Annotated in this window: 50 protein-coding genes and 1 pseudogene (1 of these 51 cut by a window edge); 23 read left to right on the forward strand and 28 right to left on the reverse strand. The window is 72.4% G+C overall.

Annotated features, from left to right (window positions below; all coding sequences use genetic code 11):
* Positions 1 to 95: 95 nt before the first annotated feature.
* The 3 genes from ACGF7U_RS15405 to ACGF7U_RS15415 form a co-directional block, all read right to left on the reverse strand.
* A complete protein-coding gene (locus ACGF7U_RS15405) occupies positions 96 to 1142 on the reverse strand; it encodes a hypothetical protein (RefSeq protein WP_393106877.1) in 1047 nt (348 codons plus the stop codon).
* A 262-nt stretch (positions 1143 to 1404) separates the two neighbouring features.
* A complete protein-coding gene (locus ACGF7U_RS15410) occupies positions 1405 to 2619 on the reverse strand; it encodes a Cmx/CmrA family chloramphenicol efflux MFS transporter (RefSeq protein WP_393106879.1) in 1215 nt (404 codons plus the stop codon).
* A 172-nt stretch (positions 2620 to 2791) separates the two neighbouring features.
* Positions 2792 to 3766 carry an NAD(P)/FAD-dependent oxidoreductase gene (locus tag ACGF7U_RS15415; protein WP_393106881.1) on the reverse strand — a complete coding sequence of 325 codons (975 nt, stop codon included), beginning with the start codon at positions 3764 to 3766 and terminating at the stop codon, positions 2792 to 2794.
* A gap of 90 nt (positions 3767 to 3856) precedes the next feature.
* Between ACGF7U_RS15415 and ACGF7U_RS15420 the strand changes: the two are divergent.
* The 3 genes and pseudogenes from ACGF7U_RS15420 to ACGF7U_RS15430 all read left to right on the forward strand — a co-directional run bounded on the left by ACGF7U_RS15420 (position 3857) and on the right by ACGF7U_RS15430 (position 5959).
* Positions 3857 to 4455 (forward strand): annotated as a pseudogene (locus tag ACGF7U_RS15420) (helix-turn-helix domain-containing protein).
* 254 nt (positions 4456 to 4709) lie between these two features.
* Positions 4710 to 5216 (forward strand): VOC family protein, encoded by a 507-nt coding sequence (locus tag ACGF7U_RS15425; RefSeq protein WP_393106883.1) that lies wholly within the window; start codon positions 4710 to 4712, stop codon positions 5214 to 5216.
* A 350-nt stretch (positions 5217 to 5566) separates the two neighbouring features.
* Positions 5567 to 5959, forward strand: coding sequence for a MerR family transcriptional regulator (locus ACGF7U_RS15430; protein WP_393106885.1), 393 nt, complete (start codon positions 5567 to 5569; stop codon positions 5957 to 5959).
* Positions 5960 to 5993: 34 nt separating this feature from the next.
* On the opposite strand, the gene ACGF7U_RS15435 is transcribed toward ACGF7U_RS15430, so the two are convergent.
* Positions 5994 to 6638 (reverse strand): DsbA family protein, encoded by a 645-nt coding sequence (locus ACGF7U_RS15435; RefSeq protein WP_393106887.1) that lies wholly within the window; start codon positions 6636 to 6638, stop codon positions 5994 to 5996.
* Between the two features lie 376 nt (positions 6639 to 7014).
* Between ACGF7U_RS15435 and ACGF7U_RS15440 the strand changes: the two genes are divergently transcribed.
* Positions 7015 to 7347, forward strand: a complete 333-nt coding sequence (locus ACGF7U_RS15440; protein WP_393106889.1) for a hypothetical protein — start codon at positions 7015 to 7017, stop codon at positions 7345 to 7347.
* A gap of 146 nt (positions 7348 to 7493) precedes the next feature.
* Here the strand turns inward: ACGF7U_RS15440 and ACGF7U_RS15445 are convergent, their stop codons facing one another.
* Positions 7494 to 8723 (reverse strand): serine hydrolase domain-containing protein, encoded by a 1230-nt coding sequence (locus ACGF7U_RS15445; protein WP_393106891.1) that lies wholly within the window; start codon positions 8721 to 8723, stop codon positions 7494 to 7496.
* Between the two features lie 171 nt (positions 8724 to 8894).
* Positions 8895 to 9560, reverse strand: a complete 666-nt coding sequence (locus tag ACGF7U_RS15450) for a DUF4097 family beta strand repeat-containing protein (RefSeq protein ID WP_393106894.1) — start codon at positions 9558 to 9560, stop codon at positions 8895 to 8897.
* A gap of 238 nt (positions 9561 to 9798) precedes the next feature.
* On the opposite strand from ACGF7U_RS15450, the gene ACGF7U_RS15455 reads away from it, so the two are divergent.
* Both ACGF7U_RS15455 and ACGF7U_RS15460 read left to right on the forward strand, forming a co-directional pair.
* The gene (locus ACGF7U_RS15455; RefSeq protein WP_393106896.1) at positions 9799 to 10554 is read left to right on the forward strand and encodes a helix-turn-helix domain-containing protein; all 756 of its coding nucleotides are present in this window, start codon (positions 9799 to 9801) and stop codon (positions 10552 to 10554) included.
* Between the two features lie 297 nt (positions 10555 to 10851).
* Entirely contained in the window at positions 10852 to 11724 is an 873-nt protein-coding gene (locus ACGF7U_RS15460; protein WP_393107174.1) for an alpha/beta fold hydrolase, read from the forward strand.
* A 143-nt stretch (positions 11725 to 11867) separates the two neighbouring features.
* Here ACGF7U_RS15460 and ACGF7U_RS15465 read toward each other — a convergent pair whose 3' ends face one another.
* The 3 genes from ACGF7U_RS15465 to ACGF7U_RS15475 form a co-directional block, all read right to left on the reverse strand.
* Positions 11868 to 12629 (reverse strand): GntR family transcriptional regulator, encoded by a 762-nt coding sequence (locus ACGF7U_RS15465; protein ID WP_393106898.1) that lies wholly within the window; start codon positions 12627 to 12629, stop codon positions 11868 to 11870.
* 13 nt (positions 12630 to 12642) lie between these two features.
* The gene (gene add / locus ACGF7U_RS15470; protein WP_393106901.1) at positions 12643 to 13659 is read right to left on the reverse strand and encodes an adenosine deaminase; all 1017 of its coding nucleotides are present in this window, start codon (positions 13657 to 13659) and stop codon (positions 12643 to 12645) included.
* A gap of 562 nt (positions 13660 to 14221) precedes the next feature.
* The gene (locus tag ACGF7U_RS15475) at positions 14222 to 14701 is read right to left on the reverse strand and encodes a DUF6194 family protein (RefSeq protein WP_393106903.1); all 480 of its coding nucleotides are present in this window, start codon (positions 14699 to 14701) and stop codon (positions 14222 to 14224) included.
* 66 nt (positions 14702 to 14767) lie between these two features.
* On the opposite strand from ACGF7U_RS15475, the gene ACGF7U_RS15480 reads away from it, so the two are divergent.
* The 3 genes from ACGF7U_RS15480 to ACGF7U_RS15490 all read left to right on the forward strand — a co-directional run bounded on the left by ACGF7U_RS15480 (position 14768) and on the right by ACGF7U_RS15490 (position 16780).
* The gene (locus ACGF7U_RS15480; RefSeq protein WP_393106905.1) at positions 14768 to 15502 is read left to right on the forward strand and encodes a MerR family transcriptional regulator; all 735 of its coding nucleotides are present in this window, start codon (positions 14768 to 14770) and stop codon (positions 15500 to 15502) included.
* Between the two features lie 53 nt (positions 15503 to 15555).
* The gene (locus ACGF7U_RS15485; protein ID WP_393106907.1) at positions 15556 to 16200 is read left to right on the forward strand and encodes an SMI1/KNR4 family protein; all 645 of its coding nucleotides are present in this window, start codon (positions 15556 to 15558) and stop codon (positions 16198 to 16200) included.
* A 208-nt stretch (positions 16201 to 16408) separates the two neighbouring features.
* Positions 16409 to 16780 carry an ArsR/SmtB family transcription factor gene (locus tag ACGF7U_RS15490; RefSeq protein WP_393106909.1) on the forward strand — a complete coding sequence of 124 codons (372 nt, stop codon included), beginning with the start codon at positions 16409 to 16411 and terminating at the stop codon, positions 16778 to 16780.
* Positions 16781 to 16939: 159 nt separating this feature from the next.
* On the opposite strand, the gene ACGF7U_RS15495 is transcribed toward ACGF7U_RS15490, so the two are convergent.
* Together ACGF7U_RS15495 and ACGF7U_RS15500 are read right to left on the reverse strand one after the other, a co-directional pair.
* Entirely contained in the window at positions 16940 to 17800 is an 861-nt protein-coding gene (locus ACGF7U_RS15495; protein ID WP_393106912.1) for a hypothetical protein, read from the reverse strand.
* Positions 17801 to 17810: 10 nt separating this feature from the next.
* On the reverse strand, positions 17811 to 18530 hold the full coding sequence (locus ACGF7U_RS15500; protein WP_393106914.1) for a DUF6597 domain-containing transcriptional factor: 720 nt from the start codon (positions 18528 to 18530) through the stop codon (positions 17811 to 17813).
* 248 nt (positions 18531 to 18778) lie between these two features.
* Here ACGF7U_RS15500 and ACGF7U_RS15505 point away from each other — a divergent pair, with 248 nt between their 5' ends.
* The 4 genes from ACGF7U_RS15505 (at position 18779) to ACGF7U_RS15520 (ending at position 22100) form a co-directional block, all read left to right on the forward strand.
* A complete protein-coding gene (locus ACGF7U_RS15505) occupies positions 18779 to 19264 on the forward strand; it encodes an RrF2 family transcriptional regulator (protein ID WP_393106916.1) in 486 nt (161 codons plus the stop codon).
* A 295-nt stretch (positions 19265 to 19559) separates the two neighbouring features.
* Entirely contained in the window at positions 19560 to 20864 is a 1305-nt protein-coding gene (locus ACGF7U_RS15510; RefSeq protein ID WP_393106918.1) for an FAD-binding oxidoreductase, read from the forward strand.
* A gap of 276 nt (positions 20865 to 21140) precedes the next feature.
* On the forward strand, positions 21141 to 21581 hold the full coding sequence (locus ACGF7U_RS15515; RefSeq protein ID WP_393107176.1) for an SRPBCC family protein: 441 nt from the start codon (positions 21141 to 21143) through the stop codon (positions 21579 to 21581).
* A gap of 117 nt (positions 21582 to 21698) precedes the next feature.
* Entirely contained in the window at positions 21699 to 22100 is a 402-nt protein-coding gene (locus ACGF7U_RS15520) for a DUF2267 domain-containing protein (protein ID WP_393106921.1), read from the forward strand.
* A 91-nt stretch (positions 22101 to 22191) separates the two neighbouring features.
* On the opposite strand, the gene ACGF7U_RS15525 is transcribed toward ACGF7U_RS15520, so the two are convergent.
* The 6 genes from ACGF7U_RS15525 to ACGF7U_RS15550 all read right to left on the reverse strand — a co-directional run bounded on the left by ACGF7U_RS15525 (position 22192) and on the right by ACGF7U_RS15550 (position 28856).
* Positions 22192 to 23649: a pyridoxal phosphate-dependent decarboxylase family protein gene (locus ACGF7U_RS15525; protein ID WP_393106923.1), complete on the reverse strand. Its 1458-nt coding sequence runs from the start codon at positions 23647 to 23649 to the stop codon at positions 22192 to 22194.
* A 261-nt stretch (positions 23650 to 23910) separates the two neighbouring features.
* Positions 23911 to 24597 carry a hypothetical protein gene (locus tag ACGF7U_RS15530; RefSeq protein ID WP_393106925.1) on the reverse strand — a complete coding sequence of 229 codons (687 nt, stop codon included), beginning with the start codon at positions 24595 to 24597 and terminating at the stop codon, positions 23911 to 23913.
* A 103-nt stretch (positions 24598 to 24700) separates the two neighbouring features.
* Positions 24701 to 25414, reverse strand: a complete 714-nt coding sequence (locus ACGF7U_RS15535; protein WP_393106927.1) for a hypothetical protein — start codon at positions 25412 to 25414, stop codon at positions 24701 to 24703.
* A gap of 13 nt (positions 25415 to 25427) precedes the next feature.
* Complete coding sequence (locus ACGF7U_RS15540; protein ID WP_393106929.1) at positions 25428 to 26987, reverse strand: ABC transporter ATP-binding protein; 1560 nt, start codon at positions 26985 to 26987, stop codon at positions 25428 to 25430.
* A 17-nt stretch (positions 26988 to 27004) separates the two neighbouring features.
* The gene (locus ACGF7U_RS15545) at positions 27005 to 27715 is read right to left on the reverse strand and encodes a response regulator (protein WP_393106931.1); all 711 of its coding nucleotides are present in this window, start codon (positions 27713 to 27715) and stop codon (positions 27005 to 27007) included.
* Positions 27708 to 28856, reverse strand: a complete 1149-nt coding sequence (locus tag ACGF7U_RS15550; protein WP_393106933.1) for a sensor histidine kinase — start codon at positions 28854 to 28856, stop codon at positions 27708 to 27710. Before ACGF7U_RS15550 ends, ACGF7U_RS15545 begins: the two co-directional genes overlap by 8 nt.
* Positions 28857 to 29123: 267 nt before the next feature.
* On the opposite strand from ACGF7U_RS15550, the gene ACGF7U_RS15555 reads away from it, so the two are divergent.
* A complete protein-coding gene (locus ACGF7U_RS15555) occupies positions 29124 to 29726 on the forward strand; it encodes a hypothetical protein (protein WP_393106935.1) in 603 nt (200 codons plus the stop codon).
* A gap of 30 nt (positions 29727 to 29756) precedes the next feature.
* On the opposite strand, the gene ACGF7U_RS15560 is transcribed toward ACGF7U_RS15555, so the two are convergent.
* Positions 29757 to 31364 (reverse strand): amidohydrolase, encoded by a 1608-nt coding sequence (locus ACGF7U_RS15560; RefSeq protein WP_393106937.1) that lies wholly within the window; start codon positions 31362 to 31364, stop codon positions 29757 to 29759.
* 48 nt (positions 31365 to 31412) lie between these two features.
* Positions 31413 to 32618, reverse strand: coding sequence for a multidrug effflux MFS transporter (locus ACGF7U_RS15565; RefSeq protein ID WP_393107180.1), 1206 nt, complete (start codon positions 32616 to 32618; stop codon positions 31413 to 31415).
* A gap of 363 nt (positions 32619 to 32981) precedes the next feature.
* Here ACGF7U_RS15565 and ACGF7U_RS15570 point away from each other — a divergent pair, with 363 nt between their 5' ends.
* The 3 genes from ACGF7U_RS15570 to ACGF7U_RS15580 all read left to right on the forward strand — a co-directional run bounded on the left by ACGF7U_RS15570 (position 32982) and on the right by ACGF7U_RS15580 (position 36545).
* Entirely contained in the window at positions 32982 to 34181 is a 1200-nt protein-coding gene (locus ACGF7U_RS15570) for an NAD(P)/FAD-dependent oxidoreductase (protein ID WP_393106939.1), read from the forward strand.
* 18 nt (positions 34182 to 34199) lie between these two features.
* On the forward strand, positions 34200 to 35156 hold the full coding sequence (locus ACGF7U_RS15575; RefSeq protein WP_393106941.1) for a sigma-70 family RNA polymerase sigma factor: 957 nt from the start codon (positions 34200 to 34202) through the stop codon (positions 35154 to 35156).
* A 231-nt stretch (positions 35157 to 35387) separates the two neighbouring features.
* The gene (locus ACGF7U_RS15580; protein ID WP_393106943.1) at positions 35388 to 36545 is read left to right on the forward strand and encodes a CapA family protein; all 1158 of its coding nucleotides are present in this window, start codon (positions 35388 to 35390) and stop codon (positions 36543 to 36545) included.
* On the opposite strand, the gene ACGF7U_RS15585 is transcribed toward ACGF7U_RS15580, so the two are convergent.
* The 7 genes from ACGF7U_RS15585 to ACGF7U_RS15615 form a co-directional block, all read right to left on the reverse strand.
* Entirely contained in the window at positions 36504 to 37283 is a 780-nt protein-coding gene (locus tag ACGF7U_RS15585; RefSeq protein WP_393106945.1) for a hypothetical protein, read from the reverse strand. The two genes, ACGF7U_RS15580 and ACGF7U_RS15585, sit on opposite strands and share 42 nt — an antisense overlap.
* 358 nt (positions 37284 to 37641) lie before the next feature.
* A complete protein-coding gene (locus tag ACGF7U_RS15590) occupies positions 37642 to 38661 on the reverse strand; it encodes a hypothetical protein (RefSeq protein WP_393106947.1) in 1020 nt (339 codons plus the stop codon).
* Between the two features lie 304 nt (positions 38662 to 38965).
* A complete protein-coding gene (locus ACGF7U_RS15595) occupies positions 38966 to 39682 on the reverse strand; it encodes a cellulose binding domain-containing protein (RefSeq protein ID WP_393106949.1) in 717 nt (238 codons plus the stop codon).
* Positions 39683 to 39757: 75 nt separating this feature from the next.
* Positions 39758 to 39931, reverse strand: a complete 174-nt coding sequence (locus ACGF7U_RS15600) for a DUF742 domain-containing protein (protein WP_393106952.1) — start codon at positions 39929 to 39931, stop codon at positions 39758 to 39760.
* Complete coding sequence (locus ACGF7U_RS15605; RefSeq protein WP_393106954.1) at positions 39918 to 40355, reverse strand: roadblock/LC7 domain-containing protein; 438 nt, start codon at positions 40353 to 40355, stop codon at positions 39918 to 39920. Before ACGF7U_RS15605 ends, ACGF7U_RS15600 begins: the two co-directional genes overlap by 14 nt.
* Complete coding sequence (locus ACGF7U_RS15610; protein WP_393106956.1) at positions 40352 to 42943, reverse strand: LuxR C-terminal-related transcriptional regulator; 2592 nt, start codon at positions 42941 to 42943, stop codon at positions 40352 to 40354. The genes ACGF7U_RS15605 and ACGF7U_RS15610 overlap by 4 nt, the downstream gene beginning before the upstream one ends.
* Before the next feature lie 5 nt (positions 42944 to 42948).
* Complete coding sequence (locus ACGF7U_RS15615) at positions 42949 to 44217, reverse strand: Hsp70 family protein (protein ID WP_393106958.1); 1269 nt, start codon at positions 44215 to 44217, stop codon at positions 42949 to 42951.
* Positions 44218 to 44512: 295 nt separating this feature from the next.
* Here ACGF7U_RS15615 and ACGF7U_RS15620 point away from each other — a divergent pair, with 295 nt between their 5' ends.
* The 3 genes from ACGF7U_RS15620 (at position 44513) to ACGF7U_RS15630 (ending at position 48808) form a co-directional block, all read left to right on the forward strand.
* Entirely contained in the window at positions 44513 to 45394 is an 882-nt protein-coding gene (locus ACGF7U_RS15620; RefSeq protein WP_393106960.1) for an IniB N-terminal domain-containing protein, read from the forward strand.
* Positions 45395 to 45497: 103 nt separating this feature from the next.
* The gene (locus ACGF7U_RS15625) at positions 45498 to 47342 is read left to right on the forward strand and encodes a dynamin family protein (RefSeq protein ID WP_393106963.1); all 1845 of its coding nucleotides are present in this window, start codon (positions 45498 to 45500) and stop codon (positions 47340 to 47342) included.
* Positions 47339 to 48808, forward strand: coding sequence for a dynamin family protein (locus ACGF7U_RS15630; protein WP_393106965.1), 1470 nt, complete (start codon positions 47339 to 47341; stop codon positions 48806 to 48808). Before ACGF7U_RS15625 ends, ACGF7U_RS15630 begins: the two co-directional genes overlap by 4 nt.
* 66 nt (positions 48809 to 48874) lie before the next feature.
* Here ACGF7U_RS15630 and ACGF7U_RS15635 read toward each other — a convergent pair whose 3' ends face one another.
* A complete protein-coding gene (locus tag ACGF7U_RS15635; protein ID WP_393106967.1) occupies positions 48875 to 50506 on the reverse strand; it encodes a hypothetical protein in 1632 nt (543 codons plus the stop codon).
* Between the two features lie 403 nt (positions 50507 to 50909).
* Here ACGF7U_RS15635 and ACGF7U_RS15640 point away from each other — a divergent pair, with 403 nt between their 5' ends.
* Entirely contained in the window at positions 50910 to 52139 is a 1230-nt protein-coding gene (locus ACGF7U_RS15640) for a PucR family transcriptional regulator (RefSeq protein ID WP_393106969.1), read from the forward strand.
* A gap of 178 nt (positions 52140 to 52317) precedes the next feature.
* Here the strand turns inward: ACGF7U_RS15640 and ACGF7U_RS15645 are convergent, their stop codons facing one another.
* Positions 52318 to 54231, reverse strand: a complete 1914-nt coding sequence (locus ACGF7U_RS15645) for a Xaa-Pro dipeptidyl-peptidase (RefSeq protein WP_393106971.1) — start codon at positions 54229 to 54231, stop codon at positions 52318 to 52320.
* A 277-nt stretch (positions 54232 to 54508) separates the two neighbouring features.
* On the opposite strand from ACGF7U_RS15645, the gene ACGF7U_RS15650 reads away from it, so the two are divergent.
* A complete protein-coding gene (locus ACGF7U_RS15650; RefSeq protein WP_393106973.1) occupies positions 54509 to 55363 on the forward strand; it encodes a carbohydrate ABC transporter permease in 855 nt (284 codons plus the stop codon).
* Positions 55360 to 56401: the 5' portion of an ABC transporter substrate-binding protein gene (locus ACGF7U_RS15655; RefSeq protein ID WP_393106975.1), read on the forward strand. The gene runs 260 nt beyond the window's last position; 1042 of the gene's 1302 nt are visible here — the first part of the coding sequence; it begins with the start codon at positions 55360 to 55362; the stop codon falls past the right edge of the window. Before ACGF7U_RS15650 ends, ACGF7U_RS15655 begins: the two co-directional genes overlap by 4 nt.

The following is a 56401-nucleotide window of genomic DNA, read 5'->3' on the forward strand; positions in this document are numbered from 1 at the left end:
TCGTCGCTGGCAGCTGAGGATCATCGCCCGGAGAGCCCGGGTGATCCGTTCGTGCAGTTCCTGGGGAGCGATGATCCCGGCGTCGGGTGGCCTCCTCACCGACGTGCTTCGAACAGGGGTCGCAGTCCTCGCGCGAAGGCTGCCTCGTCGATGCCCCGGGCCAGTTTCCGGTTGTAGCTCATGCGATACGGGCAGCTGTCCTCGGCGCCCTGTCTCCCGGGGACGGTGAACCTGCTGACCGGATTGCCGCTGCGCGCCTCCCGCACCGTGACGTCGTAGACGCTCTCGAACAGGTCGAAGGTGAAGGGCCTGCCGCCGCCCAGCAGGGCCCCTTCACTCGCATAGCGGCAGGTGACGTCCTGGCGCGAGTCCCGGGTCGCCGTGACACGTACGCAGACCAGGAGCTGCACCTGGTCGAGATTCCTGCGGGAGGTGCCCGGCTGGTAGCGGGGTTCGAAGCCGTCGGGCAGAAAAAACTCGGCGTACTCCATCGACCGCTCGTCGGAATACCTGACCAACGCCATCGGGTGTGGGCCACGGCCGGCGAAGGGCCGAGAGCTGAGATTGTAGACGGAGAGCTTCGGTGACGTGCAGGCATCGTTGAGAGCTTCGCTGCGGGTCTGCGTCGGACCGGGGGGCGGCGGGAGGGGTGGGAGCCGCCCGGACGACGGCGGGCCGCCGGGCCGATCCGGCGGCCAGGTGCACGGCCCGGTCAACACGACGGTGAACGTCCCACTGTTCCGAGCCATCTCCATGAGCAACTGAGTGCCGTCCTCGTGCTCGGCGGTGACCTCCCGGACATCGGCGGGCGTGTCGATCCGCCACCGTTTGGTGTGTTCGGCGAAGCCCTCGCGGAGCATCCACATGTCCACGTCGTCGAGATACTTCTCGGCCTTCCCGCCGGCGGACACCGTCATCTCCGCTCGCGGCCGGACACCCCAGGTTGGTCCGCCCTCGGGCAACTCCGCACACCCCACACTCCGGGAGTGGCTCGGCGGGGTGACCTTCGCCTCCGGCTCCAGCGCCCCACTGACGGCACGTGAGAGGCGCTCGGTGAGTCGCTGCTCGAACTCCTGGGTGGTCACCACGGGCGCCAGCGGTTCCGGTCCGGTCTTGTCGGTGCAACCGGCGAGCACCAGCACCGCACACAACGTCACACCGAGCCGGCGACTCCACCGGCCTGCCATCGCACCCCCGATCATGCCGTGGGGCGGCAGCCGAGAAGAAACGGGTGTTCTGTCCCGTACTCTACCCGTCAATCCACGCCGTCCGATACGACGGCGGCAGCGGCCCCGTTCGGGGTCGCTGCCCTATGCGCCGGTCACCGCGTTGCTACGGGCAGAACGACAGGTCGGCGGGCGGCTGGAGCGACGGAAGACGACCTGCGAGGCGATGATGTCCGCATCACGTTGACGAGGCGGCGAACCGCGACTGGCGACGTGAGATCTTCCGGTCGAGAAGGATGGCCGGGACCGTCACGGCTGCCAGGGCGGCGCCGATCCAGGTGACGGAGGTAATGCCTGCCCCGGCGTTGAAGGCGACTCCAGCGAGTGCGGGGACGAGGCCGATGCCGAGTTGGAACGCGGACACGGTGGTGGCCCCGGCGAGGGTGGGTGCCTGCGACGCGATGGTGAACACGCGGCCGTAGACGGCCGGGTTGAGCACGAACCCGGCGACCCCCAGGAGCAGGACGAGGGGGACGACGGCCAGCGCGTGCTGGGCGAGGCCCGCGAGCAGGACGGAACTGGCCAGGATTCCGACCGCCCCGGTCAGGAGCGCGTGTGAGGGTCTCCTGTCGGCGACTCTGCCGCCGATGGACAGACCGATGAAGGCGCCGACACCGAACAGGGTGAGGATCGCGGGAATCCAGACCCGCGGAATGCCGGTGATGTCGGTCAGGAATGCCGCGAGGTAGTTGAACGAGATCATGTAGGCGGCGGTGCTCAGGATGGTGATGGCGTAGACGACCCACAGTTGGGGTCGCCTCATGGTGTGAAGCTCACGCCGCACACTGGGCTTCACGTTCGCGCTCGTGGCGGGCAGCGCGAGGAGGGTCGAGATCGCCCCGGCCACCGTGAGGGCTGTCACGCCCCAGAATCCGCCGCGCCACCCCGTGAAGTAGCTGAGCATGGCTCCGGCCGGGCCACCGGCGATCATCGCGAGGCTGAGCCCGCTGACGACCACTCCGGAGGCGCGTGCGGTGCGGCCGGGTGTGACGAGGCTGATCGCGGTGACCGCTGCGACTGCCCAGAACCCCGCGTAGGCGACGCCACAGACGAAGCGGGTGGTCAGCAGGACGGTGTAACTCTGGGTGAGAAGGCCGATCGCGACGGATACGGCGAAGAGGACCTGGGTGGTCACCAGCGTGGCCCGGCGCGGCCAGCGGAGAGTCATGATCGCCAAGGGAGGGCCGCCGATGACGACGCCGATGGCGAACGCTGAGATCAGCGCCCCGGCTGCGGACAACGTGACCGACAGGTCGTCCGCGATCGCGGGCAGGACCCCGGCAAGCAAGAACTCCGCACTGCCCATCGCGAAGAGGCTGAACGCGAGCACGTAGACGCCGAACGGCAGCCTCCCGCCCGAGACTGGTGCCTGTCGTACGGTTTCGACGCTCACCACCACCACCGCCGTGCCGTGACGGTGGTGGCGCCGCCGGAGCGTGGGACCCGGCGGGGGCGTTCGGCGGACTGCTGGTCCGTGTTCATCGGCTTCCGGGCATCTGTGAGCATGCGTTCGGTTTCCTTGTCCGGGTGGGAGGGTCGGGTCGGGCGCGTAGGGGGCGGGTGGGCTATTGGCTGACCGTCAGGGCGCGGCGCTGTTCGACGGCGCGGTCGACGTCCTCGTCCAGCAGGTCCGTGTTGATGGCGAATGCCGCGGCCGAGCCCATGCCGGCGGCGGCGATGACCTGCGCGCGCGGGTCGATGACGTTGCCGGCGGCCCACACGCCGGCGACGCTGGTGCGGCCGGTACGGTCGGTGGCGACCCAGCCGTTGTCGTCCTTGGCGCAGCCCAGCCGGGTCAGTAGCTCGTCGCGGGGGACCATGCGGGGAAAGACGAAGGCGGCGGCCCGGGGGACGACGAGGCCACCGGCGAGTTCCACGCCGCGCAGCCGGCCCCCGTCGACGACGAGTTGCTCGATCTTGCCCTCGGCGATGCGCACGCCACGCGCCTCCAACCGATCCCGATCCCGAGGCGTCACGTCCAGCGTGTGCGCGAAGAAGACGACATCGTCGCTCCACTGCCGCACCAGCAGGGCCTGGTGCACTGCCCCCGGGTGGGTGCCAAGAACACCGAGGGGCTGATCGCGCACCTCATAGGCGTGGCAGTACGGGCAGTGCAGCAGATCCTTACCCCACCGCTCGCGCAGGCCGGGAATGTCGGGCAGCTCGTCCCGCAGTCCCGTCGCGACCACGATGCGGCGGGCCTCGAGCACCGGCCCGCCCACCATGCGGACGTAGTAGCCGTGGTCGATCTGGTCCACCCGCCCCGGGATGAGCCGGACGCCGTACCGGGCGATCTCGGCGCGGCCGAGCTCCAGCAGCGCGGCCGGGGGCAGGCCGTCGCGGGAGAGGAAGCCGTGCATGTGCGAGGCGGGCGCGTTGCGCGGCTCGCCGACGTCGATCACCGCGACCTCGCGGCGGGCACGCCCGAGGAGTAGGGCGGCACTGAGGCCGGCCGCTCCGGCACCGACAACCACCACGTCATAGGCCCCGTCGTGGCCGGCACGCTGGTCGTTGAGCTGGTCGTTCCTTGCGTTGATCATGACGATCACCTCCGGCTCGATGGTGCGCACCCGGCCCTGAAGCGACAACTTTCGTTGCCATTTCTGGAACACGCGAGGTGAGATGGGGCCATGGACAAGCAGTCAGCGATCGCCACCGCCCTGGCCCAGGTGGGCCCTCGCCTCAGACGCATCCGCGCCCGGCGCAACGTGACCCTGTCCGCGTTGGCCGAGGCCACCGGCATCTCCAAGAGCACGTTGTCGCGCCTGGAGTCGGGCCAGCGCCGCCCGAGCCTGGAGCTGCTACTGCCGCTCGCGCAGGCCCATCAGGTGCCGCTGGACGAGCTGGTCGGGGCGCCGGAGGTCGGCGATCCGCGGATCCGCTGCACGCCCCGCATCCGCAACGGCCGCACGGTGGTCCCCCTGACCACCCAACCAGGTCCGCTGCAAGCCTGGAAGTCAGTCATTCCGGCTGAGCAGAACCGGCCCGAGCTGTGCACGCACGAGGGCTACGAGTGGCTGTACGTCCTGTCCGGACGTCTGCGGCTCGTCGTGGCGAACCACGACCTGATCATGAGCCGGGCGAGGCGGCCGAGTTCGACACCCGCCTGCCGCACTGGTTCGGCACCACGGGCGAATCACCAGTGGAGGTCCTCAACCTGTTCGGCCGCCAGGGGGAACGCGTGCACGTACGCGCCAGGCCCCGCTCCCGCGAGGAGGTTGCCTCCTGACTGGCAGCCCCACGCCAGTGACGGCACCCGGATCAGCCGCCGAGACAGCGACGAGGGTGGCCTGCCCTCGAAAGGCGCTTTCGGGCGCCGAGCAATGGCTGCCTTGACCCTTCCCCGGTCGAGCACTTCAGCCGGAGACGGCATTGGTGCGAGAGAGCAAAAAAACCTAGTCGGTCTTGACTTCAACATTACTTGAAATACTACGGTTCTTTCCGGGCCGGAGATGCCGGACAAGACGACACAGGAAGACAGTCATGACTGCACCAGTGAACGACACGTCGATTCCCGATCGGTACCGCTACGCTGTGATCCCACACATCATGGTCGACGATGGCGCCAAGGCCATCGATTTCTACGTGCGAGCGTTCGGTGCTCGGGTTCTGTTCCGCGTCGACGCACCCGGCGGCGGTGTCATGCACGCCGAGATTGCGATCGGCTCTTCGACACTGATGCTGGGCGACACCAGCGTTCCGGAGACCGACGGCACTGGTTGGCTTGAGCCCCACGCGCTCGGTGGCACCACTACGACGCTGCACGTGTTCGTGCCCGACGTCGACGCGCTTGCCGCGCAGGCCGAGTCGGCAGGCGCCACGATAATCAAGCCGCCGGCCGACATGTTCCACGGCGACCGCACCGCCATCCTCTCCGATCCCCATGGACACATCTGGGTCTTCCTCACCCATCTCGAGGACGTGCCCGAGGCGGAACTCCGCCGCCGTCTGGCCGAGGCCGAGTCGGCCACCCCGTCAGCCGGACACTGACCCCGGAACTGGTGTCACCAGATCGCCGCCTGTCGCAGGGGCACCGGAGTGCCCATGGCGGTCGGCTTGAATCGCCCCAGGCCCGCAGAGGCCTGGGGCGATTCAGGTCCCAAACACGCAGGACCCTGACGGCCGGCGATCCGGCGGCAGAGAGATCCATCACCCCGTGACGGAGGATGCCGAGAGTGGCCACGGCTGGGGGTGCCTTGACCTCTCGGGGCCGACCCGCAGGTGGGCGCCGGCGCGGGAGGGTGGCTGGCGTGTCGATTGAGCTGACCTGCCCTTGTGGACGCCACCGACAGCATTGAACAAATATTGAACTTCAGCCCTCGGCATGTCAGGCTGATCGCATGGGCACGACATTCGCTCCAGAGTTCCCACTGACCGTGCGCGACGTCGCCGAGGACAGCGGGGTCGCCCCGTCGGCAGTACGTTTCTACGAGACGCACCGCGTGGTGACGGCGTATCGCACCGCGGGCAACCAGCGCCGATTCGACAACTCCGCCGCATGCCGCATCCGGGTCGCGAAAGTCGCCCAGCGGATCGGCCTGTCCGTGCGTGAGATCGCCGAAGTCTTCAACGAACTCCCGCCTGACCCGCAGTCCGACGACTGGGCCAAGGTCGCGCGAATACTGATCGACGAGTCCGAGCGCCGCATCGCCGCGCTCAAGGCCGAACTTGCCTCCCTGCAATCGGGCGAAAAGCTCTGCAAGCTGTCCGCGCCACCGGCGCACACCGCCTGACCGACGCGGATCGGCGTTTTCCCGTTCTGCCGGTTCAGCTTGCGGACTGATGGATGCTTCTGCTCGTCGAGTCACGCAGCAGCGTGGAGTACTGCTCCCGCTGCAGCGCACCGGAGTACCTGCCCCCGGCTGGGGTGATCAGCGTGGGCAGGGAGCGGATGCCGAGGTCACGGGTATGAGCCAGGGCTTTGTCGAGCGCAGCCTCCTCGGCGGCGGTCGTTCCGCCGCCGTAGTCGAGCCCGATCGACGCCGCGATCTCGCGCAGCACGCTCGGATCGGAGACGTTTCGACCGAAGCGGAAGTACGCGGCGAAGAGCTCCGTCACCGCCTCCTCCCCCAGCCCCTGCGTCTGCGCGCGCGCCAGCAGCAGGTGCGCCCGGCGGGTGTTGGTGAACTGGGCACGGTCGTACCTCAGCTCGATCCCCTCCGCCGCGGCCGCGCGGGTCATGGCTTCGGTCTGGGCCTTCGCCCCCGGCCCGAACACGCGGGCGTGCACTGCGTCCAGAGGCTCCGGATCGACGGGGGCGTCGGGTGCGATTTGGGCCGGCAGGAACGAGATGTCGATCAGCGCTCCTGCTGCGCGGGTCTCCCTGAGGACCGGCTGTAGGCGTGACCACCCCAGGTAGGAATGCGAGCAGGCGATATCGATGGCCATCTGGAAGGCGAATGAATCGGTCATGACTCGACGGTAAGACTTCACGTTTAGTTGAGGTCAAGTCCGTCATCAGCCGGGATCGGCAGACCCGTACGGCCACACGCTCGTGCGGCCACCCGCCGACCGGGCCGGCGGCCGGCGGGGGGCCCACCCGCGCGACCTGCTGCCTCAGCCGGCGCGCCAGCAGCCGCGGATGAACGTGTCATCCCGGTGTTCCCCATGGCCAGGTGGAGCGCGGGACACGGGCCGCCGTCCCGTGCCCGACGTCCGTCACAACGACTAGCACTCCACGGCTTCGAGTGCTAAAACGATCAGTGGTGTCGCAGGCTCACGACCGTCGCCGGTGCCGGCGGTCCCACGTCGCTCAGCGGCTCGTCGATGGTGGGTGAGGAGGGTGTTGATGTCGTTCGCGATCACGATGCTGCCCGCTTTCACCGGGCACCGATGGGTGTGTGTCGAGGGCCCTGTCGACGCGTCGTCGGCGGTCGATGTGCGGGCCGTCGTGGCCACCGCGCTGGCCATGCCGGCCCGTCGGCTGACGATCGACCTGCGCCAGGCGCGGATCGACGCCGCGGGCCGGGCCCTCGTTGCCGAGCTGGTGTCGGCGGCAACCGAGAAGGGCGTCGAGGTGCGCCTACTCGAAGCCGGATGGGCCGATCGGAGCGGCCGGCAGGCATCGGTCGCGGATGCGCGACCGATGCCACGGCCGGTGCCCACACTGGTGGCCGGCTGACGGCGCGCCAGGCGCCCGCGACCGAGCGCGAGTCAACGGGTCGAAAAAGACGCGCAGACTCGACGCTCGGCCGCCGGGGCCGCCCGTCGGGCGGCCGTGAACTGGACGTACGTGCCGGGCCGGGCGAACCGGGCGCTGGCTGGCTGTCAGTCGTCGATTGCCTGGTAGAGCGTGGTCCAGAAGTCGTGGATGAGCCGCGCCGGATCCGGGACGGACATCCCGACCTGGGTGAGCAGGATTCCGGTGAGCTGCTCGGCCGGGTCGGCGTAGGTCGCGGTGCCGCTTCCGCCGTCCCAGCCGAACTGACCCACGGAGGCGTAGTCACCGCGGTAGGTGCGCACCGCCATGCCGAAGCCCCAGCCGCCGTGCTGCCCTTGGCCGTGCGAGATGTGGACGTTGTTGCGGGCCATGGCGTCCCGGGTGGCCTGTTGCTCGGGCGTGAGGCGGTTGGTGGTCATGAGCTCGACCGCGGGCCGGGACAGGATCCGTTCGCTGCCGTGCCTGCCGTGATTGAGCAGCATCTGGAAGTAGGCGTGGTAGTCGTCGGCGGTGGAGACCAACCCACCGCCGCCGCCCGGGAACGCCGGAGGCTGGCTGTGGCGTCCGCCTTCGGCCTCGTCCCACACGTGGAACTCGCCGGTCCGCGGGTCGGGGGCGTAGAGGGGCGGCAGCCGGTCGGTCTTGTCAGCGGGCACGTGAAAGCCGGTGTCGGCCATCCCCAGCGGGTCGAAGATACGTTCCCGCAGGAACGTCTCGAACGGCTGGCCGGTGACCCTGGCGACGAGCACGCCGAGCAGGTCGTTGCTGATGTGGTACTGCCACTGTTCTCCGGGCTGGTGCATCAGCGGAAGCGCGCCGAGGCGGCGCAACCACTCATCCGGCTCGGGCATCGGCTCCGGCAGGTTGGGCGTGAGTCCCTGCTCGAAGATCGCGTTCATGATCGGCGTGCCCAGCGCGGTCATGTCCATGCCGAGCCCGAACGTGGAGGTCAACAGGTCCCGCACGGTGATCGGCCGCCGCGCCGGGACGGTGTCGTCCAGCGGGCCGTCGACGCGTGTCAACACCCGTCGGTCGGCCAGTTCGGGCAGCCACTGCTGCACCGGGTCGTCCAGCCGCAGCCGGCACTCGTCGAGCAGGACCATCGCCGCCGCGACCGAGACCGGCTTGGACGTCGAGGCCATCCGGAAGATCGTGTTCCGGCGCATCGGTGGGCCACCGTCGTGACGCATCGTCCCGACCGCTTCGACGTGCGTCTGGCCGCCCCGGCTGACCAGGGCGACGAGCCCGGGAATCCTGCCGGACTCGACATACCGCGTCAGCACGTCGCGCAGCGTGCGTAGCCCCGCTGCGGAGAAGCCGCTTTTGCTCTGTCCCACCGTGAATCTCCTTGCGCGTAGTGTTCGATCGTTCTGAGGGGTCTGGTACGACTTCTCCATGCCTGCGCGTGGATCACGCCGGCCCTTTGAGACGGACGGCCGCGTCGTCGGCGACGACCGACAGGATCTCGATCGCAGGTGGTGCGGCCGGGCGGTCCTGGTTCTGCTCCTTCAGAGGCTGCGGGCGGTGATGTCGCCGTGGGAGGTGGTGGCGCGGATGTCGAGTGCGGCCGTGCCATCGTTCTTGAGGGCGTTGCTGATGCGGCCGTGGCCGGTGCCGGCGTCCAGGGCGGCCGAGACGCCCGCGGCGGCGGCGACCGAGATGTCGCCGAACTCGGTGCGGAGCACGACCGTGCCGCGCGCGGCCTCGGCGATCCGGATGTCGCCCCTGGCGGTGCTGATCTCCGCAGGGCCGTTGAGCCGGCCCACCTCGACGTCGCCGTCGATCGCGGTGAGGCGCACGCTCGCGGCCTCGTCGATCTTGATCTGGCGGTACGCGCCGTCGAAGGCGACGTCGCCAAGGCGGCCGACGCCGCGGAACTCGGCGCTGGCGGTCTTGGCCTCGATGCGGGAGCCGGCTGGCAGCTGAACGGTGACCTCCAGGGATCCCGAGGGGCCGAGGAGTCGGTTCTGGGACTGCGGGCTGTGGATCCGCAGCACGCCGTCGGCATAGGCGACGGTGGTCTGCTCGGCGGTCTTGGCGTCGCGGCTTCTCGACGGGTCGGCGGGCAGGACCTCGACGGTCGTGTCGGCGCGGTCCGCGGCGATGAACTGGACGCGTCCGGCGGGGATGTCCAGGATGGCGGAGATCGGGGCGGGGGTGTCGAACTTCTGCATCGTGCTCTCCCGTGCTCACGTGTGGTTTCTGACATGCGAAACGCTACGTTGCTTTCGATATAGCAGCAACAAGCTCGTTGCGTAGATATGCTGTTTACGCAGGTAACCGACGCGATATCGTTGCAATCAGTCTGCCAATAACGCAACGACAGCCGTCCCGATCATTGCAATAGATGGAGGTGAACGCTATGGTCTGGGAGATCAGGGACCGCCACGGAGGATGACCGAGGAGACAGCGATGCCGGGAGGCAGACTCACCCTGCAGGAACGCCAGCAGATCGCGCTGGGGCTCGCCGACAGCCTCCCCTACGCCGAGATCGCCCGACGCCTCGACCGTCCCACCTCGACGGTCACCCGTGAGGTGATGCGCAACGGCGGCCCCACCGCCTACCGCGCCGACCTCGCCCACCGCGCCACCGAACGTCGCGCCCACCGGCGCGGTCCCGCCTCCTCCCGTGGGTCGGGGCCAGGCCCTCAGCCACACGGACGCGACGCCGAGGCCGTGGCCGAATACGAGGAGACGCTCACCACCGCCCTCATGGCCTCGGGCCTGCCCAAGATGACAGCCCGGGTGCTGACCTGCCTCTTCACCACCGACGCGGGCAGCCTCACCGCGTCCCAACTCGCCCAGCGTCTCCAGGTCAGCCCGGCGTCCATCTCCAAAGCGATCGCCTTCCTGGAGAGCCAGAGCCTCGTCCGCCGGGAACGCGACGAACGCCGCCGCGACCGCTACGTCGTCGACGACGAGCTCTTCTACCAGGCGACGATCGCCAGCGCCCGATCCAACGACCAACTCGTCGAGACCGCCCGCCGAGGCGTCGCCGTCCTCGGCCCCCGCACCCCCGCCGCCACCCGCCTGGAGAACATCGCCCGCTTCCTCGACTTCATCAGCGAAAGCATCACCCGCGCCGCCGAACAGGCCCGTGAAGTCCTCCACACCAGACCCGGGACGACCTCAGACCAAACCGCCCGACCAGATCCAGACCACGGATAGACAGCGGCCTCGATCCTCGTAGCCAGGAGCCGGGAAGCCGGGTCCGCGGACCGGACGATGTTCGGCCTGACGCACCGGGCGTCGCGTTCGGCGACGAGGAGGGGTGCCGTGATGGGCGCGACACCGAACGCCGGGACCCCAGGGAACCGAAGGCTGATCAGCCGGCCGAGGCGACATGGATTCCCCGCGTGGCTCGTCCGCGCTGCTGACGGGTCGGCCCGTCGCTCGCCCGTCCTGGAGTACCCAAAATTCGAGTGAGGCAGGGACATGTCCCCTGCCATGATGGTGATCATGGGTGTGTACAGCAAAGCTCCCGCTCGGCTCGGTGAGACTCGGTTGTCTGACGGACGGCTACTCGGGTGGGCCGAGTGGGGGCCGCCGGACGGCGTGCCGGTGTTGCTGTGTCCGGGTGCCGCCACGAGCCGCTGGCTGGGCTTCGGCGCCGACGTCGTCGAGGCGCTCGGAGTGCGTCTTGTCTCCACGGACCGCCCGGGGCTCGGCGTCTCGACCCCTGCGCCCGGTCGGACCTTCTCCGACTTCGCCGACGACATCCGCCAGCTTGCCGCGCTGCGCGGGCTGGGCCGGCTGCCCGTGGTCGGGAACTCGCAGGGGGCGCCGTTCGCGCTTGCCTGCGCTGAGCAGGGAGTCGCCTCCGCGCTGGCTGTCGTCTCCGGCGCGGATGAGGTAGCCGCTCCGGAGTTCGCCACCGCCCTGGCCGCGGGCCTGCGGGAGCTCGTCGACAGGACAGCGACAGACCCGGCCGGCGCTGAGGAGTTCTTCGCGGGCCTCGGCCCGGATGCCATGTGGGACATGGTGATGAGCGGAAGCCCCGAATGCGACCTGGCCGTGTACCAGGATCCCCATTTCGCGGCGGCCTACCGCCGAGCCTTGGAGGAGGGTTTCGCTCAGGGCGCGGCCGGCTATGCCCGCGATACGGTCCTCGCCATGGGCCGGTGGCCATTCGATCTCGCGAGGATCACTGTTCCCGTCGACATCTGGTACGGCGAGCGGGACACCAGCCACTCGCCCGACAAGGGAGCGTTCCTCGCCAGCCGCATCCCCGGCGCTCGTCGCCGTGTCGTGCCGGGGATCGGTGGCGCGGTGCTGTGGACACACGCCGAGCGCATCCTCACCTCCCTCCTCGAGAGGGCCGGTGTCGGCCGGAACTGACAGCTCGTGCCGCGTTCGCGGCGGCCGGCCGCCCGTCCCGGGCAGGATCACGGTGCTGCGGGTGGAGGCGGCTCCGGCGGGCCGCCTTCGTCATACCCGCGCACCAGGGTTCCTTGCCCCCACTCGCCACCCGCGACGCGCTGTCAGGGCGCTTCCCGTTCACTGGCGCGTACGAGGTGCAGACCGATGCCGTACCCGCGGGTGACGATGAGCGTGTAGGCGTCGAGCGGGGTTCCGTCGGCGCCGTACGCGACGCCGGTGACGGCGAGGGCGGGCTCGTCTGGCGAACCGTTGCAAAGCCGAGCGGTCGTGGCGTCCAACGCGGTGGGCTCGACACGCTGGAGGCTCTCCCTGGCCCGGTAGCCGACCGCTTCCATCGCGTCACCGATGGTCGGGCAGCGGTCGAGCACGGTGGCGTCCAGGCGGTCCGCCACGTGCGGCGGAAGGATGTCGATGGCGACACCGTAGACCCTGCCGTCGCGGACCCGGGTGCCCTGGAAGCGGACGGCCGGGCTGCCGACCGGTATGCGCAGCCGTGCGGCGAGCGCCGCGTCCGCGGTGACCGACCGCCGTGAGCGGTGCAGCTCGTGCACATGGTGGGCCTCGTCGTCGAGGTCGTCGAGGAAACCGGTGTAGACCGGCCCGGAGCGTGGCGACAGCGGCTCGATCGGCAGCTCCGCGCACACATAGGTGCCGGAGCCACGCTGGCTGACGACATATCCGGCTTCGCGGAGATCCGCGATGGCCTGGCGGATCGTGCTGCGACTCGCGCCGAAGGCGGCGGCGAGTTCCTCCTCGCCGGGCAACCGGGCAGCCGGTTGGTAGGTGCCGGCGAGGATCCGCGCCTTGAGCGACATGGCGATGCGGATGTAGAGCGGCCGGTCCGGCCCTGGTGGGCGTACCACTGCTGGATCCCGTTCAGACTGCCGCGAGCGCGTCGCGGATGCGGGACTTCGTCGCGCTGTCCGCGCAGGAAGCGCGCAGTGCGGCCAACTGCATGTCCAGCAGCGTCTGCCGGCCAACGCCGTGCACCCGGTGTGCCAGCTGCAACTCCTCTGTCAACGTGGTCCGGAAGTACGCGGGATCGTCGGTGTTGAGCGTCACGACCAGGCCGGCGTCCAGCAGCGCGGTGAGCGGGTGTTGATCGACGCCGTCGACCAGCTTAAGTCGCGTGTTCGAGGTGACCGCGACCTCGAGTGGGATCCGGTGGGTCGCGAGGTGCTCGACGAGTGCGGGATCCTCCAGGCAGCGGATGCCGTGGCCGATGCGCGCGGCCCCCAGCGCGCGCACCGCGCCCCAGATGCTGCCTGGTCCCACCGTCTCGCCGGCGTGCGGCAAGGCGGCGAGACCGTTGGCCCTGGCGCGGGCGAATGACGACGCGAACAACTCCGGCGGGAAGCCGTCCTCCACGCCGCCCAGCCCGAGCCCGACCACGCCGTCGGGCGCCTGCGCCCCGAGCAGGAACCCGACCGTGAACTCGGATGCCGGGTCCTCCGACTCCCGCGAGATGTCGCACACCCAGCCCAGCTCCACGCCGAACTCGTCCCTCGCCCGCCGGCGACCCTCGTCCAGGCCGTCACGGTATTCCTCCAGCGCCACGCCGCGCCGATGGTGGTTGATCGGCGTGGTGGTGACCTCCGCGTACCGGACGTTCTGCTCGGCCAACTCGGCGGCGAGCGCGACCACCGCGTCGGTGAAGTCGTCGGCGGTACGCAGCACCGACAGCCCGGCGAAGAACAAGGCGGCGAAGTCGCCGAAGTTGTTGAAGGTGTACCGCTCGGCCAGCTCATCGGCCGAGGTGGCACCGACGTCGACGCCGTTGCGCTCGGCGAGCCGGAACAGCGTGGCCGGCCGCAGCGATCCCTCCAGGTGCAGGTGCAGCTCCACCTTGGGCAGTGCCGCTATCCACGTCGCAACATCATCTTCACGCGTCACATGTATGGTTTACCATACAAGTCGATCGCCTACGGGCCCGGGCTGGTCGTGCTGTGGGGCCGGCGGGCACTGCGCGGCCAGGCGCTCCTGCAACCGGGCGGTCGGACCCGCCTGCCGGCGGTGGGGCTCACCGCGGTGGTCAGCTTCGGCGCAACGGCGGCCGTCCATCGACCGGGATCCACGACCGGGACGCGCCAAGCGAGGGCGTACGACGAGGGGTCGCGGCGTCAGCGCACGACACGGAGGACCTCCGGTTGCCGAACGGTTCCCAGGCAGCCCCGCTCCACAACCGAAGGCCTTCGTCGTCGCGTCTATCCGGGCCGTGTCGTCACACGACCCCAACCAGCCTTCCTGGCTGGTACACCTCGGGCGTGTGGCGCGGACGAGCGGTCTTGAGGTCCGGCATCACCGTGGCGGCGTCACCGATTGGCCCACTCCGACGCGCAGGCGCGTGAGACACCCGTCCCTGTTGTGACGTGCGCGACCCGGCGTGTGCGACACACCTCGCTTCGGCCGGGTGGGGCGCCTCGCGGCGCGTCACCGGTGACCACCCGGAGCCGCGTCACGAACTGGTTGCCCTGTTGGCACTCCGGCGCTCCGCCCGGCGCTTGGCATCCTCATGCGCCTGACGCAGGAGGCGGACTGCCAACTCGTGCGTGCGGGCACCTGGGTTGATGATCGACACCCAACCTTGCGCGCGATACACCGGGTGCGGGAGGACGACATCGGTGGCGGTGTAGTCCCACGCTGTCGATTCGGCCCGAGGGCTTTCACCCGTGAGCTCGGCGAACGCGTCCCTGCCGACGTGGATGTTCAACCGCCAACGATCGGGATGGTCGAGGTCGCACGAGGCGTCGTCGGGGTAGTTCTTCGTGACGATGGTGGCGTAGGGCTGCTCACGCTGCGGCACGTCACCATCGGGCGCGTAGTAGAAGAAGTGGTCGCCCCAGGCGATCTCCGGGAACGGGCTGCCCTCGGTGGGGGCAAGTTCGAGTACCCCGTCGAACGCTCGGATGGTCTCGAGAAGTCGCTCCATACTCATGGTTCAAGCATGTACTTGAAGTGGTAGTGGAGGGTTCGGATGAACCGAGGGGGCGAAGCGCCACCCATGAACACCGCGGCCGTCGCGGCGGCCTCGGGCTACTCCGCCCAGCAGGTGCGTGACCTGGAGGCCCTGGGCGTGATCCCCGCTGCGGCCAGGTCACCCAACGGGTACCGGCAGTTCTCCGCAGCGCATGTCCGCGCCCTTCGCGCGTACCGCCACCTTGCTCACGCCGTGGGGCCTGTCGAGGCACGACGGGCGATGCGAGAGGTTCGCCGGCAGCCGCCCGATCGGGCGGCGGCGCTGGTCTGCGGGCTGCACGCCGGGCTCAACCACGAACGGGAGCAGGCACTCGCGGCACGCCTTGCGCTGGAATCCATCCGGGCCGAAGCGACCACGGAGGCAGCACCCGTCGAAAGCGACTCCATGACCATCACGGAGCTGTCCCAGGCCCTCGGAGTCAAGACGTCCACTCTCCGCTTCTGGGAGAAGGTCGGGCTGGTAGTGCCTGAACGGGTCACCACGCGATCCGGGACGGCTCGGCGTTACACCCTCACCGCCATCCGGGAGGCACGCATCACCGCAGCCCTGCGAGCCGGTGGCTACCGCATTCCACACGTACAGAACGCGATCACAGCGGTCCGTGACCTCAACGAGGTGAGCCACTCGGTCGCCGCGCTCGACACGCGGCTGGAGGCGATCGCCCAGCGCGCACTCGCTCTGCTGCGCGCGGGAACTCTGTTGGCAGAGATCATCGAATCAGCTCGGCAGCGTGACGAGACGGGTGGCGACGTCGCTTGATCCGCGTCAGGAACGTCCTGCCTGCTCGTCACCACCCCTGGTTTGATCACAGCATGGGTACCGACACGGCGGTGGAGCGGGCGTGGCACCGGATCGAGGATTGGCTGTCGCGGTTCGCCCCCCGATTCCGCGCGGAGCTGAACCCGCCGGCAACGGCAGCGGAGATCGACACCGTCGCGACCGCCCTTGGTGTGGCGCTCCCAGCCGACCTCCGGATCTGGTGGGGACTCTCCAACGGAGTCCGGCACGGTCTCGGCCTGCCAAGTGGAACTCTGGTCCCTGACTCTTCGAGCCCGTACCCCACGTCCATGGCGCTGGAGCGCTGGCGGGTGCACCTGCGGGTCCAACATGAGGTTTGTCCATCGGGCATGCGTGAGGAGGTGGAACGGTTCGTGGCCGGCCAGAACACCCAGCCCGCAGGCACCCTCCTACCCCAGTTGTACTGGCTCCCCCGATGGCTGCCCATCGCCGGCGACGGAGGCGGGGGCGGCCTGTTCATGGACCTGCGCGAGGGTCCGCTACACGGATGCCTGGTGGAGTTCTCTCGGCACCACCAAGGCACGACACCGCGTTGGGAGTCCGTGACGCATCTGTGGGTAGAGGTCGCGGAGGAACTGGAAGCCATCGATATCGACCTGCTCCGCACTGACCGCCTTGGCGACCTGGGGATCGACGGTTGGACGCCCCCGAGTTCCTGAAGGAAACGCGCACACGCCACTCGGCTGAGCCTCGCGACCGACGAGGATCACTCACACAATCCGGACCCACTTCCCGTGGCTGGCGGGGCTGAGCCGGATGGCCAGCCCTGGGCCACTGCCGTGGTAGAGCTTTCCTCGCATCCGGTCCCGCGATCGCCACCGGAGTACTGGTCCGGTTCCGCCAGCCTGCCGATGGTGTTGTGCAACGATGCAGGACGTGGGAACTGCGAAGACTGCCATGCCTGCTATCTCGCCGCTTGCTGGCGAGCCGATCAAACCTGCCGACGCCGAGCGGCTCGCCGGAGTGCTGAAGGCATTCGCCGACCCGGCACGCCTGCGACTGCTCAGTCTGATCCAGTCCGCCCCGCAGGGCGAGGCGTCCGTCAGTGACCTCACCGCGCCGCTTGGCCTCTCTCAGCCGACCGTGAGCCATCACCTTCGAATCCTCACCGAGGCCGGCCTGATCGAGCGCGAGAAGCGCGGCGTCTGGGCCTACTACCGCCTGGTGCCGTCCGCGATCACGGCGATAGCGGACCTGTTGACGCCGCCACGCAAGCGGGCGACGAGGAAGTCCCGCTGACCGGCACGGCCGAGAACCACGCCCCGCGAAGACGGGCAGGATCACCGACACGCCTCCCCGCCGACCCTGCTGCGTGCCCGCGCGGACGCGCTCACCGGTTGAGCGAAACCCTCGGGCATCCGGCCGTCACGCGAGCGGTCATGTCGAGGAGCGCGGACGTCATCGTCCAGCGCGGCCGTGTGCCGCGAGGGTGGCGAGTGCGCGCAGTGTCACGGCGCCTCGCCACTCCACGCGCTGCCCCGGGGACCAGTCGAGCCAGTCGAACATCCAGCCGCCGTCCTCGAGCTGTTCCTCCTCCAGTCGGTCCAGCTCTGCCCGGATGTGCTCCTCGGTGAACAGAGCCCGGCTGCGCAGGCCCGGGCGGGGTGAGAGCACGAGGGCGGTGAGGCGCTCGTCCTCGGTGCCACCGGGAACGGGAATCGTGCCATCAGCCCCGATCTTGGGCCGGAGCGACTCGATCGCTGCGCGGGCCCGGTCCTCGTCCGGTTCGTGATCGAGGAAGTCGAGGGCGAACTTGACCCAGTACGCGTCGAGCTCGTCGGGACGATCGATCCGGGACCAGCACCAGGACATCGCGGCAGCGAGCCAGGGGGTCTGCACGCCCGCCCGGGTCAGCACGGACACGAACCCGAACGTCAGGAACGAGCCGTCTGAGTTGGGCGTCATCCACGGTGCGTGCGGATGGCTGGCCGCACTGGGCAGGACGAAGGGCAGGGCCCCGTCGGCGCGGGCGTTGCGGGCCGCCCAGCTCGCAGCCCGGGTGACCATGGGGTCGTCCAGAGCGCCGACTTCGGCGAGCACCTCCAGTGCGTGCAGCGTGGCAGTCGGCTGGCTCGCGGGATCCCGGACGTCGGGTTCCAGGGCATGACCGAAGCCGTGGTCGGGGTTCTGATAGGCGCGCAGCGCCGTGAGGACCGGTCCCACCGGAGCGTCGTGGAGTAGCACCGCGAGCCGGTGCCTGTCCAGAAGGCGAGCGGTGTTGTGGATGAACTGTTCTGCGGCAGCGATGTCGACGGGCACGGCGCCCACGCTAGGCGGACGCGCCGCCGAGTGCTTCCAGAAATCGGACGGGTGTCATGCCTGTGAGCCGCCTCACCTCGTCGTTCATGTGCGCCTGACTGGCATAGCCCGCCAGGAGCGCTCTGCCCGACAGGTCAGGCGCGTGCAGGCGCACGAACCGGCGCAGCCGGCCGACACGCGCCAGCATCTTGGGCCCGTACCCCACCGCCGCCACCGTGCGCCGGTGCAGCTGCCGTTCGCTGGCACCCAGCTCCGCTGCCACTGCCGCGACCCGAGCGCGCGGACGAGCCAGACACCGTGCCGCCGCCTGCACCAGCGCATCGGGCGTAGCGCCGCGAGAGGACACCGCCTCGAGAAGGTGACGACCCCGGAACTCGGCAGGTACCGCGGCGAGCGTCTCGGAGAGCCGCAATACCTCCCGACCCCACAGCTCGGCGACATCGACCTGGCGGTCGCGCAGCTCCGCAGCGTGCCAGCCCAGCACGGCACCCGCGGCTCCGGGACGGAGGCGAACCCCGGCCACCTCGGCGTTCGCTGGCAAGTCGACCAGCCGCGGACCAGTGTCAGCACCCGCGACCACCAGGTCCCCGTCACCAAGCCAGATCAGGTCGAGACAGCCGTCAGGCACCACCAGTTGGGCATGCCGACGACTGACGCGCTGCTCCCACACGCACGCCACCAGCGAGGCCGCCGGCCCAGCAACCACGTCCTCCCGATACTGCGAGGTCACAACCACACCCTACGGAATCGGCCGCCAGGCATCGCCGAGCAGCGCCGGCGAGTGGCAGCGGAGGTCTGGACCACCTGGTCCGTGCCGGCGAGCCGGCCGCCCCGCTCGTCGCCGGCCCCGCACACCGGCGGCAGCGGCTCCTGTCAGACCTACAGCCGCGGCGAGGATCAGACCGCTGGCCCCCGTCGGCTGGCGCTCGCACGGCCGGAGCCGTTGCGTCCGAAATCCTGGACATGTACTGTCCAGATATGCGGATGAGCGAAGGCGTGGAATGGGCCCTGCACAGTTGCCTCAACCTGACCTGGCTGCCGGGAGGGCGAGCCGTTCCCGTAGCGAAGCTCGCCGAGTTCTACGGCCTTCCCGCGGCCTACCTCAACAAACAACTCCAGGCCCTCGCCCGCGCGGGCATCATGACTTCGACGCCCGGCCCACGCGGCGGCTTTCAACTAGCCCGCAGCCCGGAGCACATCACGTTGCTCGACGTAGTGGTGGCGATCGAGGGCCCGGACGAGGCGTTCCGCTGCGAGCAACTGCTCCGGCGGGGGCCGGGCGCCGATCCGGAGGTCGACTACCGCCAGGCGTGCCTGGTCTCGCAGGCGATGCGGCGGGCTGATCTGGCCTGGCGGCGGGAGCTGGCGGGGCAGACACTGGCGGACCTGAAGGCAGAGGTGGAACGCCGACACCCGGCCACGCCGAGCAACACGGCGAACCGGTTCGCCGCGCTTCGCGCCTGACGCGCCGCAAGCCCTATCTGCACAGCAGGGCCTTCCAAGGCGACTAATCCTGGATATGTCATATCGAGATTATTGGCGGCGGTCCGGCCCTGCGCGCCGCCACGACCGACGGGCTACGCACCGCCGCCTTCGTCGGCAGCCGGCACCGGCATCGCCGCGCTGGCCGCCCTGGGTTCAGCTCCGCCCGCCACCGCACCGCCACGGACACCAGCGCCGCGATCGCGCCCGTGGCCGCCCGCACAGACAGGAGCGGCCGCGCACGTGGCCGCCCGAACAGACAAGAGAAGGAACACCGATGAACGCCCTGCACGGTTTGCGCTCCGTCATCCGCGGTCACGTCTGGCTGCCCGGCGAGCCCGACTTCGACACCGCCCGCCGACCGTGGAACCTCGCCGTCGAGCAGCCGGTCGACGCCGTGGTCGAGGCCGCCGACGCCGCCGACGTCACCGCGCTGGTCCGTCACGCCCGCGCTACCGGGCTGAGCATCACCACCCAACCCAACGGACACGGTGCCAGCGGCCGTACCGCCGGAACGATCCTGCTGCGCACCCGGCGCCTGGACACCCTCCAGATCGATCCCGCAGCCCGCCGGGCCCGCGTCGGCGCCGGTGTGTCGTCCGGTCGGGTCCAGGCCGCCACCGCAGCGCACGGCCTGACCGGCCTGCCCGGCAGTTCGCCGGTGGTCAGCGTCGCCGGCGTCGCGCTCGGCGGCGGCCTGAGCTGGTTCGGCCGGGCACACGGCTGGGTCGCCGACAGCGTCACGGCGTTCGACATCGTCGACGCCGAGGGCCGCGAACGACACGTCACCGCGGACACCGAACCTGACCTGTTCTGGGCGCTGCGCGGCGGCGGCGGCAGCTTCGCCGTCGTCACCGCCCTGGAACTCGCCCTGCATTACGCGCCCAGCCTGTACGGAGGCCGGATGCTGTGGCCCGCCCAGCACGGCCCGGCGGTGCTGGACGCCTACCGCACGATCACCGCCACCGCGCCGGACGCGCTGACCGTCTGGCTGGACCTGTTGCACTTCCCCGGCGCCGAACCGATGGTCGCCGTGGACGTCACCTATCTCGGCGACCCGGCCGAGGCACGCGACCTGCTGGCCCCGCTGGACCGCCTGCCCTCGCCACTGTCCGACAGCCGGCAGCCCATGTCGGTGGCCGAACTCGGCGCCATCACCGCGGAACCGACCGACCCGAGCGCCGGGCTCTCGCGCACCGAACTGCTGACCACGCTGGACGACACGGCGGCCAAGACGCTACTGAACGAGCCGATCGAACCGCTGCTCAGCCTGCAACTGCGGCACCTGGGCGGCGCGCTGGCCCGCCCATCGGACAGCCCGCACGGCCCGCTCACCGAACCGTACGCCCTGTACATGTTCGGGCTGCCCACCGACCCGGCCCGAGCCGAAGCCGTCACCGCGAAACAACGCGCCCTCGCCGACGCGCTACCCATCAGCGGCCGCAAACCCCTCACCTTCCTCAGCCCGACCGAGAGCGTCGCCGACGCATTCACCCCCGACGCACTGCACCGCCTCCGCGACATCAAACGCCGCCACGACCCGCACCACATGTTCCGCGCCAACTTCCCGGTCGAGGCTTGAGGCGGAACCGCAGATCCACGGCCTGACAGGAGGCCAGGGCCGCAACCCAGGTGACGGACGAGGTCACCGTCGAGGCGAGCGATTTGCACGCATCGGCGCGCTCGACCTGAGCGATGTCCTTTCCGGGCAGGATGCCAGTCCTGCCCGGAAAGGACCGGGTCACGGTAGGTAGGGCGAAGACCGCTGCGCGGCTGGCGCAGCTCGCGGTGGCGGAGTCAAGGACCGCCCGGGGCGGAAGACGCCGCTGCCCGGAGGTACGACGTAATCCGCCGGACCATCACCGTCAGCGCTCCCGTCGAGCGTGCCTTCCGCGTGTTCACCGAGTCCCTCGACAGTTGGTGGCCGGCCGGGTGCCACATCGGCCGGGCGGACCTCGCCGAGGCGGTGCTGGAGCAGGGCGAGGGCGGGCGGTGGTATGAGCGCGGCACCGACGGCAGCGAATGCGACTGGGGCCGCGTGCTCGTCTGGGAGCCCCCGCACCGGCTCGTCCTGACCTGGCAGATCACCGGCGAGTGGCAGTACGACCCGGACGCCGCGCACGCCAGCGAGATCGAGGTACGGTTTCGCCTCCGGGCCCACGAAACCGTCGTCGAATTCGAACACCGCCACCTCGACCGGCTCCCCGAGGGCCGGGCGATGCCCGACGCGGTCGGCGGTGACGGCGGCCGGACCGGCGTCCTCGAACGGTTCGCCAAGGCGGCGGCGAGCGGCGCCTGAGACCGCTCGGCCGCGCCTCGGCGGACGCGGGCGGCCTCGGTCGGGCCGCCCGGCCGGCCGTTTGCCGCGCCGGCACCCGGGTAGACGCCGCTATCCGTCGCAGAGAAAGGCCCCGAGGTGGACAACAGCGAGTTCATCGGCTCGGTGGCGAGACGCTTGCGCACGTCACCCGAGCAGGCCACCGCCATCACGCGCGCCACGCTCACGACCCTGGCCGAGCGGATCGACGGGGGCGAGGCACGTGACCTCTCCGCCCGGCTGCCCGACGAGCTGCGGGCCTACGCGTTCGCGCCCCGGGACAAGGCTCAGCGCTTCGGGATCGACGTGTTCGTCCAACAGGTCAGCGGACGCGCCGAGGTGGACGGCACGACGGCGAAGGCCGGCATGCGGGCGGTGTTCGACACCCTCCGCGAGGCCATCCCGCCCGGCGACTACGACGACGTCGTCACCCATCTACCGGCGGAGTTCTGGGAGCTCACGGACTCGGCGGGGCGATACGACGGGAAGCGCGGCGCTTAGCCTGCCAGGCCGGGTCGGTGCGCCGCGCGGGTGACGCCGAGCCGCCGGGGCGGCTTGTCCTTCCACCAGGCGAGGCGGACGGCGGGTGCGGTCAGCCGGCGAGCTTCGCCGCCAGCTCGCGTACCACGTCGACCAGCAGGTCGATGTCGCCCTCGGTGGTGCGCCAGTTGACGATCGCCGGCCGCAGCGCCACCCGCCCGTCGTACAGCGTGGTGCCGGCGAAGACCCGGCCGTCGGCCAGCAGCGCGGCGCCCAGCCGCCGGTTGAGGTCGTCGAGGGTGTCCTCGGGCGCGCCCGGTGGGCGGGCGCGGAAGCAGACGATGTTCAGCGGCACGTCGGCGAGCCGCTCCAGCTCGGGCGCCTCGTCGACCAGCCGGGCCAACCGCTGCGCCAGGTCGAGGTGCCGCTCGACCATGGCCCGGTGCCCGTCCCGGCCGTACGCGGCCAGGGTCGCCCAGATCGGCAGCGACCGGGCCCGGCGCGACGACTCCGGGCCGAGCAGCGCGTAGTCCGGCCCGCCGGCCGGCGCCGGCAGCGCGCTGCTCTCCCCCGGCAGGTAGGCCGCGCCGGGCATGCCGAACGCCGCCGACAGCCGCGCCGGGTCCCTCAGGAACGCGAAGCCGCTCTCGTAGGGCACGTTGAGCCACTTGTGGCCGTCACCGGCGATCGAGTCCGCCCGCTCGATCCCGGCGACCAGGTGCCGGGTGCGCGGGGACAGTGCGGCGAAGATGCCGAACGCGCCGTCGACGTGCAGCCAGGCCCCGTGCCGCTCGGCGATGTCGGCCAGGTCCGCCACCGGGTCGAAGTCACCGGCGTTCACCTCGCCCGCGCTGGCGATCAGCACCGCCGGCGCGTCGAGCTCGGCGAGCCGGCGCTCCAGCGCGGCCAGGTCGATCCGGCCCACGCCGTCGCGGGCGAAGACCTCGACTGCGTCCCGGCCGTGCCCGAGCAGTTGCAGCGCCTTGCGGTCGCTGGCGTGCACGTACCCGCCGGCGAGGACCGGCATCCGCGGCAGCCCGACCAGCCCTCGCGCGGCCAGGTCGACCCCGTGCCGCCCGGCCCACCAGTGTGTGGCCGCGGCGAGCCCGGTGACGTTGCCGAACGTCGCGCTGGCGACCAGCGCGCCGCCGAACTCCCCCGGCAGGCCGAACAGCTCCCGCAGCCAGGTGAGCGCGATCGTCTCCGCCTCCGCGGCGAACTGGGACGACGCACGGAACGCGGCGTTCTGGTCCAGCAGCGCGGCGGTCCAGTCCCCGGCCAGCGCCGCCGGGGTCACGCCGCCGATGATGAAGTGGAAGAACCGTGGGCCCGCCGAATGGGTGGCGGCGGTCGTACCGACACGCAGCAGTCGGCGCACCGCCGCGGTCGCGCCCTCGCCCCGCTCCGGCAGCCCACCGTCGCCGCCCGGCTGCCACAGCTCGCGCAGCAGCGGCTCGGCGCCCCTGTCGTGCACCAACCGTTCCGCAAGCGAGGACAGGTAGGGACCGGCGGCCTCGTAGACCTCGCGCAGCACGGCCTCGGCGTCGCCGTCGCGCAGCGAATCCGTCACGGTGGTGGCCTCCTCACCGGTCGTCGCCCGGCGCGGCCCGCCCGCGCCGCCACGCACCTCGGGCGGCCCCCACCCTGCCACCCAAGACCGCGCTGCGCGCCGACCAATTCCGGTGCGGTGGCCCGGCCGCGACGGGGTGCGAGCCGGCGGCGGGCCTGTGGCGCCGGCCGTCACCGGACGGATCGTCGGGCAGGTGCCAGTGGGGCAATCTCGTCGAACCGAGAACCGGTTGGTGGAGCGTCCCAACTGGGCGAACGCGCATCACCTCGCTGTCTGTCCGGGCACGACGGCCGAGAACTCGTCGCCGGAGTTGAGCCTGGTCACGAGGTTCAGGACGGCCTGAGGTCCGTCGTTCGCCTCGATCCACCTGTGTACCGCGCAGGCGGCTCTGGCATAGATCCGCTCGTCGGTGTTGGCGGCGGCGAGCCACTGGTTGAGTGTCTGGGGCAGGGCACCGCCCGGCTGAGCCGTACACCGGTCGCCTGTCGGGCGTGGGTGGAGATAGCGCCGGTCGTCCGAAACGACGACGGCGAGCCCCTCGTCGAACCACTGGGGCACCGTGGCGCCGGAATCGAGCCGGCGGTGCAGCTCGACGTGGGACATCTCGTGTGCGGCGATCACCGGGTCGAGGCCGCGCGGTGACAGGATGACGGCCCGGTTGAGTACGGCCACGCCCCGTTCCCTGCCGCCGCCGATGCGCTGGTAGCAGTCCTCCGTCGGGCAGGCCAGAATGCGTGGCGAGCTTTCGCGGCCGCCGTAGAAGGCACGGATGCGCTGATCCGCCGCGGCCACCGTGTCGACCACCTGCTGCCGCTGCTCGTCGGAGGCTTCGCGGCCGACGAAGAGGTTCGCTTCCACCCGTCGCATGCCGTAGCAGGCGGGACAGGTCGTGGCCGCGACGGTGGGATACAGCGCCGCGGCACCGACGACCGCGCCGATCAGGACCACGCTCAGTCCGAGGACGAGTAGCGCAGTCCTGCGTCGGGTGGTGGTGCCAGCCCTGCCGTGCCGGGCGGGGCGCCAACTCTGTCTCATCGGGTCGTCCCTACTCTCAGGCATCACGCCGGATGAACACCACTGTCGCCAGGGCAAGGGCGAGCGCGACCCAGAGGCCCATCAGCACTCCCCCTTGCACTGCCGTCAACGTGGCGTCGTACGAGGATGCGGTCTGGTACATCTGCCTGCCGGCCCGGTCCGGTAGATATCCGGCCACCGTGGTGACCCTGGCCAGGAGGGGCGAGGCGACGTGGACGAGGCCAAGCATGATCACCAGCGCGGCGAGGGCGTCCCGGGTCAGCAGGGCGACGGCATAGGCGAGCATGCTGATCAGCAGCAGGTACGCCGCCGCTCCGAGCAGCGGTCCGAGGGACGCTCCCCGTTCGCCCACGCCGGCCAGCGCGGCGACGGCGAGCACGGCCGTCAGCGCGGCGGTCGTCAGGTGCGCGACGAGCTTTCCCGCCGCCAGTAGTGGCCGGTCGGGCACGCTCTTCACGGTGGTGTGGATCTGACGCCCGCTGTACTCCGTCGCCGCCGCGAGCACGCCGAGCAGGATCAGCCCGACCTGTCCGTACTCGATGGCCTGGATCCCCGCGTCGGTGGTGGCGGAAGCGGCGGCGTTGCCGGGCGGCTCGGGTGCGGCCGCGTCGAGGACGAGGGCCAGCCCCGGCACGCCGAGGAGCGTCGCGCCGACGGTGCCGGCGACGGCCGGCAGTGTGCGCAGTTTGATCAGCTCGGCAGCGGCGACGTCGTTGAACCTGCTATCCATCCCTGTCCTCCGCTCAGGCGTCGCGTCGAGCGAACACGACAGCCGCGACGACCAGCATCACGACGGTCCAGGCAGCCATGACCAGGCCCCCGGCGAACGGGCCGAGCATGTCCTGCGCCGGATAGTTCGCGCTGACCATCTGCGCTCCCGCGACGTCGGGCAGGTACCGGGCCAGTGCCGTGACGCGGGTCAGCAGCAGCGAGACGGAGACGAGGGAGGTGTTGGCGATGAGGAGAGCCAGGGGAATGACGCCGCTTCGGGTGAGGACGGTGACGGCGCAGGCGAGCAGCGCGGTGAGCACCAGGTATACGACGGATCCGGCGACCCGCCAACCGACCCTGTCGACGAGGTCACCCAGCGGGTGCCCGTGTTCGCCAAGCAGCGTCTGGGACACCAGGACCGCCGCGGGCACGGTGAGGGCCGCGAGCGCGCCGGTCGTCACCGTGACCACGATGACCTTCGCGGCGAGCAGGGCCGAACGCCGGGGCGTACTCGTCAGGGTGGTGGATATCTGCCGGCCACCGCCGGCGTCGTCGCGGTGGGACCTGTACTCACTGCTGATGACGACGACGCCGAGCACGATCGCACCGACGGCGCTCACCGGGAGCAGGTCGAGCCCCGCGTCGGTCGTGGTGTGGTCGGTGAACCTCGCGGTGTCTCCGCGGTCCAGCGCGGCACGCATCGAGAGGGCCGAGAGGGCGGCGAGACCGAGCGTGCCGAGCACGCTGATGGCGACGGCGACGAGCGACGCCGGCAGCCCGAGCAGCTTTCTGAACTCGGCGATGACGATGTCGCTCACGCTCTGCCCCCGTCCCTCGGGTGGTCGACGGGGCGCCCGCCGGTGGGCTCGGTGAGGGCGAAGAACGCGTCCTCGAGGGAGGCGTACCCGGCGGTGACCGCAGCGAGCGGTCCGTGGGCCGACGACCCGTCCGCCGCTGATCACGACGAGGTCGTCGGCGATGTCGGCCATCTCGGCCATGAGGTGACTGGAGAGCAGCACCGTGCGTCCCGTGGCGGCGAACTCCGTGAGGAACCGGCGGATCCAGCGGATGCCGCCGGGATCGAGGCCGTTGACGGGTTCGTCGAGGATCAGCAGCTCAGGGTCGCCAAGCAACGCCGTCGCCAGCCCCAGGCGCCGGCCCATGCCGAGCGAGTACCGCCCGACGCGTTTGCCGGCGGCGTCACTCAGCCCGACTATCTCCAGTACCTCGTCAACCCGGTCCTTCCGGATGCCGTTGCTTCGCGCCACCCAGCGAAGGTGGGCGTGGGCGGTCCGGGACGGGTGCGCGCCAGTACCGTCGAGCAGGGATCCGACGGTACGCAGCGGATGGCGCAGCGTGCGGTAAGGCGCGCCTGCGATGAGCGCCGAGCCGGCGTCGGCCGAGTCCAGGCCGAGCAGCACGCGCAGGGTCGACGACTTCCCAGCGCCGTTCGGACCGAGGAACCCGGTTACCCGGCCCCGAACCGCGGTGAAGCTGATGTCGTTGACGGCGAGCTTTCGGCCATGGCGTTTCGTCAGGTTGACTACGTCGATCACGTCGTACAGCATCCGACCGGGCGGTGCAGGGGTCATCGGCCAAAGGTTGACACCTACCGACGACGCCGTCCCAGCCGCGAGATCGGAAAGCTGTCCGGCTGACGGAGGTGTTCGACGAGCCCGCTCTCGTAGCCGAGGATGACCAGCTGCGTGCGGTCCCGCACACCGAGCTTCAGGAACAGGCGGCTCAGGTACGTCTTCACCGTGGCCCGGCTGAGAAACAGCTCGGCGGCGATCTCCTCGTTGGACATGCCGCGCAGGATCGCGGCCACGACGTCGCGCTCCCGATCCGTGAGCACGTCGAACCGGGCCAGGTCGGGTTGCCGGCGGTCGACCCGCGCGGAGACATCGGCGATCAACCGGCGGGTCACCTCCGGTGCCAGCATCGCGTTGCCGGCATGTACCACGTGGACGGCGCGCAGGGTCTCCGCCGGCGCGGCGTTCTTGAGCAGGAACCCGGACGCGCCGAGGCGGAGGGCCCGGTAGACGTACTCGTCGAGGTCGAACGTCGTCAGAATCAGCACCCGCGTCGCCGGATGTCGCGCACAGATCAGCTCCGTCGCGGCCAATCCGTCCATCACCGGCATACGAATGTCCATCAACACCACGCTGGGCCGGACCCGGTCGGCCGCGGCGACCGCTTCCCGACCGTCGCGGGCCTCACCCGTCACCACGATCGACGGATCGCTCTCGAGCAGCTCCCGCAACGACGCCCGTACCAGATCCTGGTCCTCGGCGATCAGCACGCCGATCCGCTCAGTCACCGCACACCTCGTGCCGCGAGAGCGGGACGACCGCGCGCAGTGCGAACCCACCCTCGGCCCTTCGCCCGGCGGTAAGGGCACCGCCCATGAGTCGAACCCGCTCCCTGAGGCCGACGAGTCCGAACCCGGACCCGGCGGCCGCGCCGCGGGGTGCCGGCCCGTTCGCCGGACCGCTGTCCACGATCTCGACGCGGACATCGGTGTCGCCCGCGACGACCGCCACCCGGCAGCTGCTGCCGGGCGCGTGCCTGGTCACGTTGGTCAGCCCCTCCTGCGCGATCCGGTACACGGCCAGCCCGGCACCCGGCGGAACCCGGTCGCGGCCGCGCACCGTCAGGGTCACCGCGATCCCGGCATGCTCGATGCGTTCGACAAGTCCCGGCAGGTCGTCGATGCCCGGCTGCGGGCCGCGCGCCGCGCCTTCACCGGGGTCGCGGACCGCCGCCAACGCCGCCCGCAGCTCGTCCAGCGCCTCGCGACTCGTCGCCTCGATCTGCGCGAGCTTCTCCCTGAGCCGTCCGGCGTCGTCGCCGCCGACCTGACGCGCGACACCGGAGACGACCGAGATCGTGCCCAACGAGTGCGACACGATGTCGTGCACCTCCCGCGCGACCCGAAGCCGCTCCGCCGTGACCGCGTGCTCCTGCTCGGCCCGCAACGCGTGCTCGGCCTCCCGTCGGTGCCGCCTCATCGTGCTGCCCAACGTCCACGTCCCGGCCAGCACCAGCAGACTCACCATCACGTACCGGACGGCCTCCTCGGCCCCGGCCGGTCCGCCAACCGCCACCAGGACGATCACCAGGCCGATCGTCACCGAGATGGCAGGGAGCAGCCTGGTGCTGCCCCGCGAAACCGCGACCGGGAACAGGGTCCACGCGGCGGCCACGAACGGGTCATGGGTCATGCCCAACACCGCGCCGGCGAGAGTCACTCCCGTAACGAGGCAGAACGCCACGACGGACCAACGCGACCGGAGCAGCATCCCCACGACCAACAGGACGACGGCCCACACATGCGCGGAGCGCGACCAACCGGGACGGTCGACCAGCGGCAGCCAGAAAACCAGAACGCAGAGCAGCGCGGCACCGAGGTCCAGCCCGATCGGCTCCAACAACGACAGGACCTGACGCGGCCGAGCCATGTCTGCACACTACCCGGCGGCCCTCAGCCGACAGGTGTCAGTGACCGTGTGGTGAGGCCGAACGGCCCCGCCCGCCTCCGCGTCGCGGGCCGGGTTCGCATCCGGATTTCGCGGAACCCCAGGCCGGCAGCAATCGCCTCGCGCGGACATCAGCGTCGCCAAGGGCCTACCCGACGGCGAACGCCAGGACCACGATCCCCCCGGCGAGGGAGGTCCTGCCCCCGCGTGGGTGATCACCGTGGTGGGGCGGTTGGGAAGACTACGACCATGACGATCAGAAAGCTTGTGCGCATGGTTCTGCACACCGCTCCGGCCAGCAGCGACACCGAGCGGCCCGTCCCGCGCTGGGTGCTGCGACTCGCCTACGCGATGCCGTTGCTCCTGCTGCCCTCCTGCCTGTGGCGGCTGCCCTTCGCCTTCCATTTCGAGATGGGGCAGCTGGGCGGGCCCGGCCTACCCGGTTACTGGGTGAGCGTTCCGTATGTGTTCGGGCTGAGCGTGGTGTCGGAGCTGATCGCCTTCCTGTGCATCGGGCTGGTACGCCGCTGGGGTGAGGTCGCGCCCGCCTGGATCCCGTTCATCGGCGGCAGGCCGGTCCGGCCCCTCGCGGCGGTCGTCCCCGCGGTGCTCGGCGGGCTGGCCCTCACCGTACTGTTCGGTTCCGTACCGGTCGGTGACGGCCAGACCCTCACCGTCTTCGGCGTGGGCGAGGACGCCTCCTACGTCAACGGCTGGTGGAAGGCCCTCGCGATGGTCTGCACCGCCCCGATCCGCGTGTGGGGGCCGGTCGTTCTCGTGCTCGCCGCCGCCTACTACCTGCGCCGCCGCACGGTGAGGACCGGCCTGACCCCCGCCCCCGCGCGCGGATGACCTCCGCGGCGACGCCCGCCGGCCGCCCGGTCACCGCTGCCAGCGGACGACCCCGCCGACCACCGTGAGCGCCACCGTGAGGTCGCGCAGCCCCGCCGGCTCGACCTGGTACGGGTCGACGGGCAGCGCGATGAAGTCCGCCAGCATCCCGGGGCGCAGCCGCCCCTTCAGGTGCTCCTCGTAGGAGGCGTACGCCCCGGCGACGGTGAAACCGTGCAGCGCCGCGTCGAGGTCGACCCGCTCGTGCGGGTCCACGCCACCGGGCGGGGTGCCGTCGGGCTGCTGCCGGGTGACGGCGGAGTGGATGCCGTAGAACGGGTCCGGGTCCTCCACCGGGGCGTCCGAGCCGAACGCCACCGTCGCGCCCGCGTCCAGCAGGCTGCGCCAGGCGTACGAGGCGAGGTCCCGCCCGGCGAGCATGCTGGTGGTCAGGGGAATGTCGCTGGTGCAGTGCGTCGGCTGCATCGAGGCGATCACCCCCAGCCGGGCGAGCAGCGGCACGTCCGCCGGCCGCAGGTGCTGGGTGTGCTCGATGCGGTGCCGCAGCCGCCGTACCGCCCCGGCCACGGTCGGGTCGGTGCCGGCCCGCTCCTGCCAGCGGGCGTACGCCCGCAGCACCATCTGGTTGGCCGCGTCGCCGATCGCGTGCGCGGCGACCGCGATGCCGGCCCCGGCGGCCTTCGCCACCAGCCGCTCGAACTCCTCCGCCGGGGTGACCGCGATGCCGTGGTTGTCCGGCTCGCCGTCGTACGGCTCGGTCATCAGGCAGGTGTGCGAGCCGAGCGCACCGTCGGTGAAGATCTTCACCGGTCCGGTACGCAGCCAGCGGTCCCCGTCGCCGGTCGCCCAGCCCCGGTCGATGGCCTCGTCCAACGCGGTCGACGGGATCGACTTGTGCACCCGCAGCGGCAGCTCGCCCCGGGCGTACAGGGTCTCGAACGCCGCCCGGCAGTCCAGCCCGTCGAGGTCGTGGATGCTGGTGAGGCCGACGGCCAGCAGCCGGGGCAGGTGGGTGCGCAACTGCTCGACGAGGTCGCCGGAGGCGGAGGTGCGCATGACGTCGTAGGCCGCGTCGCCGGCCGCCTCCCGCAGGATGCCGGTCGGCTCGCCGCGCTCGTCGCGGGCGATCTGCCCGCCGACCGGGTCGGGGGTGCCGGCGTCGATGCCGAGCCGGCGCAGGGCGGCGGTGTTGACCCAGGTGGTGTGTCCGTCGATGCTCGGCAGCACGGCGGGGCGGTCCGGGCAGACACGGTCCAGGTCGGCCCGGCCGGGCTGCACCGGCCGGGCCCACTTGTGGCTGTCCCAGCCGCCGCCGAAGAGCCACGCGTCCGGCGGCAGGGTGGCGGCGTGCCGCCCGATCCGCGCCAGTGCCTCGTCGAGGCTGGTGGTGCCGCGCAGGTCCACCTGCTCCAGGCCCCGGACGTAGAGCGCCGAGTGGATGTGGCTGTCGATCAGGCCCGGCAGCACGGTCATCCCACCGAGGTCGACCCGGCGCGCCCCGCCGCCGGCACGGTCCCGGCACTCGTCGAGGGCGCCGACCGCGACGATCCGCTCGCCGCGCACGAGCATCGCCTCGGCGAAGGGACGGGCAGGGTCGAGGGTGTGGATGCGGGCGTTCTCGAAAACCGTACCGGTCATGGGGCTGCCTGTTCCGACGGCTGGGCGGGGGCACCCATGGTAGGCGGTTCAGTGCGCGGCCACGGCCACCGCCCGGGTCGGGACATCGGCGAGCTGCGTGGGGCGTACGACGACGAGCAGGACGATCGTCGCCGCCACCATGCCACCGGCCACGACCGAGGCCATCGCCACGCTTCCGGTGCCGAGCATGCCCACCATCGGCGCCGCCAGCGCCCCGACGCCGAACTGCACCGCGCCGAGCAGTGCCGCGGCGGTGCCCGCCGCCTCCCCGTGCCGGGAGAGCGCCAGGGCGGGCGCGTTCGGCAGGGCGAGCCCACCCGCGGCGAGGACCACCCACAGTGATGCCAGGACGCTCGCGAGGCCGCCGAAGCCGGTCGCGGCGAAGACGAGCAGCACGATGCCGGCGGCGGTGCCCACGCCCAGGGCGGTGCTGAGGATGCGCTGCGGCGAGTACCGGCGCAGCAGCCGCACGTTCAGTTGGGTGGCCATGATCAGGCCGACGGCGCCCGCTCCGAAGGCCAGCCCGAACTCCTGCTCGTCGAGCCCGTACTGCTCCTGGAAGACGAACGACGAGCCGGCCACGTACGCGAACAGCGCCGCCATGGCCAGCCCGGCGACCAGGACGAGCCCGACGAACGTACGGTCGCGCAGCAACGAGCCGTAGACCCGGACCGTCGCGGCCACCCCGCCGCCACGGCGCCGGGCGGGTGGCAGCGTCTCGGGCAGCCCGAACGCCGCGACCGTGACCAGCAGCAGGCCGAACACCGCGAGGGCCAGGAACACGCCCCGCCAGTCCGACCAGCGCAGAAGCTCGCTGCCGAGAGTCGGGGCCAGGATCGGCGCCACCCCCATCACCAGCATCAGGCGGGAGAACAGCTTGGCGAAGGCGGCGCCGTCGAAGAGGTCGCGCACGACCGCCATCGCCACCACGGAGGCGGCGGCGGCGCCCAGACCCTGCAGCACCCGCAGCGCGCCGATCACCTCGATGCTCGGCGCGACGACGCACAGCACCGACGCCACGATGTGCAGCCCGATGCCGGCGAGCAGCGGAGCGCGTCGCCCCACCGCGTCGGACAGCGGGCCGATCAGCAGCTGACCGAAGGCCAGCCCGGCGAGCGTGCCGGTGAGCGTAAGTTGCACGGCCGCCGACGTGGTGTGCAGGTCCGCGGCGATGTCCGGGAGCGCGGGCAGGTACATGTCGATGGTCAGCGGTCCGATCGCGATCAGCGAGCCGAGCACGAGGACGAGCCGCAGCCGTTGTCGGGGACCGACGAGGGTGGCGGAGACCTCGGGCCGCGGCCCCTCGGTGGGTGCGGAGCCGGCGGTCACGAGGATGCCCCCGTCTGATGGCGACGGACGGGCAGGAATGCGGAGATCACACCTGCCACCAACCGCTGGCGGGTGATCTCATTCCCCGCCTGGTCAGACGTAACTCAGCTCACAGCACCCGGCGGCCCGGCAGAGGGTCGCGCGAAGCGCCCGCGGCCGGGGTGCCGTCGCCGGCCGCGGAGACCGCTCCTGCCGCTCTGTGGCCCACGCCACACGCGGTTCCTGTCAGCAATCGGAGCGCCGTCCCGCTCAACACACAGCAAGCAAGCGAACCGACAGGAGCGACACATGAAGCATCGCATCGTCGTCCTCGGCGCCGGCTACGCCGGGGCCTTCGTGGCCGGGAACCTGGCTCGCCGGCTGTCTGCGGCGGACACCGAGATCACGGTGGTCAACGCCGAGCCGGACTTCGTCCAGCGGCTGCGGCTGCACCAGCTCGCGGCCGGCCAGGAGATCGAGGCTCCGAAGCTCACCGATGTCTTCGCGGGCACGGGGATCCGGCTGCGCCTGGCCCGTGTCACCGCTGTCGACCCCGAGCGCCAGGTGGTCACGGTGGCCGACGCCAACGGCGGCGGCGAGCTCGGCTACGACACGCTTGTCTACGCCCTCGGCAGCCGCGGCGACGACCGCGGCGTCCCCGGCGTGGCCGAGCACGCCTTCGACATCGCCGCCCGGCCCTCGGCGCTGCGCCTGCGCGAGCGCCTGGACAGCCTGGGCAGACGGCGCGGGGGCGGCCGTGTGCTGGTCGTCGGCGACGGGCTGACCGGCATCGAAAGCGCCACCGAGATCGCCGAATCCCGACCCGGCCTGTCGGTGACGCTGATCGCCCGCGGCGAGCTGGGCGCCCGGCTCTCCGCCGGAGCCCGCAGCCACCTGCGCCAGGCCTGCGACCGGCTCGGCGTCACCGTCCTGGAGCACACCGAGGTCGAAGCTGTCGAGGCGACGCGGGTGCTGTGCGCCGACGGCACCGCCCTGGCGTCCGACGCCACCGTGTGGACGGCCGGGTTCGCGGTGAACCCCATCGCCGCCGCCAGCGGGCTGGCGGTCACCGACACCGGCCAGATCGTCGTCGACCGCACCATGCGGTCGGTCTCGCACCCGAACGTCTACGCCGCCGGCGACAGCGCCCACGCCATCGGCGACAACGGCCGACCGCTGCCGATGTCGTGCGCGTCGGCAGGGCACACCAGCAAGCAGGTCATCGAGGCGATCACGGGACGCCTGACCGGCCGCAAGATCGCGACCGTGAAGATGACCTACACGGCCAACCACATCAGCCTCGGGCGGCAGGACGGAATCCTGCAGGCCGTCGACGACGAAGCGCTACCCAAGCCGAAGTACGTGGGCGGCCGCAAGGCCGCGCGGATCAAGTCGGGCATCCTCAGGATCTCGCTGTGGGCCACCTCGAACCCGACCTTCGGCCTGCCCAGGCGCAGGCGCCACGTGACCGCCGCGCCACCTGCGTCCGTCGAGAAGGCGGCCGCGTAGCCGCCTAGGGTGGTCCGCGTGGACAGCGCCGCCACTGATCGCTTCGACACCAGCCGGTTCGAGGCCAGCCGGAACCGGCTGGCCTCGCTGGCGTACCGACTGCTGGGCTCCGCCGCCGACGCCGAAGACGCCGTGCAGGATGCGTTCCTGCACTGGCAGGCCGCCGACCGGCAGCGGATCAGGGTGCCGGAAGCATGGCTGACCAAGGTCGTCACCAACCTGTGCCTCGACCGGCTCCGCTCGGCACAAGTCCGCCGCGAACGCACCGTCGGCGCCTGGCTGCCCGAACCGCTCCTCGACGGCGACCCGATGCTCGGCCCGGCCGACACCTTCGAGCAGCGCGAATCGGTGTCCCTGGCCGTGTTGACTCTCATGGAGCGCCTGTCACCCCTGGAGCGGGCCGTCTACGTCCTGCGCGAAGCGTTCTCGCACAGCCATACCGAGATCGCCGAGATCCTCGACATCACCGAGTCCGCAAGCCAGCAGCACCTGCACCGGGCGCGGCGGCGCGTCACCGCCGCCCGCCGCCGCGGCGGTGGCGAGGTCGACCCGGCATCCGCCCGCAGAATCGTCGCGGAGTTCCTCGCCGCTGCCTCCTCGGGCCGCACCGAACGGCTGGTGGCGCTGCTCACCGACGACGCGACCGCGATCTCCGACGGCGCCGGCCTGACCGAGACGCTGCTGCGGTACGACACTCCGCAGCGCATCGCCGCCGTCGCACGGGCGGGCTTCAAATCCACACCCGCGAAACGGCGATTCGTCGGCGGCACGCCCGCCATCCACTACGCGCTCGTCAACGGCGCCTCCGCGATCCTCGTCGTGGTCGGCGACCAGGTCGTCGGCGCCGTGGCGTTCGACATCGCCAACGGCAGGATCGCGACCGTGCGCGGCATCGCCGCACCCACCCGCCTCGCCCGCCTCACCAGGGCCTGGCGGCAGCGCGAACCGGGCACGCCGCTCATCGCCGAGTGGTGACCCGACGCCGAGGCGCCGGTCAGACGCGCCGACGCGGGGGCATCCTGCGTTCCCTGCTCCGCGCACGAGATCGACGACGCCGCCGTCAACCGGTGGGCCCACCCCCTGACGCTTCCCTCGCGGCAGGGGGTGGGTGCTGGTGCGGGTCGCCCGGAGGGACGGGCACGCCCCACGCCCGGGGTTCCATGTTTCGCCGCGCCGCGGTCGGCACTGGCGGCATCATCTGCTGTTATGAGAAGAATGTCGGCCGCGGTCGCGCTCCTGATCGCCGCCCTGGCGTCCGGCTGCGACGCGCCGGAGGCGGAGACGACAGGCGGGCCGCCCAGCCCGTCCGTCGCCACCACCCCCGGGCCCCGAACCACGCTCACCGTGGTGGCGGCCGGTGACCTGCTCGTCCATCCCGCGCTCAGCGAGCAGGCCGCCGCCGACGCGCGCCGGGCCGGGCGCGACGGCCACGACTTCACGCGGGTGCTCGGCGCGGTCCGTGCCCGGGTGAGCGCCGCCGACCTGGCCATCTGCCACATGGAGACTCCGCTGGCCGAGCCCACCGGCCCGTTCACCGGCTGGCCGAACTTCAGCGTTCCTCCGGAGTTGGCCGACGCCGCCGCCTGGGCCGGTTTCGACACCTGTTCCACGGCCTCCAACCATTCGCTGGACACCGGGGTCGAGGGCATCGCGCGTACCCTCGACAACCTCGACCGGGTCGGCCTGCGGCACACGGGCACGGCCCGGACCGAAGCTGAGGCCCACCGCCCGAACGTCATCGACGTGGGCGGCGTCAAGGTCGGGCAACTCTCGTACACCCTGAGCTTCAACGGCATACCACTGCCGGCGCGGAGACCGTGGGCGGCCAACCTGATCGACGCGGACGCCATCCTCGCCGAGGCGCGGCGGGCCCGCGCCGCCGGCGCGGAGATCGTCATCCTGTCGATGCACTGGGGCACGGAGTACCAGCACGAACCGAACGCCGATCAGGTCGACCTGGCGCAGCGGTTGCTGTCCTCGCCCGATGTGGACCTGATCGTCGGCCACCACGCGCACGTGGTGCAGCCCTTCGAGAAGATCGGCGCCAAGTGGGTCGCCTACGGCATGGGCAACCTGACCACCCGCTTCGGTGACGGCTCCGCGGAGGAGACGCAGGACGCCGTCCTGCCCGAGTTCACCTTCACCCGCACCGCGCCCGGCCGGTGGGAGGTGACCGGCGTGAGCGTGCTTCCCACCTGGATGGAGTACCGGCCGGCGGCCCGCGTGGTCGACCTGACCGCCGCCCTGAGTGACCCGGGGCTGCCCGCCTGGCGGCGGGCGCACTACGCCGCGATCGTCCGGCGGATCAACGCACACATCGACCTACGGGGCGCCTTCTCCACCGGGCTGCGGATGCCGCAGTGAGCGCTCGTCGGATGGGGCGGCGACCGGAGCACCCCTCGGCGGCGAGATGACCGGCCGAGCCGTCGGCCCGCACGTCGCCGACACGCGCGTCGGCCCCCGTTCCGCCTTCGGTGGGCTGTCGGCCGATCCCACGGCCCGCAGCGCGGGGCGCCCCGCCGGCTGACGCCACAGCGGATGCACCGGGGTGCCGTCGGGGAGCGGGAAGGGGTCGCGGACGGTGTAGCCGTGCCGGGTGTAGAGATCAGCCTCGGCGGCGGTGACGGCCTCCGCGTAGGCGGGCAGCGCGAGGCGGTCCATCCGGACGAGGCTGCGGGCGAGCAGGGCGGAGGCGCGCGCGACGCGCGAGGTTGCCGGTGGGACCGCGAGGAAGGCCAGGTGGTTGTGGGCGTCCGTGGGACGGTGGGCGTCGAGGACGCGGTCCAGCAGGCGGAAGCGGTCCAGGTGGCCGCCGCAGGCAGCGGCGAGCCGTTCGCGGTAGCTGGCCGGCGGTGGAAGGGGACGGTACCGGTGGAACCAGACCGCGACGGCGGAGCGGTCGGCGAGCAGAAAGACGTCACCGAAGAGCAGGGCGTGCTCGACCCAGATGCGCGCGACGGCGGCGAGCACGCAGCGTCGCCGGTCCTCGTCGGGCACGAGCCATGCGCCGATCGCGGAGCTGTGCAGGTGGTCGGCGACGAGGCTGGTGACGTGGCCGCTGTCGCACCAGCGGGCGCGGACGGTGGGCGGAATACCGGGCATGAGGAATCTCCTGTGGATGGGCGTGGTCGTCCGATGGGCGGCGGGGCCGCCCTGTCGGGCGCGCAGGTGCGGTCAGGTCGGGTCGTCGGCCACCGGAGGGGGCGTCCGGGCGGGTGACGCCGTCGCGTCACCAACCGGCGTCGGCGAAGCGGTGGCCGGCGGGTCGGGGGGTCCGGATGCCGCAGGTCACGGCACGGCGCCAGCGCCGAGAGGCGGGAGCGGTCAGAACGACCAACAGCGGCCGGGGCGCCACGGCGAGGCCCGGGGCGACGGCCGGCGAGGTGGGCGGCGGGCTGCGATTCCACACCCCGTTGCCTGTCGCCCGCTCGTGGTCGGCCGCGACGGCGCGAGCTGTCGCTCAGGCGGGTGTGGTGTCGGGCTGCGGCGATCGTTCGGCGAATGTTCCGCACCGGGAGGAAGCGCAGCGGCCGGATGCCAGCTCCGGCGTCCACGGGCGCGGCGAGAGATCGGCTGCCGGCGCGCCCGACGAGGCAGAGATGGTCGCGCTGCCGGACGGCCCCGGCATCAGTTCGCCGGCACCGGTCCCGCCGACGTGGTCACGAGTCGCGTCGGCGGGAGCCCCCGCAGCCGGCTCGCCGCCGCTCCACCGCCCTGCCGCCACGTCCCGGCGCGGCGCGGGCGGCGCGGCCTGCGGGTGGCTCGGGGCCGCAGCCGACGCGCGAACGGGGCGCCCGGTGGCACCCGCAGTGGCGGTGACCGGGGTGGTGGTGACGGGCACCGCCTCGCCGGGCCCGGGCCGCGGGTCAACCGGCTCGCCGGGCGGAACCACCGGGTCCGCCGGTGGACCGAGGATCGGCCCGGTCACCCCGAGCACCGGGGCCAGCGTGTCGACGATCGGCGACGCCACCGGCCGGACGACGGCGTCCACGGTATCGAGCGGTCCCGTCCCGGCGATCCCCCGCACCGCCGGTACCACAGCGCCCACGACCGGACGCGTCACGGGTGCCACAGCGCCCACGACCGGACGCGTCACCGGCTCGGCGGCCTTGCCGGCTTCCGCCACCCCGGCGCCGGCCACCCGGTCCACCACGCGACGCACCGGCGCGACCGCGGCCGGCAGGCCACCGCGCGGAACCCGCACCGCCGGGTCGCGCTCCCCCCGGAGGGGCCGGGCGACACCGGCATTTCCCCTGGCCAGGAGCAACGGCTCGCGCAGCACGTCGAGCCCGGCCGGGCCGCCGTCGGCCGTCGGCCCGGGCGGCGAGGCGGGGGCGAGGACGTCGTCGGCCACCGCCCCGGTGTCGCCGAGCAGGGCGCCGACGATGCCCGGGCGAGGCTCGTCGACGGCATGGGCCGCGTCACCCAGGATCGCCTCGTGGGCGCTCCACGCGCCGATGGCGCCACCGACCAGCAGCATCCCGCGCAGCGTCGCCTGAGCCAGTCGTCGGCCGCGACACCGCCCCACGGGCACCTCCCGACTCGTCCCCGGTCGCCCAGCACCGGTCGCTCATTGTCGCCGCACGAAGTCGGTCGATCACCGTACGACACGCGGTACCGTCGCGGCGCGGCGTCTTCGCACCGCCGAGCCCGCTCCCGGATCCGGGACGCCACCGTGTGCCGTTCCCCCGACCCGGCCGTCTGATGCCACAGGCCCTGCGCCCGCCGGCGGCACCGGGCGAGGTGCCGTCTCGGCCGCCGGAACCCGCGTGGGAGCCGTACCGTCAGCCCGGCAGGCCGGTGCAGGCGGCCCCGTCGATCGTGCAGGCCGTGGGGGTGGAGGTGAGCGGCGGGCCGGCCACCCGGAACGTAACCCGGACCGAGGCGCCGCCGGGCACCCGTCCGTCCGTCCCGTCCGGCCGGAAGGTCCACGTCGCTCCCTCGCGGGTGGCCCGCGCGCCGACGACCGAGGTGACGTCGAGCGACTCGCGGGGCAGCGTGATGACCATCGTCCAGTCCGTCACCCGGGTCGGGCCCGGGTTGCTGATCGTCACGACGGCGCCGTAGCTGAGCAGGGCGCGCTCGTCCACGGCGAAGTCGGCGCGCAGCGCGGCCCGGGTGCCCGGCGCCGTCGCGACGGTGGGCGAGGGGTCCGGGGTGGGCGCGACCACCGCCGGCATCCGGGGCACCGCCTCCGCCGGGCGGGACGCGGCCGGATCCGCCCCCGACTCCCGCCCACCGACGCCCGGCGTTCCCGCGACGTCCGTCTCCGGCGGCGGGTCGGCCGCGACGCGGGACGGCCGTTCCGGCCTTTCCGGCGCCACGACGGCGACCCCCGTCACGACAGCCACCGCCGACAACGCGACCGCGGCCAGCCAGGTGACCCGCCGCCCGCCGCCCGGGCCGGCGAACGCCCGCCGCGCCGACTCGGCCACGGCCACGATCCGGTCGAGCACGACGACCGCCACGGTCCGCCGTGGCCGGGACGGTGCTGCCGGCATCGTCTCTTCACCTTCGGACAGCCCTGGTTCAACGGGCACGCTTGCACTTCCCCTGTCGGGCGGTCACCCGCCCGGTCACAGCGCCCGGAGCCCGGCGAGCAACTCCTCGAGCAGTTCCACGGACGGCGTTCCGGGCGACGACGGCGGCTCGTACGGTTCGATGAGCCCGGCCTCGCACAGGTTACCGAGCAGCACCCGGAGGGCGCCCGGCGGTAGGTCCGGCTCGTCACAGCCGCTAGCGGTGTACATCGACATCTCCACTTCGCACCGTCGGGGCCGCTTCGAGGTGTACCGGCAGGTGCCGGTCGGCCCGCCCCACGAAGAGCGCCACCTCGTACGCCATGTCGCCCACCTCCGCGTCACCCCCGACGAGGACGGTGAGGATCGCCCCGTTGCGGGTGGTGGCGGTGAACAGGAACGCCCGCGACATCTGCACGACGACCTGGCGCAGCCCTCCGCCGAGGCACACGCGGGCCGCGGCCAGGCCGAACGCCTCCAGTCCGGCGACCAGGCTGGACAGTCGCTCGGCGAGTTCGTCGCCGACGTCCCGGGAGACGCCGAGCAGCAGGCCGTCAGGGGACAGCACCACCGCGAACTCCGCCCCCGGCACCCTGTCGACCAGATCGTTCAGGGCGCCGCTCAGGTTGTCGACGCTGGCCACGGTAGGCGTCATCTGCCCTCCTCTCGATGCTCTCGTGGTGAGGACCCCGACGGCGACCGTTCCGGCCAGGGCTGTCGGGCCGCGCTGTTCGACCGGTCGGCCAGGATCGTCCGCAGCAGGGCCAGCAGCTCGGCGCGGTTGGCGCAGTCGAGCCGGGACCGCATGCGCGCCACGTGGTGCTCGACGGTCTTCGCCGAGATGAACAGCCGGTCACCGATCTCGCGGTAGGTCAGTCCGGCGAGCACCAGCTCAGCGACCTCCCGCTCCCGGTCGCTGAGGCGATGCGGTGCGGGGCCGGCGACGACGTCGGCGGCTGGCGGCCGCTGCCCGGTCTTGGCCCCGCCGGGGCGGCCCTGGAGCGTTCGGGCGCAGTCCAGCAGCGTGGTCATCGCCCGGCGGTCCGACGTGCGGATGGCGGCCTGGCCGGCGAGCCGGGCGCCGTCCCAGCACAGCCCGGCGTCGTGCAGCCCTCGGGCGGCGGCCTCCACCCGGACCGGGTCGACCGTCCCGCGCAGCACCTGCACCCAGCAGCCGGCGGCGGCGGCGACCACGGTGGCGTACCGGTTGTGCTCCGCCGCGTCGAGCAGGGCGGCCACGTGCTCGTCGGCGGCTGCCGGCTGCTCGGCGAGGATCGCCGCGTGCAGGCCGCTCCAGTGCAGGGGCACGCTCCACAGCGGCGGGTCGCCGAGCCGGGCCAGCAACTGCCGCGCCTCCCGCAGGTACGGCTCCAGCCGGCTCAGGTGGCCCAGCCGCGCCCCGGCGATGGCCAACTCGCCCAGCGGCAGCAGGGTGAACAGGTCGACCGGGTGGCGGACCAGGGCCTCCAGCGCGGGTCCCCAGCCGCGCTGGAGCCCGCCGAGGTCGCTGTTTCGGCGGGCGACTCCCAGCTGCATCGCCGTGGCGAAGAGCAGGTCCCGCGATTCGAGCGGCCGGCCGTCGTTGGCCGTCGTGGCGAGGTGGTCGGCCGCGAGGCCGGTCCGTCCTCGGAGCATCGCGATCCAGGCATGCAACAACCGGTGCCGCCGGGCCAGCAGGGGACCGCCGATGCCGCTGGTCACCGCCCGGTCGAGAACCCCCTCGGCGATGTCCAGTTCGCCGCAGTGCACCGCCGTCAACGCGGCCAGCGCGGCCGGGCTGTCCGGCAGGAGCACCGTTCGGCCAGCCGGCTCCAGCAGCGCGGCTGCCTGCACGAGGGTGGACAGGGCGGCGGTCGGCGGCCCGGCGACGCTGTCCCGTATTCCGTCGGCCATCAGCCGGGCGGCGCTGTGGCGCAGGGTGGGCGGTCCACCGGCCCGGTCGTCCGCCGGCGGCTGCGCGCCGTCGACCTGTTGACCGACGGCGAGCGCGCCGAGGGCGGCGAACGCCCCCGCCGAGGCGCCACCCGACCACCGGTACAGCTCCACGCTGCGAGCGCCCTGGCCGCGGTGCGCGAGCGCCGTCGCGGCGACCACCGCCGCCTCCGCCTGGTCGGCCGGCGGAGCCGCGGCGAGCAGCCGGTCCGCCAGCCGCAGGGCGAGGTCGAGGTCGCCGGCGAGCGCCGCGGCGACCGCCTGCCGGGCGGTGGCGGGCTGCCCGGCGGCCGCCGCCGCGGCGAAGAGCTCCACGGCGAGCGCCGGCTCGCCGGCCAGCGCCTCCTCGGCCGCGGCCGCCAGCGTCGGTGCCGGGCATTCGCCGGTCGCCCCGGCCGCGAGCAGCGAGCGGACCAGCGGGAGCACCGGCCCGCGCCGGGCCAGCTGCAACTGGGTGAGGCGGAGCCAGACCGCGCTGCGCTCGGTGGCCGGGCTCAGCGCGGTCACCGCCCGTCGCACGATCGGCGCGAGCCGGCCGTCGGCGCCGAGCAGCCCGGCCGCCCGGGTAGCGCCGATCAGCTCGTCCACCTCGGCCAGCTCCCGGCCGAGCAGCGCGCCGAGCAGGTCCACCGGCAGCGGTACGCCGGCCGCGACGGCCAGCAGCAGCCGCCGGACGTCGGGGGCCAGGTCCTCCAGGTCCGGCCCGAACTCGAGGATGACCTGTCGGGGCGGCTCGGCAGGCACGCCCGGCCGGCTCTCCCGGCCGCGCAACCCACGGGCCAGTCGCTCGACGTCCCGAGGCACGCCGCAGGTCTGCGCCTGCACGAAGTCGACCAGCTCGGGCTGTCGGCCGAGCTCCGGCGCGCAGGCGAGGTAGTCGGCGGTCTGCTCTCTGGTGAACGGGGTGAGCAGGACCAGGTGCCCGTCGCGCCGCAGGGTGGCGGCCAGCTCGACCAGGGCCGCCGGCCGGGGCCACGGCCGGTAGCCGACGACGAGGCGGTGCCGGCGGGCGGCCACCAGGTGGCGCAGCACCCGAAGGCGGGCGTCGTCGAGCGACTGCGCGTCGTCGATCACCAGCACCGTGTCCGGGTCGACCGCGTCGGGCTGGTCGGGGGCGCTCTCCGACACGGTGATCCCGGCCTGCCGGTAGGCCCGGGCCAGCTCCTGGAGGTAGGCGCTCCGGCCGTGGCCGCCCGGGCCCGTCACGCCGAGCACGAGCGGCGCCGCCGGCGCCGCCGTCACCGCGTCGAGCACGGCCCGCGAGCGCCGGTCCAGCACGAGCCGGTGCCCGGCGACGCTGTCCATGATCATGGCGGTCATCCTTCGCGTCCCCGCCTGCGGGCCAGTGCCAGGCGGGACGCCTTCGGCAGTTCCAACGGGGTGAACCGGACCGGAGGGCGCGGTGGCGGTTCGCTCCCCACGGCGCGGTGGTGATCGGGTCGGTGCGGCGGCGCGACGGCCGGCGCGTCGGCCCGACCGCCGGCCGGGGCCGGTGGACGGGTCCCCCCCTCGCGCCGCGGGCGCGGCGACACCATCTGACAGGCGGCCAGGGCCGCGCCGGTGGCGGCGGTCAGCTGCGGATCGGGCTCCACCTCGACCGGTACGGGCAGGGCCGCGGCGAGCATCTCGGCGACCAGCGGGATCCGGGTGGAGCCGCCCGCGAGCAGGACGCCGTCGAGCTGCGCCGGCGCGATCTGACCGGAGTGGACGGTCCGCAGCAGCAGGTCGACCGTCGCCTGCACCGCCGGACGGATCAGGTCTTCGAACTGCACCCGACTCACCGGCACCCGGGCCGGCCCGGTCGGCAGGGTCAGCAGCACGTCGGTCTGCGTGCCGACGGTCAGCTCACGTTTGGCCCGCTCGCACTCGGGCAGCAGTCCGCGCAGCGTGACGTGCGCCTGCCGGGGACCGGTGCCGCCGGGTTCGCGGCCGAGCGCGGCCCGCACGTGCTCGGCCAACGCCTCGTCGAAGTCGACTCCACCGATCCACTCGAGCCCCTGTGGGAAACCGAAGGTCTCGTAGGTGCCGCGTGGGTTGCGGCGCACGAGGGCCGCCTCGAAGGAACTGCCGCCCAGCGCGTAGACGACGGCGGCGCTGCCGGGGAAGCCCCGCGCCGCGTGACTCTCGGCCACCGTGACGGTGCGGGGAAGCAGCGTCACGGTGCCCAGGCCGAGCTCCCGCAGGGCGGTGTGCAACAGCTCCCGCCGATGCCGGCCCCAACCCGCGGGGTGGCTGAGCACGACGGCCTCGGCGGGCTCACCCTCGCGGGCGAGCACGCGTTCGACCACCCACGTCGCCAGCACGGCGGTCAGCGTCTGCGGCGGACACGGCTCGCCGGCAAGCATCAGGGGCACGTCGTCGCCGACCCGGCGGACGAAGCCCCGGGCCGTCCGGGCCCCGTCGTCGGCGGCGGGCTCGCCGACCGTGAGCGTTCCGTCCGCCGTGACGTGCAGCACCGAGGGAACGGTCACCGACCCGGCGTCCAGCGGAACCCCCTCGGGACGACTCCAGGTCGCGCCGTGTCGCCGGGCCACGGTGGCCGCGGTGTTGGTGCTTCCGATGTCTATCCCCAGGACGTACGGCATGCGCTTTCTTCCCTCACCGCGAGTTGGTCGGCCGGTGGCGACGGCGTGCGGACCGCGGCCAACACCCCCGGCGAACCCCGTAAGCTCCTACGTTCGTACCAGAGATCACTCCGGCATCAGGACCCTAAATCCGGCCGACCCGAGTCCCCCAGTCCCCCTAACGTACGAGGGGGTGCGTGCCCTAATCCGGCGGGGCGGGTCGCGGGCCCGTCCCCGATGACCGCAGCCGGTCACCGGCCATAGCGTCACCCTCGACGATCAACGGTCGCCGACGCACATCGAGGAGATCCCGCACATGACCCTGCACGACTTCGTGCTCAATCTGCTCACCGACCCCGACGCCAAGGCGGCGTTCGACCTCGACCCGGAGGGCGCGCTACAGTCCGCCGGCCTCACCGACATCACCCCCGCCGACGTGCAGGACGTCGTCCCGCTGGTGGTCGACTACGCCCCCACCCAGGGGTTCGCCCCGGTCGCCCCGGTGACCGGGCAGCTCGGAGCCGATCCGCTCGTGGCGGACGCCGCCGGCGTGGTCGGCCACCTGCAGACGGCCACGCCGGAGGTCAGCATCAGCGGCTACAGCGGCGCGGACGTCAAGGCCGGCGTGCTGGGCGCCATCACCGTCGACCCGGCGGCCGCCAGCCTCGGGGCCACCGTGCTGCCCGGCATCGGCCTGGGTGTCGGGCCGGACGGTCTCGGCACCAACCTGATCGGGGTGCACGACCTGGCGCACACCCTCGACGCCGACGTGGTCGGCGCGGTGGACACCACGGTCGACCCGGCGGTCGGGGACGTGGCCGGCACGGTCGGCGACCCCGGCACCGTGCTCGACGCCACCGACCACGGCCTGCTCGGCACCCCGGACGGCCTGCTCGGGGGCGCGCTGCCCGGCACCGAGGGCCAGGTCGACGGGATCGTCGGCTCGCTGGGCGGCGACGACACCCTGGGCGGTCTCGGCCTGGGCGACGGCGGCGCCGTGGTGCCGCCGGTCGACGTGCCGTCGACCGTGGGCGGCGTGACGGGCCAGGTGGACGGCGTCCTCTCCGGCGTCACCGGCGCGGTCGGCGGCGTGACCGGCGACGTCACCGGCGGTGTGTCCGGCGGCGCCGAGGTCCACGGCGGGGTGTCGGCCTCCACCGGCGGAGGGCTGCTCGGTCTCGGCGACGGTCTGCTCTGATCCGGGTCCAGGCGGGAGCGGAAAGCCGGAGCGCCGGAGGCGATCCGGCTTTCTCCGCATCGCTCTTGATATTTGATCTGAAATCCGCACACTTGGTGCGGTGATGGCGGGGATCTGGCTGGACGTGCTCGACGGGATCGCCCGCACCTGCCGCGAACACGGCCGCGGCGATCTGCTCCAGGCCGTCCGCGACAAGCGTGTCCAACTGCTCGACCCCACGCTGCGCGTCCTGGTCGTGGGGGAGCCGAACCAGGGTAAGAGCCAGTTGGTCAACGCGATCCTCAACGCGCCGGTCTGCCCGGTCGGGGACGGTCCCACCACGGTGCTGCCCACTGTGGTGCGCCACGACGAGGTCGCCTCGGCCGCGGTGGTGCACACGCCGCCGGCGGCGGGCCGGCCCGCCGCCGGTGTGACCGTCGAGCGGACCGCGGTACCGGTGGACCGGATCGCGGCCGCGGTGGCCGGCACGCTCGGGCGGCGGCCCGGCGGCGGCCCCGCGCACGTCGAGATCGGACTGCCGCGCGCGTTGCTCGGCGCCGGGCTGGTGCTGGTGGACACGACCGGCAGCGACGAGGTGGCCGCGATCGGCGGTGGCGCACCGGTCGCCGCCGTCGGTCGAGCGGACACGGTGCTGCTGGTCTCGGACTCGACCCGGGAACTCTCGGTCGCTGAGATCAACATGCTGCTGCACGTCACCCGCTCGCACCCGAACGTGGTGGTGGTGCAGACCAAGACCGACCTGGTACCGGGCTGGCGTGCGGTCGCCGAACGCAACCGGCGGCACCTGGCCGAGGCCGGCGTACCGGCGGCTCTGATCCCGGTCTCGTCGGCGTTACGCCTGCGCGCGGCCGTCACCGACGACCGCGAGCTCAACGCCGAGTCGGGCTTCCCGGTGCTGATCGCCCGGCTCCAGCGGGACCTGGCCGGTAAGGCCGACACGTTGGCCCGGGCCTCGGTGGCGTTGACCGCCCGGACGGTGGTCGAACAGCTCGCCGCGCCGCTGCGCGCCGAGCTGGAGCGCCAGGAGGAGGAGCAGCAGTCCGGCCCGATCTCCCAGCTGCACGCGGCCCAGCGGGAGGTCGACGAGCTGCGCCGCTGCTCCACCCGCTGGCAGAACACGCTCAACGACGAGATGGCCGACCTGCTCTCCGACATCGAGTACGACCTGCGTGACCGGACCCGCCAGATTCTGCGGATGGTCGACGAGGCGTTCGACACCGCCGACCCGCTCGTCGCATGGGACACCTTCCAGGAATGGCTGGAACGCAGCCTGGTCGAGGCGGCGGAGGCGAACCACGAGTGGCTCGTCCAACGCTGCGACTGGGCCGCGCGCCGGGTGGCCGCCAACTTCGCCCGGTACGGCTACGATGTGCTGCCGCCCTGGTCGGTGACCGTGCCGGAGGACCTCGACAACCGGCTGCCGGAGATCGAACGACCGAACATCGACCGGTTCACCGCGAGCCAGAAGGTGATCACGGGCATGAAGGGCTCCTACGGCGGCCTGCTGATGTTCGGCCTGGCGCTGACGCTGGCCGGCATGCCGATGATCAACCCTGTCTCGATCGGCGCCGGCGCGCTGTTCGGCGGCAAGAGCATCCGCGACGAGAGCAGGCAGATGCTCCGCCGCCGCCAGTCGACCGTCAAGACGGCGATCCAGCGACACGTCGACGACTTCTTCGTCCGCATGAACAAGGACTGCCGGGACACCGTCCGGCAGGTGCAGCGGATGCTCCGCGACCACTACACCGCGCTGACCGAGGAGTTGCAGGAGTCCATCGTCCGGTCGTTCCGCACCGCCAAGCAGGCCGCCGACACCGACGCGGCCGTCCGCGACCAGCGCCAACGCGAGATCCGGCTGAGGATGACCCGGCTGGCCGCGCTCTACGACCAGGCGCAGCAGTTGGCCGCCGCCCGGAGCGCCCCGGCGAGGCTGGGGCCGCCCGCATGACGGTCGGCCTGCGGCTCGACGAGGCGGTGTGGGGGCTGCTGCACCACGCGCTGCGGCTCTACCGGGACAATCCCCGCGCCACCGCGCGTCTCCGGCAGCAGCTGGCCCGGCTGGAGCAGCCGCTGCGCGTCGCGATCGCCGGCCCGTGGCGGTCCGGCAAGTCCACCCTGCTCAACGCGATCATGGGCGAGGAGGTCGCGCCGGTCGACGACGCGGACGGCGCCGACGTCTTCACCTGGTACGAGGACGGGCCCCAGCCGCGCGCCATCGCCTACTCGACCAGCCACCCGCCGCAGGACCTGGCGATGGCCAGGTCGGCGACGGGGATGCGGGTGGACCTCGTCGGCTGGCGAGCCGGCGAGCTGCGCGACATCGTGGTGCGGTGGCCGACCCGTGCCCTGCGGCAGATGACTCTCATCGACACGCCCCCGATCACCGGCGTGGACGCGCACGGCCGGGCCCCGGTGATGGACCGGATCCTGCGGGACGCGGACGCGGTGCTGTACCTGACCCGCGACGGTCGCGGCAGCGACCTGAGGGTCCTGGAGTCCAGCCGCGAGAGCGCGGTCGGGCAGGCAGCCCCGGTGAACGTCATCCTGGTGCTGTCCCGGGCCGACGAGACCGGCGGCGGGCGGATCGACGCCCTGGTCACCGCCCGCCAACTGGCCCGCCGGCAGTTCCGCGACCCCAGGGTCGACGCGCTCTGCCTGAACACGGTGGCGTGCAGCGGGCTGATCGGGCTGGCCGGCCGGGTGCTGAGCGAGTCGGACTTCGCCGCGCTGGCGCAGTTGGCCCGGGTGCCCCGCCCGGCCCTGGAGGCCCACCTGCTCTCGGCCGACCGGTTCGCCGGCGGCGAGCTGCCCGTACGGCTGGACGCCGAGGTGCGCGCCGCGCTGCTGGACCGGCTGGGCATCTTCGGCGTCCGGCTCGCGACCACCCTGGTCCGCACCGGCTGCGACAGCCGGGCCAAGCTCTCCGCCGAACTCATCCGACGTAGCGGCCTGACCGAGCTGCGCGAGTCGGTGAACCGCCTGCTCATCGACCGGCTGGACGCGCTCAAGGCGCGCTCGGCGATGGCCGCCGTGGAGGCGCTGCTGCGGGCCGAACCGGAACCGGGCACCGGTGAGCTGCTCGCCATGCTGGAACAGATCCTCGCCGGCGCGCACGAGTTCCGGGAGCTGCGCCTGCTCGCGGCGCTGCGGGACAACCGGCTCGGCTTTGACACCGAGCTGGCCGCGGAGGCACGGCGGCTGGTCGGCGGGGACGGCGTCGGCCTGGCCGCCCGACTCGGCGTCGAGCACGACGCGACCGGGCAGCGGCTCTGGGAGGTCGCCTCCGACGCGCAGTGGAGGTGGCGGAGGGCGGCGGAGGACGGCACGCTCCGGCTGGCCCAGCGGCGGGGCGCCCAGGTCGTCGTCCGCAGCTGCGAGGGGATGCTCGCCGAACTGGCCGCGGGCGGCCGGTGACCTCCGCGCGGGCGCGACGGCCTGCGGTGCCCCTGGGAACACGAGACGACGATGGCCGCCCCAGCGCTACCGGCCCTCGCAGATGCGGCCACTGAGCGACGGGTCGCCCTCCCGGTTGGTGAACCAGATCGGGTTGACGGCGAGCACGAGGGGCGGCGCCTGCCAGGCGGCACTGAGCCGTTGGAGCAGTTCGTACTCCCGCCGCGGCTCGTCCACGCGCTGCCCGGCGAGGAAGTCGAGAGCGCGGTCGTAGATCGCCCGCCTGCCCAGCAGGTCCCCGTGCAGGGCCGGCACCTCGACGACAGGGATGCGGGAGTGCTCGCCCGACGGGGCCTCGGCCGCGCTCACCAACGGCAGGAAGGCGATCATCCGCACTCCGGGAACGGGGCAGAGGATGCGGTTGCGATAGAAGGGCGCGTCGACGATGACCGAGCGGACGAACGGTTCGTCGGGGTCGTTGTCGACCTTCTTGACGAGGTTCGACACGGCGGCGATGGCCCGCAGCTCCCACCCCGCGACCAGTCCCCAGCCCTCGTAGCCGGGCCTGGGGTAGTAGGCGCGGCCGGGCCAGATCAGCGGACTGAACAGCATCGCGGCCTCCACCGGGCCGCCGGGCAGCTTCTCCAGGTAGATGCGGATCACCAGGGCGCCCTCGCTCTCGCCGGCGAGGGCCACCGGCCGACGGGTGCGGGCGTGCAGCCGGTCGACCTGCGCGGCCAGCAGCGCGGCGCTGGAGTCCAGGGAGCGGTGGGTGGCCTGCGGGGCGTACGGCAACGGCCGGCCCTCGCGGTCCAGACCCTGGTAGGAGAAACGCTCGACCCGCGGGTCCGCGGGCTGCTGACCGTCCCAGCTCGATTCGAACCCAGCGAGCACGATGACCGCGTACGGGACGCGCTCGGGGAGTCGCTCGGTGACGATGGGTGGCTGCCACTGCCCCGTCGTCCCGGCCGCCAGGCCGATCAGCGGCGGGACGCCGACGGCGGCGACCATGGTGAGCACGATCGCCAGCGGCGCGACGGGAACCCTGGCCAGTCGGATCCGCCCCGGCTGCGCGGCCGCGTTCACGGTCCGCCGCCAGAGCAGCCCGTTGACCGCGCCGGCCAGCCCGGCGACGGCGACCCTCGACCAGCCCGGGGCGCTCACGATGAGGGCGCTGGCCACCGTGATCACGAGGAAGTTGACTACCGACCAGCCGAGCAGCTCGATCGACGGCAGCCCCTTCCACCAGCGTCCGACCACTCCGGCGCGCTGCAAGAAGGGGGCGATCAGCAGCATCGGGACCACCGATGCGAACAGGTACCAGGAGAGCGCGACCGCCGAGAAGGCGACCGAGATCGCGGCCCACGGCGAGATGATCACTGTGGCGACAGCCGCGACCTCGATGTTGCGCAGGACGAGCCAGCGCGTCGACGGACGGGGCAACCGTCCGGGCCAGGCCAGTGCGGTGAGCCCCGCCGACAACAACCCGCGCGCCAGGGTCACGGCCAACAGGCCCACCGCGAACGTCCACCACGAGTTGTGGTAGACCAGCAGCCACCGCAGGTCGTGGTAGGAGTCGTACGGCCAGACGGCGGTGGACTGCGGGGCGAGGGCCTGGGCCGCGTAGAACCCGACGCCGACCAGCACGGCCATCTCCACCATCGGGGGTATCGCGGCGAGCAGGAGCAGGGCCGCGAGTCGACGACGGTCGGACCTCATCGTGCTGCCCATCCTCCCGCTGCCGTGCTTTCCTTGCAGGATCCCCTGAAACGCAGACCCGCGAGGGCCGAATCGCCACAACACCAGCCCCCTGACCTGCGCCGGTGGCGTGCCTGCCGCCCGTCGGCACGGGTGCCGGCCCCAGTTCCCGAGGGCGCGGGCGAGCCCGCCGGGAGGGCGACGACCCGGCCACCCCCGGGATGCGGCCGCCCTGCCGGGCCGTCGGAGGGACGGCCGCTGTAACGACATCAACCGCCGGCCGCGCTTACCTGTTGACGAGCTGGTCAGATCTTGATCAGGTCTGGTCGGGGAGGAACCATTCGAGGCAGCAGGCAGGATCCAGGGGCAGGCCGTGCACCCGCGCGGGGCACCGGTGGCGCTGAGCGGGCGACCGGAGGAACACATGCAGGGTGAGCTGCAACGCATCGTCGACGCTCTCGCCGCCCACGTCGGCCGTCCGGCGCTGATCGAGGACCGGCGTCAGCGCGTGGTGGTCTACAGCGAGCACACCGGGTTGATGGACGACGTCCGCAAGGCGTCGATCCTGCGTCGGCAGACCACGCCCGAGGTGATGGCCTGGTTCCGCGACGTCGGCATCATGGAGGCCCGGGAGCCGGTGCGGACGCCGCCGTCGGCGGAACTCGACCTCCTGCCCCGGGTCTGCGTCCCGATCCGGCACCAGGACCTGCTGCTGGGCTTCGTGTGGTTCATCGACCCGGACGGCACCATGACCGACGCGGACATCGAGGCCACCGGGCTGGTGAGCGAGCTGTCGCTGGCGCTCTACCGGGAGAACCTCCTCGGCGAGCTGGCCTCCCAGCGGGAGACCGAGGCGGCGCGCACGCTGCTGTCCGACAGCGAGACGACCCGTGACCGGTCGGTGCGGGCGCTCCGGGAGGCCGGCCTGATCGTCGGGGACGGGCCGGCGACCGCCGTCGTCGCCCAACTGGTCACGCCCGGCGGCCAACTGCCCGACGAGGTCGCCCGCTTCGCGTTGGAGCAGGCGCTGGTCACCACCCGACGCTGGATCGGCACCCGGGAGGCGCTGCACGTGGTCCGCGACGACCACGGCGTCCTGCTGCTCTGCGGCGACCGGGGCGTGGGTCGCCCCTCCCCCGAGGCCGCCGCCAGGCTCCTCGACGACAACCTCCAGCAGGCGATCCGCGGGCTCGCCTCGGTCGACCGCACCGTCGTCGGCGTCGGGCAGGCACGCTCGGGCCTGGCCGACGCCGTCGGGTCGTACGGGGAGGCGCTGCAGGCGGCCCGGGTGGGCGTCCGGCTGCCCGCCCTGGGCCGCGTGGTCTCCTGGTCCGGCCTGGGCATCTACCGGGTGCTGTCGCGGCTGGACGGCCAGCACCTCGACATGGCCGACGTGCACCCGGGGCTGGAGCGGATGCTCCGCGAGCAGGCGAACCCGGTGCTGCTGGAGACCCTGGAACGCTATCTGGACCTCGCCGGCAACGCCCACGCCACCGCCGAGCAGCTACGGCTGCACCGCACCACCCTCTACTACCGGCTGCAACGCATCGAGGAACTCGCCGAGACCGACCTGAAGGACGGCAACGAGCGGCTCTGCCTGCACCTGGCGTTGAAGCTGGGCCGGCTGACCGGCCACTACCGGCCGGCGGGCTGAGCCCGGCCGGCACGGACCGGTCACGGACCGTGGCCGGCGAGCGGCGACCGGCCGGCCGGGTGCGGACCGGTTACGAGCCGGGGTCGCGAGCGGCGACCGGCCCACCGGGGCGACCCGGTCGCGACGGGCCGGCGGCGGGACGGGACGCCCGGCGCAGCGCGCGTCCCGTCCCCGGTCCCTACAGGCCTGCGCGCACCGCCGCCGTGCGGCCCCCGACGACCGGCAGCTCGATGCGGCTGCGGTCGAAGTGCACGGTGATCTCGGCCCGGTTCTGCTTGGCCCGGCTGCTGTACCCGGAGTACGAGCCGAGCAGGACCACGCCGATCTGGTGGCCGGCCTCGAAGACGTAGTCCTCGGGGAGCAGCCGCACGTCGACGGCGTTCTTGGCGCCCGGCACCAGCGGCGTCGACGCGCTCAACGAGGTCAGGTTGAGCCCGTCGAGGATGCCCTTGGTCACCAGTTCCTGCCCGTTGGCAGCCACGGTCTTCTCGGTCCGCCGGTAGCAGGCATCCTCGGCGTGCCCGCCCCAGGTGGCCTCGCCGCCCCAGCAGTCCTGCGCGGTCAGGGTCCGGATGCCGTCACCGGTGCTGCTGAACCGGGGCCGCGTCCCATAGTCGACGAGCAGGCCGGCGAAGCTGGTGTCCGCGCCGTCGACGGACGCGTTGATCCTCACCACGGGCGAGCCGGAGACGTGCAGCGGCGCCCGCAGCGGCGGGGACAGGAACACCAGTCGGTTCTCCGTGTTCGCCAGCGGATCCGACGGGTGCCGGATGGCGTTGACCTGGCTCATCGAGGGGGTGTCCCGGAACGAGACCGACGCGTTGCCGGGGTGCGGGCGCACCGACAGCCCGCCGGCCGCTCCGTCCGCGCCGGGCCGCAGGAACACCTGCGTCGGGTGGGCGCCCGGCAGCGGCCAGGTGGCGTGGGTCTCCCAGACGTCCGGCGCCCGTTCGACGTCCACCATCGGTTCGGCCATGATGCCGTTGTCGATGCCGTGCAGCCAGTAGTCGAACCACCGGTGCAGCGTGTCCACCCACTGCTCGCGTCGGAAGTCGAACGGGTCGACGTGGCCGGTGCCGGTCAGCCAGAGCTTGCGGGGGACGTTCCGCTCCGCCAGCGCGTTCCACCAGTTGCTGAAGTGGTCCGGCCGGACGTTGTTGTCGTTGAGGCCGTGCACGACGAAGACGCTGGCGCGCACCCGGCCGGCGTACGGGACGTAGTCCCGCTCGGCCCAGAAGTCGTTGTAGTCGCCGGTGACGTCGTCGACGCCCGCACCGAGCCGGTCGCGCACCGGCGCGCAGTACGCCCTGCGGTCGGGGTCGGTGACCGTGTTGGCGAGGCTGCCCGAGTAGTTGTTGGCCCGGGTGACCAGGCCGTTGCTGCGCGAGTAGTCGTACCAGCTGGAGATGGCCGAGATCGGCACGATCGTGCTCAGCCCGGCCACCCCGTCGGCCGCGGCCGCGTTGGCCAGCGTGCCGTCGTACGACTTGCCGATCATGCCGGTCCTGCCGTTGTGCCAGTCGGCCACGACGGCGCGGCCGGCGGCGTCCCGGCCGGGGCGGCGGCCGTTGAGCCAGTCGATCGCGGTCGGCGCGCTGATGTTGTCCGCGCGGCCGCCGGTGACCGGGCAGCCGGTCGAGTTGTTGGTGCCGATCATGTCGAGCAGCACCACCGCGTACCCGCGCGGCACGAAGTAGTTGTCGTAGTACAGCGGCCACCGGTCGTTGCGGCCGTCGCCGTCGAGGTCGCCCTTGCACTCCCCCTCGTTGCCCCGGCACACCGTGGAGTAGTAGGGGCTGGCATCCATCACCACCGGCACGCGCAGCCCGTCGTCGCTGGCCCGGGGCCGGATGATGTCCATCGCGACGACGTCGCGCGCGCCGTCGGCGTCGGTGTCGACGTCGGAGGTGACGAAGACCCGCTCGCGGATCGCGTCGGCGTAGCCGAACACCGGCTGGGTGACCCCGGCCTCGACGACCGGCCCGGGGCTCTCCGTGGCGGGCCGCGCCGTCGCGGTGGCCGCCGGCAGGCCCACGGCCGCCGCCGCCACGACCACCACCGCCGCCCGCCACCAGTTTCTCGTGGTTCGCATCGCGCTCCTCCCGTTCCGGCACGCGCCGTCGGCCCGCCGCGCTCCGGCGGAAGGACCAGGAGGCCGCCGGGCCGGCAGTTCGATCGAAGCGTACGAATGGGCGTGGGGCCGGTCATCGGACACGTGTGGCAGGTGCGCGGCCCCGGCTCCTACGTCTGTCGCAGGCGCCGGGGCCCCACCCCCGCCGGGCGGTGTACGACAGGCGTAGGAGGCGGCGCGAGCCGATTCCAACAGGTGCCCGATGACCGGGCGGCGCGCCGGCCATAGGTTCGGCGACGTGCGGTTGTCGGGTCGCGCCACGATCCCGCGGATCATCGGGCGTTTCGTGGTACCGGCCCTGTTCGCGGCGGTGTTCGCCGCCCCGCTGTGGTTCATGGTGGTCGGCTCGCTGCGGCCCGCCGGCCTGCCCCCGCCGCGTACGCTCGAAATCCTCCCGCCGGAGCCGACGCTGGCCGCCTACGCCCGGCTGCCCGAGCTGATCCCGCTGTTCCGCTACCTGGCGAACTCGGCGCTGGTCGTCGCGCTCGCCGTGCCGCTGACCGTCGTCGTCGCCTCCCTGACCGGCTTCGGGCTGCGGCTGCTCGCGCCGACGGCCCGCCGGCGGGTGGTCCTCGGCCTGCTGGCGGTGCTGCTCGTCCCGGCCACCGCCGTGTGGGCGACCCGCTTCGAACTGTTCCGCCTGGCCGGCGTGGTCGACACGTACGTCCCGCTGCTGGCCCCGGCGGTGCTCGCCGGCAACCCGTTCCTGGTGCTGCTCTACGCCTGGAGCTTCGGCGGGGTACCGGAGAGCCAACTCCAGGCGGCCCGCCTGGAGGGCGCCGGCTGGCTGACCGTCTGGCGCCGCGTGGCGCTGCCCCAGGTGCGCCCCGCGACCCTCGCCGTGGCCGTGCTGGCCTTCACGTTCCACTGGGCCAACTTCATCGACCCGCTGTTGTACCTGCACAGCGGCGACCGGTACACCTACCCGCTCGGCCTGCAGTTCCTGCGGCTGCTGAACCCCACGGACTGGCCGCTGCTGATGGCCGGATGCGTGGTCGCGACCGTGCCGTGCGTGCTGGTGTTCCTGCTGGCCCAGCGGATCCTGCTGCACGACGATCCGCTGGCCGCACTGAGATCTGGAGGACGCAGTTGACGCACACCCGGGCACGGCGCTGGATCGGCCTGGTCATGGCCGCCCTGCTGGTCGGCTACGCCGCCGGCTGCGGCGGCGGCGACCGCCCCGGCGACACGTCGGGCATCACCGTCGTGCTGTTCGGCGACGCCGAGGAGGTCGCCGGCTACCGCACCATGGTGACCGCCTTCGAGGAGGCCAACCGCGACGTGGACGTCAACCTCTCCCCCGTCGCCAGCCAGGACGAGTTGATGGCCCGGCTGACCACCTCGTTCGCCGGCGGCAAGCCGCCGGACGTGTTCCTGCTCAACTACCGCCGCTACGGGCAGTTCGCCGCGCAGGGGGCGATCGAGCCGGCGCAGTCCTACCTGGAACGCAGCACCGTGCTCAAGGAGAGCGACTTCAGCCCGCAGGCGCTGGACGCCTTCCGGTTCGACGGCAAGGCCCTGACCTGCCTGCCGCAGAACCTCTCCTCCCTGGTCGTCTACTACAACGCCGACCTGTTCGCCGCCGCCGGCGTGCCGCTACCGAAGGCCGGCTGGACCTGGGACGACTTCCTGGCGGCCGCCCGCGCGCTGACCCGCGACGGCCGCTACGGGGTGGGCGTGGAGCCGTCCGTGCCCCGGCTCGCGCCGTTCGTCTGGTCCAACCGCGGCGAACTCGTCGACGACCCGGCCAGCCCCACCACCCTGACCCTCACCCGCGACCCGGCCACCCGCAAGGCCGTCGACTGGTTCCTCGACCTGCAACTCACGCACCACGTCGTGCCGCCGGACGCCGAGGAGCAGAGCGAGTCGAGTGAGGCCCGGTTCCTGCGCGGCACCCTGGGCATGTACCTCAACAGCCGGGTGGCCGTGCCCACGCTGCGCACCATCGACGGGTTCTCCTGGGACGTCGCGCCGCTGCCGGTCGCGCCGGGCGGGGTGCCCGCCTCGATCCTGCACAGCGACGCCTACTGCATGGGCGCCGGGCTGCCCGACCACGACGACGCCTGGCGGTTCATCGAGTTCGCGATGGGCCAGGCCGGACAGCGGATCCTCGCCGAGTCCGGCCGCACCG

Origin of the sequence: Micromonospora sp. NPDC047670, assembly GCF_043204915.1 — a bacterium.
GTDB lineage: Bacteria > Actinomycetota > Actinomycetes > Mycobacteriales > Micromonosporaceae > Micromonospora.

Coding starts and splice junctions, on each gene's coding strand:
- ACGF7U_RS15415 (WP_393106881.1), bottom strand. CDS start 3,766: ATGATCAACGCAAGGAACGACCAGCTCAACGACCAGCGTGCCGGCCAC.
- ACGF7U_RS15425 (WP_393106883.1), top strand. CDS start 4,710: ATGACTGCACCAGTGAACGACACGTCGATTCCCGATCGGTACCGCTAC.
- ACGF7U_RS15430 (WP_393106885.1), top strand. CDS start 5,567: ATGGGCACGACATTCGCTCCAGAGTTCCCACTGACCGTGCGCGACGTC.
- ACGF7U_RS15435 (WP_393106887.1), bottom strand. CDS start 6,638: ATGACCGATTCATTCGCCTTCCAGATGGCCATCGATATCGCCTGCTCG.
- ACGF7U_RS15440 (WP_393106889.1), top strand. CDS start 7,015: ATGTCGTTCGCGATCACGATGCTGCCCGCTTTCACCGGGCACCGATGG.
- ACGF7U_RS15450 (WP_393106894.1), bottom strand. CDS start 9,560: ATGCAGAAGTTCGACACCCCCGCCCCGATCTCCGCCATCCTGGACATC.
- ACGF7U_RS15455 (WP_393106896.1), top strand. CDS start 9,799: ATGCCGGGAGGCAGACTCACCCTGCAGGAACGCCAGCAGATCGCGCTG.
- ACGF7U_RS15475 (WP_393106903.1), bottom strand. CDS start 14,701: ATGAGTATGGAGCGACTTCTCGAGACCATCCGAGCGTTCGACGGGGTA.
- ACGF7U_RS15480 (WP_393106905.1), top strand. CDS start 14,768: ATGAACACCGCGGCCGTCGCGGCGGCCTCGGGCTACTCCGCCCAGCAG.
- ACGF7U_RS15485 (WP_393106907.1), top strand. CDS start 15,556: ATGGGTACCGACACGGCGGTGGAGCGGGCGTGGCACCGGATCGAGGAT.
- ACGF7U_RS15490 (WP_393106909.1), top strand. CDS start 16,409: ATGCAGGACGTGGGAACTGCGAAGACTGCCATGCCTGCTATCTCGCCG.
- ACGF7U_RS15505 (WP_393106916.1), top strand. CDS start 18,779: ATGCGGATGAGCGAAGGCGTGGAATGGGCCCTGCACAGTTGCCTCAAC.
- ACGF7U_RS15510 (WP_393106918.1), top strand. CDS start 19,560: ATGAACGCCCTGCACGGTTTGCGCTCCGTCATCCGCGGTCACGTCTGG.
- ACGF7U_RS15535 (WP_393106927.1), bottom strand. CDS start 25,414: ATGGATAGCAGGTTCAACGACGTCGCCGCTGCCGAGCTGATCAAACTG.
- ACGF7U_RS15540 (WP_393106929.1), bottom strand. CDS start 26,987: ATGACCCCTGCACCGCCCGGTCGGATGCTGTACGACGTGATCGACGTA.
- ACGF7U_RS15550 (WP_393106933.1), bottom strand. CDS start 28,856: ATGGCTCGGCCGCGTCAGGTCCTGTCGTTGTTGGAGCCGATCGGGCTG.
- ACGF7U_RS15555 (WP_393106935.1), top strand. CDS start 29,124: ATGACGATCAGAAAGCTTGTGCGCATGGTTCTGCACACCGCTCCGGCC.
- ACGF7U_RS15560 (WP_393106937.1), bottom strand. CDS start 31,364: ATGACCGGTACGGTTTTCGAGAACGCCCGCATCCACACCCTCGACCCT.
- ACGF7U_RS15570 (WP_393106939.1), top strand. CDS start 32,982: ATGAAGCATCGCATCGTCGTCCTCGGCGCCGGCTACGCCGGGGCCTTC.
- ACGF7U_RS15580 (WP_393106943.1), top strand. CDS start 35,388: ATGAGAAGAATGTCGGCCGCGGTCGCGCTCCTGATCGCCGCCCTGGCG.
- ACGF7U_RS15585 (WP_393106945.1), bottom strand. CDS start 37,283: ATGCCCGGTATTCCGCCCACCGTCCGCGCCCGCTGGTGCGACAGCGGC.
- ACGF7U_RS15590 (WP_393106947.1), bottom strand. CDS start 38,661: ATGCTGCTGGTCGGTGGCGCCATCGGCGCGTGGAGCGCCCACGAGGCG.
- ACGF7U_RS15595 (WP_393106949.1), bottom strand. CDS start 39,682: ATGCCGGCAGCACCGTCCCGGCCACGGCGGACCGTGGCGGTCGTCGTG.
- ACGF7U_RS15600 (WP_393106952.1), bottom strand. CDS start 39,931: ATGTACACCGCTAGCGGCTGTGACGAGCCGGACCTACCGCCGGGCGCC.
- ACGF7U_RS15605 (WP_393106954.1), bottom strand. CDS start 40,355: ATGACGCCTACCGTGGCCAGCGTCGACAACCTGAGCGGCGCCCTGAAC.
- ACGF7U_RS15610 (WP_393106956.1), bottom strand. CDS start 42,943: ATGATCATGGACAGCGTCGCCGGGCACCGGCTCGTGCTGGACCGGCGC.
- ACGF7U_RS15615 (WP_393106958.1), bottom strand. CDS start 44,217: ATGCCGTACGTCCTGGGGATAGACATCGGAAGCACCAACACCGCGGCC.
- ACGF7U_RS15620 (WP_393106960.1), top strand. CDS start 44,513: ATGACCCTGCACGACTTCGTGCTCAATCTGCTCACCGACCCCGACGCC.
- ACGF7U_RS15625 (WP_393106963.1), top strand. CDS start 45,498: ATGGCGGGGATCTGGCTGGACGTGCTCGACGGGATCGCCCGCACCTGC.
- ACGF7U_RS15630 (WP_393106965.1), top strand. CDS start 47,339: ATGACGGTCGGCCTGCGGCTCGACGAGGCGGTGTGGGGGCTGCTGCAC.
- ACGF7U_RS15635 (WP_393106967.1), bottom strand. CDS start 50,506: ATGAGGTCCGACCGTCGTCGACTCGCGGCCCTGCTCCTGCTCGCCGCG.
- ACGF7U_RS15640 (WP_393106969.1), top strand. CDS start 50,910: ATGCAGGGTGAGCTGCAACGCATCGTCGACGCTCTCGCCGCCCACGTC.
- ACGF7U_RS15645 (WP_393106971.1), bottom strand. CDS start 54,231: ATGCGAACCACGAGAAACTGGTGGCGGGCGGCGGTGGTGGTCGTGGCG.